This window comes from Butyricicoccus faecihominis, assembly GCF_014648015.1.
GTDB classification, from domain to species: Bacteria; Bacillota; Clostridia; order Oscillospirales; family Butyricicoccaceae; genus Agathobaculum; species Agathobaculum butyriciproducens.
On record NZ_BMQH01000008.1, the window covers coordinates 1 to 56717 of the forward strand.

General features: G+C 52.9%; 60 protein-coding genes and 1 other RNA gene (1 of these 61 running past the window's edge). 26 read left to right on the forward strand and 35 right to left on the reverse strand.

Translation table 11 applies throughout. From position 1 onward, the window contains the following. The 7 genes from IEY11_RS08685 to IEY11_RS08715 all read left to right on the forward strand — a co-directional run. Positions 1-1034: DNA topoisomerase (locus tag IEY11_RS08685; protein WP_188886314.1), on the forward strand; the 1034-nt coding region annotated here is incomplete at its 5' end. A gap of 5 nt (positions 1035-1039) precedes the next feature. Continuing rightward, the gene (locus IEY11_RS08690) at positions 1040-2188 is read left to right on the forward strand and encodes an S-layer homology domain-containing protein (protein WP_188886315.1); all 1149 of its coding nucleotides are present in this window, start codon (positions 1040-1042) and stop codon (positions 2186-2188) included. Between the two features lie 345 nt (positions 2189-2533). Next, positions 2534-3004, forward strand: coding sequence for a hypothetical protein (locus IEY11_RS08695; protein ID WP_188886316.1), 471 nt, complete (start codon positions 2534-2536; stop codon positions 3002-3004). A gap of 82 nt (positions 3005-3086) precedes the next feature. Beyond that, positions 3087-3479: a hypothetical protein gene (locus IEY11_RS08700; protein ID WP_188886317.1), complete on the forward strand. Its 393-nt coding sequence runs from the start codon at positions 3087-3089 to the stop codon at positions 3477-3479. 288 nt (positions 3480-3767) lie between these two features. Then, entirely contained in the window at positions 3768-4145 is a 378-nt protein-coding gene (locus tag IEY11_RS08705; protein WP_188886318.1) for an RNA polymerase sigma factor, read from the forward strand. Positions 4146-4251: 106 nt separating this feature from the next. Continuing rightward, on the forward strand, positions 4252-4413 hold the full coding sequence (locus IEY11_RS08710; protein WP_188886319.1) for a hypothetical protein: 162 nt from the start codon (positions 4252-4254) through the stop codon (positions 4411-4413). Further along, entirely contained in the window at positions 4414-4818 is a 405-nt protein-coding gene (locus tag IEY11_RS08715; protein WP_188886320.1) for an RNA polymerase sigma factor, read from the forward strand. A 52-nt stretch (positions 4819-4870) separates the two neighbouring features. On the opposite strand, the gene IEY11_RS08720 is transcribed toward IEY11_RS08715, so the two are convergent. Continuing rightward, a complete protein-coding gene (locus tag IEY11_RS08720; protein WP_188886321.1) occupies positions 4871-5029 on the reverse strand; it encodes a hypothetical protein in 159 nt (52 codons plus the stop codon). A 243-nt stretch (positions 5030-5272) separates the two neighbouring features. Between IEY11_RS08720 and IEY11_RS08725 the strand changes: the two genes are divergently transcribed. The 3 genes from IEY11_RS08725 (at position 5273) to IEY11_RS08735 (ending at position 5906) form a co-directional block, all read left to right on the forward strand. Next, the gene (locus tag IEY11_RS08725) at positions 5273-5431 is read left to right on the forward strand and encodes a transposon-encoded TnpW family protein (RefSeq protein WP_188886322.1); all 159 of its coding nucleotides are present in this window, start codon (positions 5273-5275) and stop codon (positions 5429-5431) included. A gap of 104 nt (positions 5432-5535) precedes the next feature. Beyond that, on the forward strand, positions 5536-5679 hold the full coding sequence (locus IEY11_RS08730; RefSeq protein ID WP_188886323.1) for a hypothetical protein: 144 nt from the start codon (positions 5536-5538) through the stop codon (positions 5677-5679). After that, positions 5676-5906: a recombinase family protein gene (locus IEY11_RS08735; RefSeq protein ID WP_308744147.1), complete on the forward strand. Its 231-nt coding sequence runs from the start codon at positions 5676-5678 to the stop codon at positions 5904-5906. The genes IEY11_RS08730 and IEY11_RS08735 overlap by 4 nt, the downstream gene beginning before the upstream one ends. A 48-nt stretch (positions 5907-5954) precedes the next feature. Here the strand turns inward: IEY11_RS08735 and IEY11_RS08740 are convergent, their stop codons facing one another. The 6 genes from IEY11_RS08740 to IEY11_RS08765 all read right to left on the reverse strand — a co-directional run bounded on the left by IEY11_RS08740 (position 5955) and on the right by IEY11_RS08765 (position 10786). Next, positions 5955-7631, reverse strand: a complete 1677-nt coding sequence (locus IEY11_RS08740; protein WP_019727566.1) for a recombinase family protein — start codon at positions 7629-7631, stop codon at positions 5955-5957. A 100-nt stretch (positions 7632-7731) separates the two neighbouring features. Beyond that, entirely contained in the window at positions 7732-7959 is a 228-nt protein-coding gene (locus IEY11_RS15070) for a transposon-encoded TnpW family protein (RefSeq protein ID WP_004607973.1), read from the reverse strand. A gap of 417 nt (positions 7960-8376) precedes the next feature. After that, positions 8377-8637, reverse strand: coding sequence for a helix-turn-helix domain-containing protein (locus IEY11_RS08750; RefSeq protein ID WP_019727567.1), 261 nt, complete (start codon positions 8635-8637; stop codon positions 8377-8379). Further along, positions 8618-9058, reverse strand: a complete 441-nt coding sequence (locus IEY11_RS08755; protein ID WP_008978027.1) for an RNA polymerase sigma factor — start codon at positions 9056-9058, stop codon at positions 8618-8620. The genes IEY11_RS08750 and IEY11_RS08755 overlap by 20 nt, the downstream gene beginning before the upstream one ends. Before the next feature lie 536 nt (positions 9059-9594). Next, on the reverse strand, positions 9595-10584 hold the full coding sequence (rlmN, locus tag IEY11_RS08760) for a 23S rRNA (adenine(2503)-C(2))-methyltransferase RlmN (protein ID WP_008978028.1): 990 nt from the start codon (positions 10582-10584) through the stop codon (positions 9595-9597). A 22-nt stretch (positions 10585-10606) separates the two neighbouring features. Then, the gene (locus tag IEY11_RS08765) at positions 10607-10786 is read right to left on the reverse strand and encodes a cysteine-rich KTR domain-containing protein (RefSeq protein WP_002588768.1); all 180 of its coding nucleotides are present in this window, start codon (positions 10784-10786) and stop codon (positions 10607-10609) included. A 382-nt stretch (positions 10787-11168) separates the two neighbouring features. On the opposite strand from IEY11_RS08765, the gene IEY11_RS08770 reads away from it, so the two are divergent. From IEY11_RS08770 to IEY11_RS08785, 4 genes are all read left to right on the forward strand, one after another. Beyond that, positions 11169-11522 (forward strand): helix-turn-helix transcriptional regulator, encoded by a 354-nt coding sequence (locus IEY11_RS08770; protein ID WP_008978029.1) that lies wholly within the window; start codon positions 11169-11171, stop codon positions 11520-11522. A 267-nt stretch (positions 11523-11789) separates the two neighbouring features. Further along, positions 11790-12119 (forward strand): plasmid mobilization protein, encoded by a 330-nt coding sequence (locus tag IEY11_RS08775; RefSeq protein WP_008978030.1) that lies wholly within the window; start codon positions 11790-11792, stop codon positions 12117-12119. Further along, on the forward strand, positions 12080-13426 hold the full coding sequence (locus tag IEY11_RS08780) for a relaxase/mobilization nuclease domain-containing protein (RefSeq protein ID WP_008978031.1): 1347 nt from the start codon (positions 12080-12082) through the stop codon (positions 13424-13426). Before IEY11_RS08775 ends, IEY11_RS08780 begins: the two co-directional genes overlap by 40 nt. Positions 13427-13491: 65 nt before the next feature. Then, a complete protein-coding gene (locus IEY11_RS08785) occupies positions 13492-13743 on the forward strand; it encodes a helix-turn-helix domain-containing protein (RefSeq protein WP_188886324.1) in 252 nt (83 codons plus the stop codon). Positions 13744-13920: 177 nt separating this feature from the next. Here IEY11_RS08785 and IEY11_RS08790 read toward each other — a convergent pair whose 3' ends face one another. From IEY11_RS08790 to IEY11_RS08880, 19 genes are all read right to left on the reverse strand, one after another. Next, entirely contained in the window at positions 13921-14286 is a 366-nt protein-coding gene (locus tag IEY11_RS08790; RefSeq protein WP_067539660.1) for a cysteine-rich VLP domain-containing protein, read from the reverse strand. Continuing rightward, entirely contained in the window at positions 14283-14489 is a 207-nt protein-coding gene (locus tag IEY11_RS08795; RefSeq protein ID WP_002569181.1) for a transposon-transfer assisting family protein, read from the reverse strand. The genes IEY11_RS08790 and IEY11_RS08795 overlap by 4 nt, the downstream gene beginning before the upstream one ends. Positions 14490-14491: 2 nt before the next feature. Further along, on the reverse strand, positions 14492-15445 hold the full coding sequence (locus tag IEY11_RS08800) for a hypothetical protein (protein WP_008978032.1): 954 nt from the start codon (positions 15443-15445) through the stop codon (positions 14492-14494). 3 nt (positions 15446-15448) lie between these two features. Continuing rightward, positions 15449-18775: an antirestriction protein ArdA gene (locus IEY11_RS08805; RefSeq protein ID WP_188886325.1), complete on the reverse strand. Its 3327-nt coding sequence runs from the start codon at positions 18773-18775 to the stop codon at positions 15449-15451. A gap of 240 nt (positions 18776-19015) precedes the next feature. Beyond that, positions 19016-21106 (reverse strand): DNA topoisomerase 3, encoded by a 2091-nt coding sequence (locus IEY11_RS08810; RefSeq protein WP_008978034.1) that lies wholly within the window; start codon positions 21104-21106, stop codon positions 19016-19018. Between the two features lie 15 nt (positions 21107-21121). After that, on the reverse strand, positions 21122-21310 hold the full coding sequence (locus tag IEY11_RS08815) for a hypothetical protein (RefSeq protein ID WP_002569177.1): 189 nt from the start codon (positions 21308-21310) through the stop codon (positions 21122-21124). Beyond that, entirely contained in the window at positions 21307-22008 is a 702-nt protein-coding gene (locus tag IEY11_RS08820; RefSeq protein ID WP_002585094.1) for a DUF4366 domain-containing protein, read from the reverse strand. The genes IEY11_RS08815 and IEY11_RS08820 overlap by 4 nt, the downstream gene beginning before the upstream one ends. Further along, complete coding sequence (locus tag IEY11_RS08825; protein ID WP_002569175.1) at positions 22001-22279, reverse strand: DUF4315 family protein; 279 nt, start codon at positions 22277-22279, stop codon at positions 22001-22003. The genes IEY11_RS08820 and IEY11_RS08825 overlap by 8 nt, the downstream gene beginning before the upstream one ends. 38 nt (positions 22280-22317) lie before the next feature. Then, on the reverse strand, positions 22318-24387 hold the full coding sequence (locus IEY11_RS08830) for a C40 family peptidase (RefSeq protein WP_002569174.1): 2070 nt from the start codon (positions 24385-24387) through the stop codon (positions 22318-22320). Positions 24388-24422: 35 nt separating this feature from the next. After that, positions 24423-25382: a DNA-methyltransferase gene (locus IEY11_RS08835; protein ID WP_008978036.1), complete on the reverse strand. Its 960-nt coding sequence runs from the start codon at positions 25380-25382 to the stop codon at positions 24423-24425. Then, complete coding sequence (locus IEY11_RS08840; RefSeq protein ID WP_188886326.1) at positions 25379-27817, reverse strand: VirB4-like conjugal transfer ATPase, CD1110 family; 2439 nt, start codon at positions 27815-27817, stop codon at positions 25379-25381. The genes IEY11_RS08835 and IEY11_RS08840 overlap by 4 nt, the downstream gene beginning before the upstream one ends. Beyond that, positions 27768-28169: a PrgI family protein gene (locus tag IEY11_RS08845; RefSeq protein ID WP_067539664.1), complete on the reverse strand. Its 402-nt coding sequence runs from the start codon at positions 28167-28169 to the stop codon at positions 27768-27770. The genes IEY11_RS08840 and IEY11_RS08845 overlap by 50 nt, the downstream gene beginning before the upstream one ends. 177 nt (positions 28170-28346) lie before the next feature. Beyond that, on the reverse strand, positions 28347-29216 hold the full coding sequence (locus tag IEY11_RS08850; RefSeq protein WP_016289915.1) for a VirB6/TrbL-like conjugal transfer protein, CD1112 family: 870 nt from the start codon (positions 29214-29216) through the stop codon (positions 28347-28349). A 19-nt stretch (positions 29217-29235) separates the two neighbouring features. Further along, entirely contained in the window at positions 29236-29451 is a 216-nt protein-coding gene (locus tag IEY11_RS08855; protein WP_002569168.1) for a Maff2 family mobile element protein, read from the reverse strand. Positions 29452-29862: 411 nt separating this feature from the next. Further along, complete coding sequence (locus tag IEY11_RS08860; protein ID WP_002569167.1) at positions 29863-30033, reverse strand: hypothetical protein; 171 nt, start codon at positions 30031-30033, stop codon at positions 29863-29865. Next, the gene (locus tag IEY11_RS08865) at positions 30020-31828 is read right to left on the reverse strand and encodes a VirD4-like conjugal transfer protein, CD1115 family (RefSeq protein ID WP_016289916.1); all 1809 of its coding nucleotides are present in this window, start codon (positions 31826-31828) and stop codon (positions 30020-30022) included. Before IEY11_RS08865 ends, IEY11_RS08860 begins: the two co-directional genes overlap by 14 nt. Then, positions 31825-32301: a PcfB family protein gene (locus IEY11_RS08870; protein WP_002569165.1), complete on the reverse strand. Its 477-nt coding sequence runs from the start codon at positions 32299-32301 to the stop codon at positions 31825-31827. Before IEY11_RS08870 ends, IEY11_RS08865 begins: the two co-directional genes overlap by 4 nt. Positions 32302-32342: 41 nt before the next feature. Further along, positions 32343-32564, reverse strand: a complete 222-nt coding sequence (locus tag IEY11_RS08875; RefSeq protein ID WP_002569164.1) for a DUF5348 domain-containing protein — start codon at positions 32562-32564, stop codon at positions 32343-32345. Between the two features lie 31 nt (positions 32565-32595). Further along, a complete protein-coding gene (locus IEY11_RS08880) occupies positions 32596-33579 on the reverse strand; it encodes a DUF6017 domain-containing protein (RefSeq protein ID WP_008978068.1) in 984 nt (327 codons plus the stop codon). A gap of 255 nt (positions 33580-33834) precedes the next feature. On the opposite strand from IEY11_RS08880, the gene IEY11_RS08885 reads away from it, so the two are divergent. Beyond that, on the forward strand, positions 33835-35334 hold the full coding sequence (locus IEY11_RS08885; protein ID WP_279289187.1) for a recombinase family protein: 1500 nt from the start codon (positions 33835-33837) through the stop codon (positions 35332-35334). A gap of 90 nt (positions 35335-35424) precedes the next feature. Here the strand turns inward: IEY11_RS08885 and IEY11_RS08890 are convergent, their stop codons facing one another. After that, positions 35425-36627: a dicarboxylate/amino acid:cation symporter gene (locus IEY11_RS08890; protein ID WP_188886328.1), complete on the reverse strand. Its 1203-nt coding sequence runs from the start codon at positions 36625-36627 to the stop codon at positions 35425-35427. A gap of 283 nt (positions 36628-36910) precedes the next feature. On the opposite strand from IEY11_RS08890, the gene IEY11_RS08895 reads away from it, so the two are divergent. Genes IEY11_RS08895 through IEY11_RS08905 form a run of 3 tightly spaced genes read left to right on the forward strand, consistent with a single transcriptional unit; the run spans position 36911 to position 39226 of the window. Then, entirely contained in the window at positions 36911-38122 is a 1212-nt protein-coding gene (locus tag IEY11_RS08895; RefSeq protein ID WP_188886329.1) for a M20 metallopeptidase family protein, read from the forward strand. After that, positions 38119-38805, forward strand: a complete 687-nt coding sequence (locus tag IEY11_RS08900) for an alpha/beta hydrolase (RefSeq protein ID WP_188886330.1) — start codon at positions 38119-38121, stop codon at positions 38803-38805. Before IEY11_RS08895 ends, IEY11_RS08900 begins: the two co-directional genes overlap by 4 nt. A 10-nt stretch (positions 38806-38815) precedes the next feature. Next, on the forward strand, positions 38816-39226 hold the full coding sequence (locus IEY11_RS08905; RefSeq protein ID WP_110436990.1) for a peptide deformylase: 411 nt from the start codon (positions 38816-38818) through the stop codon (positions 39224-39226). A 275-nt stretch (positions 39227-39501) separates the two neighbouring features. On the opposite strand, the gene IEY11_RS08910 is transcribed toward IEY11_RS08905, so the two are convergent. From IEY11_RS08910 to IEY11_RS08920, 3 genes are all read right to left on the reverse strand, one after another. Next, complete coding sequence (locus IEY11_RS08910; RefSeq protein ID WP_117490384.1) at positions 39502-39840, reverse strand: histidine triad nucleotide-binding protein; 339 nt, start codon at positions 39838-39840, stop codon at positions 39502-39504. Between the two features lie 68 nt (positions 39841-39908). Continuing rightward, positions 39909-42536 (reverse strand): alanine--tRNA ligase, encoded by a 2628-nt coding sequence (alaS, locus tag IEY11_RS08915; protein ID WP_188886331.1) that lies wholly within the window; start codon positions 42534-42536, stop codon positions 39909-39911. A 1117-nt stretch (positions 42537-43653) separates the two neighbouring features. Continuing rightward, entirely contained in the window at positions 43654-45021 is a 1368-nt protein-coding gene (locus tag IEY11_RS08920) for an MATE family efflux transporter (RefSeq protein WP_118285242.1), read from the reverse strand. 178 nt (positions 45022-45199) lie between these two features. Here IEY11_RS08920 and IEY11_RS08925 point away from each other — a divergent pair, with 178 nt between their 5' ends. The 8 genes from IEY11_RS08925 (at position 45200) to ssrA (ending at position 52746) form a co-directional block, all read left to right on the forward strand. Continuing rightward, positions 45200-46063 (forward strand): AraC family transcriptional regulator, encoded by an 864-nt coding sequence (locus tag IEY11_RS08925; RefSeq protein ID WP_188886332.1) that lies wholly within the window; start codon positions 45200-45202, stop codon positions 46061-46063. A 68-nt stretch (positions 46064-46131) separates the two neighbouring features. Beyond that, positions 46132-48354 carry a ComEC/Rec2 family competence protein gene (locus IEY11_RS08930; RefSeq protein WP_188886333.1) on the forward strand — a complete coding sequence of 741 codons (2223 nt, stop codon included), beginning with the start codon at positions 46132-46134 and terminating at the stop codon, positions 48352-48354. Between the two features lie 3 nt (positions 48355-48357). Then, positions 48358-49410 carry a DNA polymerase III subunit delta gene (gene holA, locus IEY11_RS08935; RefSeq protein ID WP_118358522.1) on the forward strand — a complete coding sequence of 351 codons (1053 nt, stop codon included), beginning with the start codon at positions 48358-48360 and terminating at the stop codon, positions 49408-49410. Then, the gene (locus IEY11_RS08940) at positions 49407-50027 is read left to right on the forward strand and encodes a toprim domain-containing protein (RefSeq protein WP_188886334.1); all 621 of its coding nucleotides are present in this window, start codon (positions 49407-49409) and stop codon (positions 50025-50027) included. The genes holA and IEY11_RS08940 overlap by 4 nt, the downstream gene beginning before the upstream one ends. A gap of 110 nt (positions 50028-50137) precedes the next feature. Continuing rightward, the gene (locus tag IEY11_RS08945; RefSeq protein WP_188886335.1) at positions 50138-50719 is read left to right on the forward strand and encodes a xanthine phosphoribosyltransferase; all 582 of its coding nucleotides are present in this window, start codon (positions 50138-50140) and stop codon (positions 50717-50719) included. Positions 50720-51164: 445 nt separating this feature from the next. Continuing rightward, positions 51165-51770 carry an Ltp family lipoprotein gene (locus IEY11_RS08950; protein WP_188886336.1) on the forward strand — a complete coding sequence of 202 codons (606 nt, stop codon included), beginning with the start codon at positions 51165-51167 and terminating at the stop codon, positions 51768-51770. Positions 51771-51854: 84 nt separating this feature from the next. Continuing rightward, complete coding sequence (gene smpB, locus IEY11_RS08955; protein WP_117490323.1) at positions 51855-52325, forward strand: SsrA-binding protein SmpB; 471 nt, start codon at positions 51855-51857, stop codon at positions 52323-52325. A 67-nt stretch (positions 52326-52392) separates the two neighbouring features. Next, positions 52393-52746, forward strand: a transfer-messenger RNA (tmRNA) gene (gene ssrA, locus IEY11_RS08960). Positions 52747-52994: 248 nt separating this feature from the next. On the opposite strand, the gene IEY11_RS08965 is transcribed toward ssrA, so the two are convergent. The 5 genes from IEY11_RS08965 to atpA all read right to left on the reverse strand — a co-directional run. Beyond that, positions 52995-53333 carry a threonine/serine exporter family protein gene (locus IEY11_RS08965; RefSeq protein ID WP_308744170.1) on the reverse strand — a complete coding sequence of 113 codons (339 nt, stop codon included), beginning with the start codon at positions 53331-53333 and terminating at the stop codon, positions 52995-52997. Positions 53334-53446: 113 nt separating this feature from the next. After that, complete coding sequence (atpC, locus tag IEY11_RS08970) at positions 53447-53845, reverse strand: ATP synthase F1 subunit epsilon (RefSeq protein WP_110436414.1); 399 nt, start codon at positions 53843-53845, stop codon at positions 53447-53449. Beyond that, entirely contained in the window at positions 53845-55242 is a 1398-nt protein-coding gene (gene atpD, locus IEY11_RS08975) for a F0F1 ATP synthase subunit beta (RefSeq protein WP_110436415.1), read from the reverse strand. The genes atpC and atpD overlap by 1 nt, the downstream gene beginning before the upstream one ends. 17 nt (positions 55243-55259) lie before the next feature. Continuing rightward, positions 55260-56213 carry an ATP synthase F1 subunit gamma gene (atpG, locus tag IEY11_RS08980; RefSeq protein WP_110436416.1) on the reverse strand — a complete coding sequence of 318 codons (954 nt, stop codon included), beginning with the start codon at positions 56211-56213 and terminating at the stop codon, positions 55260-55262. After that, a protein-coding gene (gene atpA, locus IEY11_RS08985) for a F0F1 ATP synthase subunit alpha (RefSeq protein WP_188886337.1) crosses the window boundary here: on the reverse strand, positions 56201-56717 show its end. Its footprint extends 992 nt past the window's final position; 517 of the gene's 1509 nt are visible here — the last part of the coding sequence; its start codon lies beyond the right edge, outside the window; it ends in the stop codon at positions 56201-56203. Before atpA ends, atpG begins: the two co-directional genes overlap by 13 nt.

A 56717-nucleotide genomic window follows, 5' to 3' on the forward strand; every position in this document is an offset into this window, starting at 1 on the left:
TTCTCTTTCGGTGTTCGTTTCTTTACTGGCATTTTGCTTCCCTCCACGGTTATATCTCTATTTTACACCTTCGCAGAGGTTTACACAAAATTTGGGATGGCGTCTATTCTACACTTGAATTACAAAAAGATGCAAATCGATATTTTAAATTTCGCGCAACAAAAACAGATTCCATCGCCCAGGATCTTTATGAGCAGGGACTAATATCATATCCGAGAACGAGTTGTCGTTTTATTCCTACATCTCTCATACCAGACATTTTAAAGTTACTCACACCGTTGAAAGTTTTTCCTGAATTTGAACAGGCAATGAAACTTATCACAACGGAAGCAATTAACGTAACTACTACTGGCAAGGCTTATATTGATGATGCAAAATTAACCGATCATCATGCGATTATTCCTACAGGTAAGATGGTTGATCCAGCAACGCTAAATGAGGATCAACGAAAAATATATCTTTTGGTAGCCAAGAGATTTCTATCTATATTTCTTCCACCATATAAAGTTGCTGCAACAACTGTTCTTCTGGACTGTAATGGAGAAAGCATTTTGGCCAAAGGTAGAGAAATTATCGATAAAGGATTTTCTATTCTTTACCAAGATAAATCAAAGGACATCATTCTGCCAAACTTGGAATCCGGAGATATAGTCAAGGTATCAAAGCCTGTGTTAAATGGATTGGTCGCACGGGGCATCACCGTTGCTATCGACGACTTTGGCGTCGATGCGTCTAATTTGAATAGCCTTGGCTTGCCGCAGTTCAGCGTTGCGAAGCTGGACAAAAGCCTGATCGACCAAGCAGAGCACAGTGATCGGATGCAGCTTGTAATCAAAACGGCAGTTGAACTGTGCCACGATTTGAATATGCTCTGTGTTGCAGAGGGCATCGAAACAGACAATCAAATCGAATTATTAAAAAAGCTGGGCTGTGACCGTCTGCAAGGCTACCTGATCGGCAAACCTATGCCCGCGGCAGATTTTTTTCATCAATTTGGAGAGGCTGCTCTCCACAAAAATAGGAAAAGGACTTGAGAAATATGAGAAACTACATAAACCAGCGTGGTCGGCTTGCGGTGCTTGTATCTGCAATGATGATCACTGCAATGATCGCCGGACTGATCCCCACTGCACTGGCAGCAGGTACATTGACATTCTCAGATGTACCTGCAAGCCATACCTGCTACGAGGACATTCAGTGGGCGGCGGACAATGGCATCGTGAACGGATACAACGGAAAATTCACCCCAGATGGGAAGATCACGGTGGAACAGTATTGCACGATGCTGTCGAGGAGCATTCCGGAGGATGAACAGGACACGGGCAATCTCGGCGCAGCAAAGGACTCTATGCTCTATCATCTGCGCCGCGTGGTGCGTCATGGTTGGACAGGCTATGGTGCAGAGCTTGAATTACAAAAGGACCGTACCATCCAAGCCGGCAATGCGTGGAACTATGCATTGACGGCAAGCGGGACACAGGTCTATTCTGGCCGGCTGTATGGCGCAAACCCAAATACCAACATCGATGGGATGCGTACTGCCAAGGAACTGGGACTTGCGACTAAGGACGCTGACGCAACGGAGATCATCACCAGAGCGCAGGCAGTGTCCATCATCCATGCGGCACTGACGAATACCAAAGCTGCACAGGAGCCGCCCATCGTGACCGAGATGAAGGGTGTTGTTAAAGATCTGCCGCAGAGCGCTATCAATGATTTCTATGCGGATATGGCAAAGGTGCCGGAACCGATCCGTAAGGCATTTATCGCAGACGGCTGGAAGATTTGCTTTGATACCGGAAAAATCAATGAATACTCGGATAAAAGTGGCATTTACGGCATTGACGGCATGACGGTCTACTCGGAAAAGACGATCTACCTCGCCACTGCAAGATCCCTGCTTCACGAGATGGGTCATTACTATCAGGAAAAAATCAAGACTACCGGTATTGATAGAAATGTTTACAGCGCCTTTGAAACGATCCGCAGCAAAGAAAAGTGGAGCGGCACCCTGTATTCCAGCAACCGGCAGACAAACGGAGCAGAGTTCTTCGCTGATGCGTTCAGCTATTATGTAACGCACGGTATTGTCCGGGCCGCCCCCGCTGGTACGGATGCAAAAGCAACACTCCAAAGTCAGGAGTACTTTGATGATCTTGCGGCAAAAGGCTGGCTTTTTACACGCTGATGCTGACTTTGTTGAACAGATAGGAGTGTGCCATGATCTACGGTCCATATATGCACAGGAGAAAGTTCAAAACCAAAAAGGCCGCGCGGATCGTGCGCTACAATTACAATGCGCGTCCCGGTAAGTGCATTGTGATACTGCGGATCGCATTCGCACTCTGCTTGACAGCATTGGCGGCAATGGGATGCAGAATGCTCTACCTGGATCGTGCGGCGAAAATGGCGCAGGTCGCATATTGCCCATCAGTTCCGGAGCTAGCTATCACGGCTGCACTTGTATGCGCCACCTTGTTGCTGCTCTGCCTGATAGAACGATTGGGCAGCCGACGAAAGAGAGGTTGATACCATGGTGCTTTCCTTTTCGGAGATCAAAGAGGAGTATGTGCAGCGTCGGGAACAGGAACGAAATGACCTGATAGCCTACCTGCAAAGACATGACAAGTTTTTGAATTCTGGATTGACGGTCGTGACCAGGGGCGGCAGCGGAAACAGGGATTACAGTTCCGGCAAGAAGATCTCACCGTTTGACCTGCGTAACTGGAAATGGGTAGAGTGCAAAAACTCTGACAATAGGTTTCATGCGATCATCTCATTAAATATGCCGGAAACGGATATGGTATCCGGCAATGCTCACGCACTCTACGATAGGATCGGACTGGTCGTTATCTACCAGCGTGGAAAGGACTACTATAAAACGATGATCCTGACAGACATTGACCTGCCCTTTGGCGAGAACGAGAAAGGCGAGAAAGTGAAAGAAAAAATTGCCAGAATCGTTATGGAAGAGTTTGAAATCTACAGTCGGAGAACTCGGTAACGCTGTTTTAGAAAAGAAATTCGTATGAAACAGCTGGAACGGCTGTGTGTTCTGAAATAATTAGAAAGATAGAGGTGGTGGAATGCACCATAAGATCATGTTTGCTGCTGCGATTGGACTCGTTGCTATTTTGCTATATGTTATGAGCGTTTTTGGAAAGTTCACGATCCATGTAAAAGATGATATGGAGGATCGGGAATGGTACTTACAGCGGATCAATTTGTTTTATAGGATTGTTTGGGGATGCTTTTTCGTCTGCGTCTTTTTCATTTTAGGTCTGATTTTTGTGATATTGGGGCAAGAACTGCTGTTTTGGCGTTGGAGATCCGAAGGGATCGTGATGTTGCACCCAGCGGCATATACTCCGCACTATATATCTTTGATCGAGTTAAGTGGACTTGCCCTTATGAGTTTTGCGCTTGCGATGTTGATTCGATTGATCCGCAAAGAGATAACTGACTATATGATATTCTAAAAAGCTCTAAGAACCAAAGGGGCGGTGAAAGAGCGTGCCCGTCTGATCTGCCGCAGAAATAACAACGGCTATGCGTTTACAGCCTACATACAGATGAACTCCCTTGTCCCGCGTGGCGGAGTCGGATGGCTCTGCTGTCTTTACCACGCGGATTTTTGAGATAGGCACTGTTGCGGTCTTTTTGGCCTGCAATAGTGCCTTTTGCCATGTTGCACCGCCTCATTCCCGGTGCAGAGGACCACCGTTGTGAGATTTTCAAAAATCTTACGAAACGGAGGAAATTCTGCATTGGACTGGAAGAAAATTATCGCAGATGAAGATCGCATCATTCGCAATGCTGACCGGCGTTTTCGTCGACACAGCTATTCACTGGAAAGCATGAGTGATGAGTTCGTTTACATGAATTGCCGCATGGCTGAGCACAGTGATCCGCAGGAGGAAGTTCTGATTACTGACTTCGTAGATACTGTCCGGAATGAACAGCTTGCGGCTGCATTGCGTCAGCTCACAGATAGGCAGAGACGGATGATCGAGCTTGCCTATTGGGAGGGCTATCCTTTCAAGGACATCGCTGTGATCATGGGTTGCAAGCCCAATACTGTATCTCAGCTTATCAGCCGCGCCAAAAAACATATCTACATCGCACTGACCCAAAAAGTGCCGTAAGTCAAAAGTAATTCAAAAATTTTCCTCGGTATAGATTTTTGACCTTCTGCCATGACCGATGATTAGAGGGTTTTCCCCTCAATGAAAATGCAGGAGGTATCTACCTATGGAAAATTTGATTCGTGTCATTCGGCTGCACCCCGGTGAGAGTGTTTTGATCCTCGCATCGGAAAATCCACCTACGCCGCCTGCGGCGCTGCTGTTCACTACTGAACCGTCCCACGATGATGATACAGACAGCATTGCCGTTCTGATGCGAGTGGTGTAAATGGCGGTCTATATTGTAACGGTGCCGGATGCGGATCGCCAGATGCAAGCGGTGGAGGTGTCGCTGGAAGTCTATCAGGTCTTTATTGATGGGCGTCGTGCAGAACAGCGGGAACGCTATGAGCGCCGAAAGCATCTGGACAGCCGTCCGCTGGAATGCTGCCTGTACGGAAAAAGCGTATCCGAAACGCTGGAGGAAACCTTTGAACGGATGGAATTGGCGGAAAAGGTGTGGGCAGGTCTATCACGCCTTTCTCCCAAACAGCGTCAGCGGCTTATCCTGCATTTCTGGTCTGGCTATTCCTATGCGGAGATCGCGGCAATGGAAAACTGCAACAAGGCAACGGTGATGCGCTCTGTAAAAACCGGCTTGAAAAAATTTCAAAAATATTTTTTGAAAACATGACAACTTTCGGCCGATTTCCCTCCTATATAGTGAGAGGAACTTTTAGAGCCTTTCATCGTACCTTGATAAACAGCGGATTTCCGTTCATATCAGCATTCAGGAATTTGAGTGCAATGGTGAGCACGACAAAGTGAAGCGCCAAGACCTCCTGCGGATTGGTCAGATGATCCGTCAAAACGATAGCATCAAAGGAGTAGAGCGACACCTTCATTGCTGATACCCCTCTTGTGGTAAGAGGCGTATTGCCACGACCCATTGCAGGAGATGCCGAATAGATCACCGATCTCGGAGTGTCCGACCAAGACCGACCTGAATGTTCCCGTGTACCGGGGGTGAGCCGAGGACAAGCCAAGTCCGACAATACGGTACAAAGTGTAAGAAAAGAAAATCGGCGGTGCGCCGGAGCAGAAACGCTTCGGCGCACTGCCTTGTCATAAAGAAATGGGTGATAAAAATGGATGAACAAAGAGAACCTGATCTCGTCTGCGAACGCAAGATCAAGGGTACGACCTACATCGTTTCCTCATTCTTCAACCCTGATGCCAAAGAAACGGCAGCAGAGAAAATGGGCCGGATCATCGAACGCGAGTTATCTTGTCAAATGAGCGAATAAAAAATTTATCACTTTAGTGCGATAAATCGCTTCCCAGAATAGCGGCGATGCGGTATAATAGGGACATGACCCAAAGCCTTTTCGTTCGCAGATTGGAGGAACTTATGTTACAGTCGAATGAAAAGGACAAAATTGAATATGTCGCGCTCTATTGCCGCGTTGAAAACACCGATCAGTTTTCTGATGAAGCAGTGAAAATGTCCATGGAACACCGCGCCGCTCTCCTGAAAGGGGGTGCAGCACGATGATGCCGAACCTCAACGATCTGATGTCCTTTAAGCCGGTTGTGTCTCCTAATGAACCGACCGCGCTGTACGCAAGACTTTCCGTGGATGACGCGAACGATGGTGACAGCAACAGCATCGTACACCAGAAAGAAATGCTGGAACGCTACTGCAAGGACAACGGCTACACCAACTACAAATTCTATGTGGACGATGGCTTCTCCGGCACGAACTTTGTTGAGGTAAGATAACGTAACCTTTTTTGCAGAGGGTGTTATCTTACCTCTTTTTGATGTATGTTAGATAGCATAACTCTTTACGTCGGCTCCAATCTGTCTGAAATAGGAGATACTTTCAGTAGGCTTGTCGCCTGTATCAACTCTGCCGACAAAGCTATAAAAGATTTCGATTTTGCGGGTGTTCGTTTCCTTATCCAGTTCGTGAATAAGAATGCGGTCAATAAATTCATGGACGTTTTCGTAGGTCAGTTCGGTAATGGCGGTGTATTTGCGTACCAGTGCGACAAACCTTTTCACGTCCGCGCTGCGCTCGGTGGCGTTGTCAATTTCCTGTGACAGTTCCGCAATCCTCCGGGTCAGCGTCTTTTTTTCTTCGTCATAGCCGGAAGTCAGAAAAGCAAATTGTTCATCTGAAAGTTTCCCTAAAGCGTTGTCCTCATAGAGCTTGCGGAACAAGATATTCAGCTCGCTAATCCGGCTCTGCGCCTTGTCAAGCTCTTTCCGTTGCTGCGTCAGCGTCTTTTGTACTGCCTTTGCGCTGCACTCGTTGGCGGTTTCGATAAACTCCTGTTCATGCTCTTTCACATAGGACAATACCCTTTGTAAATCGGCAAGGACAAGTTCTTTAAGGACGCTCTTTCGGATATAATGGGTAGTGCAAAGCTCGCCAGTCCTTATCCTGTTTCGATACTTGCCGCAAGTGTAGGCGTGTTTGCGTTCCAGTGTCCCGGCTCCCTGTTGCAGATACATTTTATAGCCGCAGTCCCCGCAAAAGAGAAGCCCCGAAAAAATGTCAATTTCATCAACCTTTGTAGGGCGGTGTTTGGTGGCAATCCGTTTCTGTGCAAGCTCAAAGGTTTCTTCATCAATCAAGGGTTCGTGTGTGTTGGGGAAGAAGTAACGCTTTTCCTCCGGGTTCTTCTTCGTCTTTTTCGATTTGTAAGATACCTTATAGCTCTTGCCTGTAATGGTATGCCCCAAATACTCTTTACGCGCCAGAATGTCATAGAGCGTCTTATCCGGCCAGTTGTAAATACAATTCGGGTGTGGGCGGGGGTGCCTGTGGCTTCCTGTGCGCCTGTACTGCAATTCTGCAACAGTCAATACCTCATGTTCCCGTAGCCAGTTCTGGATTTCGCAGATACGGTCGCCGCGCACATACATAGCGAAAATCTGTTTTACAATGTGCGCCGTTTCCGGGTCGGGCAATAGATGATTGCGGTCGTTGGGGTCAGCTATGTACCCATAAGGCACTTGCCCGTTGACGCGCTCGCCTTTCTGCGCCTTTGCCTGTTTGACAGCCCGGATTTTCTTTGAAGTGTCGCGGGCGTAAAACTCGTTGAACCAGTTCCGCAGAGGGGTAAACTCGTTATCTTCCCTTGCTGTGTCTACACCGTCGTTAATGGCAATGTAGCGCACTTCATATTCGGGAAAAACAATCTCTATCAGCTCCCCGGTTTTCAGATAATTACGTCCCAGACGGGAGAGGTCTTTTGTTATGACGGTCGCCACGTTCCCGGCTTCAACTTCGTGCAGCATGGCTTGAAGCCCCTCACGCTCAAAGCTCACGCCGGAAAATCCGTCGTCTACGAAAAAGCGCGTGTTGAAAAAGTGGTGTTCGTCAGCATACTTTTGTAAAATCATCTTTTGGTTCTGTATGCTCTCGCTTTCCCCGGCCTGCATATCTTCCTGGCTCAATCTGCAATATAAAGCGGTAATCTTGTCTGTCTGTAACATTTTGTCCTCCTTTCCGACGACAGACAAGCATGGCATTTGTACTGTCTATATTATACCACATACCGCTGCCTGTGTCATGTATAAAATGTGAAGAAACGCCCTATTTCCGGGCGTTTGCGGGGTTCAGTTCCATGTCTTTGCGAATGAGTTTTTTTATCTTTTTATCCAGTGTGTCCGTTGCGCGTTCACTTGCGGACGAACATACAAGGTAAGTAACTTTTCCTATTTTATGCTCCGTTGTGGTAACGGGCGTTTGGTTTTGCGTCAAAGAAAATCCCCCTTTCTTTCGCAAACATATAATACAGTCTATGAATAGCAGCAAGTCCACTATTCAATAAAACAAAGGCTTTAATCGGACGGTTATTAGCATAACCTCATGGGAATTTCACCCCGGCATGGTTCTCATGCAGCCCTACCCATTGCCTGCGACGCTCTTAACGCTCGGACTGTGGCTGTAAGGAAGTATCATTGTATATTCTGCGTGTCGTCGCCCGCAAGCCGCTACACTTGCTTTCCGGCGCGGTGTTGGTCGCTCGGCTGTCCGGGCGGGGATAACCTCACCCGGATAGCGTCATGGCGCACCCGCCGTATGGCTCGGCGCAAAAGGAACGTATCCGATTTGCCCTATGCTGCGCCGCCGTTATCTTGCGCCGCTTTCTTTGTCAAGGTTCAGAATGGCTTTGCTGCCGCGTCAGCAGCGGAACGGAAAAGGGGGAGAGAGAAAGCGTCCCGCCGCCGCTGCGGTTTATTCCTCTGCCTTAAAGGTGAGGACAGCCATCATCAGTTTTGCTTGCAGCCGTTCCCGAATGTCGTGGTCTACGCCGAAATAGACATTCCCGCGCTCGTCGTACAGCTTCCGCATGGAGAGGCGGGCTATGTAGCCGCTGAAATGCTGCAAGACAATCTTCATAGCGTCCGGGTCGCCCTTTGTCGCTACCACAATGACAGGATAGGGAACAAGGGCATTTTCCGGGTAGCCGGGTTCGTTACCATTCGTCCCATTCATCAGCATTTTCCTCCAGATATTTTCTTAATCTCTCAAAAGAGCTTGTCCGCCTGTACTGTATCGTGCTTCTCGACGTATTGAACAGTTCCGCAATCTCGGTATCGTTCATTCCCTCGAAGTAATACAGCAGTATGGCTTTGCGCTTTTCTTCCGGCAAAGTACGGATTGCTTCAAGAAGCAGCTTTGGCGTGATTTTCTTCCCGGCTTTCTCAAAGACGGTTTCAACAGTTTCCCGTTTGAAATATTCATCAAACGTATGAAGCTGTCGCGCTTCGTCTAAGGTCATGTCGGAAAAGGTCACTTCCTTTGCCCTGTGTCTGCGAAGCTCTCTATGAGTGTCGCACGCTTCATTGTGAAGTACCGTATTACAAAACTTCTGAAAAGCACACTGTTTGTAAAACTCCCTGCTGTTAGGTTCCACATTCTCACCTCCTTTCTCGTTGGAAAGTTGGTGGTGCTTCCCCCTTTTCGCGGGGCAATACGGCGGTTTTCAAAAACGCCGAAGATTTTTTGAAATTTCTTTAAAAAATTTTTTTGAGCAGCAAAATGCGCCTGTCCGAAAAGCCCGGACAGGCGCATTGGTATTGTGAGTAGTATTTAGATGATTAGACAGTTCATATATACAAGCGTAATTTCCCCCGGTGGTGGTCGGGCTTTTTTTGATGTGTCAATGACCGTCGGATTTTGTCGATATGGTATGTGCTTCATGGCGGCTACCTCCTTTAGCCGCCGCTTTTAACAGTGATACCGCGTCATTTCTTGAGAAGATAAAAAGAAACGGCGGCTTTGATTTTTCAAAGCTGCTGCGGAAATCAAAGAACGACAAGCAACAGTTCTGATTTTGCTCCAATATGGTTATTGGGGGCACAAATTAAATCAAAAAAGAGCCGATAACAGCAGTATTTCAAACTGCATATTATCGGCTCTGCGTCTGTGCGTCTGGCTCTTTTAATTAAATTATTTTTGTTGTTTTTTGGCTTTATTATATGTATTAGCTAACTGTCCACAAGCTGCTTTAATCTCTCTACCATGAGAAACTCTCATGGTAACTTCAAGTCCTGTTTGCTCTAATTGATGTTTGAACGCAACCATTTCTTGTTTTTGTGGTGCTCTAATTTTTGAATTACTCGTCGGGTTGTATTGCAGCACGTTAATCATAACATTTTTGCCCTTAAACCATTTTGCAAGTTGCCTTATATCTGAGGAACGGTCATTTATACCTGGTAAAAGCAAATACGCAAATACCACTTTTCGATTATGCCTTTGTGAATAGGACAATGCTTGCTTAACAACATCTTCAATAGCGTACATGTGCATATGAGGAATGATACAGTTTCTCACAGCCTGTGTTGCTGCATGTAAAGATATTGTCAACTGAATTTTTAGATGTTCTTCGCGCAATTTTTTTAATTGATTAACTGGACCAACTGTTGATATGGTAATGCCGTCGGTTGGAAAGTTAAGTCCATTTCTATCTCGAAGAATATGGATTGCTGCAATCAAGTTGTCGTAATTGAATAAAGGTTCTCCCATTCCCATAAAAACGATACGATTTACTTTTTGACGTATCAATATGACCTGCTGCACAATTTCAGACGGTGTTAGATTACGAACGAAACCATTGCGTCCGGACTCACAAAAAATACAGCCAACAGAACAACCAACTTGCGTACTTACGCAAACAGTCCCACCATCTCGCCGTTTAATAAAAACCGTTTCGATATACCTGTTGTCTTTCAATTCATAAACATACTTTTCAGTATCGCTACTTTTATAGACTTTTTTTGTTGATATTGATAGATTTTTTTTGTGAAATGGCTGTTTATACAATTTCGCATATAAGGCTCTTGCTTTATCCTCTCCAATTACTTCCGACATTTCTTTGTAAGTAAATCCGTATGGGTCATTCAATATTTCCGTAGGTGTACTTTTAGGTAAGTGTTTCATTTAATATCCTTCCTTTTCAAAATTAAAAAGTTTGTTTTTCAGAGTTTTTGATTATGATTTCTAATTTTTCAACATCAACGATATGTGTTAATTTACATTTAGGGCAGAAAAGAGGAAAATTTCTTAATACCGTATTATAAAATACTTGAACCCTCGTCTTTCCGTTACAAATTGGACATTTTATCCAATATTTTTCAAGCATAATATTTCTCCTTTTGCGCAAAAAAATACAGGTCAATTCTCAACATGAGCATTGACCTGCATTTATACATATAACACTACAACAAAATTAAGGCATAGTTTTTATACTATGTCTATACATCGTTAGTTTTGTTGTATAGCATACGCAAAATAAGCATGACAAAAAAGCCCATATTGAAAATGGGAAAAATCTTTTTTAATTTCAATGCTTATCGAATACGCATGCTATGTAACATAAACATTTCCCCCCTTTTAATAATACTATACAAAAAAAGCGGCTAGTTGTCAACATATACATATGAATTATTTTAGTCAACTGATAGAACAGTGTAGACATATCCAAGAGGAAAGGTGAACAGTAAAATGTAATAGGGTGAATAATTATGGCAAAAAGACCAGTACCGAAATACGACTTCAAGGCTTTTGGGGCAGCGATAAAGGCGGCGCGGACAGGGCGCAAGGAGAGCCGCAAGAAAGTAAGCGACGAAATGTTTATCTCGCCGCGTTACCTTGCGAACATTGAGAACAAGGGGCAGCACCCAAGTTTACAGATTTTCTTTGAGCTTATGCTCCGCTACAATATATCCGTAGACCAGTTCCTTTTGGAAACGCCGCCGGAGAAGAACACGCAGCGGCGGCAGCTCGACGCGCTTCTTGACGGTATGAGCGATACAGGCATACGGATTGTGACCGCAACGGCAAAAGAGATTTCCGAAGTCGAAAAAGAGGGCGAATAGGAATGTCCGGCTTAAAACTGAACAGGATTTAGAAAGCGTTGCAATCTTTTTTGAATTGCAGCGTTTTTCTTTTGCGGAAGTTTGGCAAAATAGCTTTTTCTCCGTAGTAAGGGATAAGGGCATAAGGGATAAAAACATTCGTAGCAAGCATAGGAAGCGGGTACCCACTTCCGTATTTTCGCCCTCCCGCGCTGCGGCGCGTCGGTTGAAAATGGCTTGTTGGGAAGTGTCCCAAACCCTCGGAACGGAAAGGAAAGGAGCGAAGCAATGGACGGACGGAAAAGGACGGTGCAAATCAAATTCAGAGTGACGGAAGCGGAACGGGATTTAATACTGGAAAAAATGAAGCTCGTACCCACCCGGAACATGGCGGCGTATCTGCGGAAGATTGCCATTGACGGGTATATCATTCAGATAGACCACGCCGATATAAAGGCAATGACCGCAGAGATACAGAAAATCGGTGTCAACGTCAACCAGATAGCCCGCCGCGTGAACGCGGCGGGGAACGCATACCAAGAGGACATAGAGGAAATAAAGGGGGTGCTTGCGGAGATATGGCGGTTACAAAGATTAAGCCTGTTAAAAGCACCCTAAGCAAAGCCCTTGACTATATCGAAAACCCGGACAAGACGGACGGGAAAATGCTCATATCCTCTTTCGGCTGCTCCTATGAAACGGCAGACATTGAGTTCGGCTATACCCTCTCGCAAGCACTGGATAAGGGCAGCAATTTAGCCTTTCACTTGATACAGTCCTTTGCGCCGGGGGAAGTGGACTATGAGAAAGCCCACGAAATCGGGAAGCAGCTTGCCGACGCGGTGACAAAGGGGCAGCATGAATATGTTGTGACGACGCACATTGACAAGGGGCATATCCATAACCACGTCATTTTTTGCGCGGTGAATTTTGTAGACCATCACAAATACAATTCCAACAAAAGGAGCTATTACGGCATACGGAACATGAGCGACAAGCTGTGCCGGGAAAATGGCTTGTCCGTCGTCGTCCCCGGCAAGGGCAGCAAGGGAAAGAGCTATGCGGAGTACCAGGCAGAAAAGACGGGTACAAGTTGGAAAGGCAAGCTAAAGATTGCCGTTGACGCGCTTATCCCCCAAGTTTCCAGTTTTGAGGAATTGCTAACGCGGTTACAGGCGGCGGGCTATGAGATAAAGCCGGGGAAATATGTTTCATGCCGCGCCCCCGGACAGGAACGCTTCACCCGCCTAAAAACCCTCGGCGCAGACTATACAGAGGAAGCCATAAGGGAACGGATAGCGGGCAGACGGGCAAAGGCGGCGAAAGCCCCCAGAGAGCAGCGCGACGTTTCGCTGCTTATCGACATTGAGAACAGTATCAAGGCGGCGCAGAGTAAGGGCTATGAACAGTGGGCGAAAATCCACAATCTGAAACAGGCAGCTAAAACCATGAATTTCTTGACGGAACACAAGATTGAACAGTACGCGGATTTAGTCAGCCGGATTGAGGAAATGTCAGCGGAAAGCGGACAGGCGGCAGACGCATTGAAGAACGCGGAAAAGCGGCTTGCGGACATGGCGGTGCTTATCAAGAATGTTTCCACCTACCAAAAGACAAAGCCCGTCTATGACGCATACCGCAAGGCAAGGAACAGGGAGAAGTACCGCGCCGGACAGGAACAGGCGATTATCCTACATGAAGCCGCCGCAAGGTCGTTGAAAGCGGCGGGCATTGCAAAGCTCCCGAACCTTGCCGCGCTGCAATCGGAGTATGAAGCCCTCCAAGCGCAGAAAGAAGCCCTTTACGCCGACTATGGGAAGCTGAAAAAGAAAGTCCGGGAATATGATATTATCAAGCAGAACATTGACAGCATTTTACAGGCAGACAGGCAGCCGGAACGTGAAAAGGGAACAGAGCGCGGATAAGGATAGCAAAATCCCCGCCGCTGTGCTATGATAAGGCTATCAAATACAGACAGGAGCGTTGAAGCATGGAAAACCAGAAAATGCCGGAATATGAAACCATACACGCCGCCGTTGCCGGGGAAAAATGGGCGGTGGAGAAAGTCGTGGAGTGCTACAAGGACGAAATCGACAGGCTATCGACGGTAGCGGTCAGACAGCCGGACGGAAGCACGAAACAGGAAATCAACGAAGATATGCGCCAGTCTATCACAAAGAAGCTGATAGAAGCCCTCCCGCAGTTCCCACTTGAAGAAATGGAAAAGGGAAATGTCAGATAGGCAAAAAAAGAACAGGACGCGGAAGCCGGTATATGACTTCCGCGCCCTGTCTTTTTATGGGTGCTGTTTTCGTGAATGTTACGCAGTAGAACGCCATTTTCGGGGATAAAGGTATAAAGTATCGCCTATCCGATTTTCACGCCCGGAAAGCCCTGTAAATCAAGGGATTTTCCGCGCCTACTGCGTAACAGGGGTGCGTCTTTTCCTCATGCGCTCGGCGGCTTGTCTGCGGGTGATACGCTTCCGGCAGACGGGGCAGTATTTGACACTGTTAGAGGTTGACGCAAAGAACGCGCCGCACTCGGTACATTTCTTCTTATCCCCTGTCTGGTAAAGCTCCGCATAGAGCAGCCTGTCGGCGGGAAGCACCGCAACCCGGAACCACTTGCAGAGAAGCGAATAGGAAATGAGCTGCGGACATACGCATTCGTCTCCGTCGTCCAGTAAGATACAGTTCCCGTTATCATAGTTGCAGCACGTCCGGCGCACAAGGGCGTTGACTTTCCGGCTCTGGGGCGGCGTCAGCCGCTTAACCCCGTTCATACTTCATCAGCGGCGTAAATGGGAAGCTCTGCAAATTCCGCTTCGGTCAAAGCGTCCACTTTGGAAAGGGTGCGCTTTGCAAGCTCCCGCATATCCGCGTCCATGTAGGGCAGCGCGGCGTTGACATTCTCAATCAAAGCCCGCTTGCCGCCCTCGTTGTAAATGCTCAAAAGGTTTGTTTCTTCAACAGTCAGTCTAATCATGCTCATACCTCCATATCGTGATTTTTTGTTTTTGCCGCCGCCTTTTTCGGGGCGGTCTTTGCCTTGTCTGCTTTAAGCTGCGCCCGGATAGAGGGGCGGGGCTTCCTTATCTCCCTGTCCCGGTTCTCCCCCTTGTCAATCAGCGCATACGTCCCATGTCTGCCCTCGATTTTGGAAAAGGAAAGAGTCTTATAGGGCAGCATGGAGAAAAGGCGGTCAGTGTCCTTTGTGGCTGCAAGCCGCATGAACGCCGGGGAAAGCTCTGCCATGAAATGGGTCTTGTTCGGGCTATTCGGCTCATAGTGCCGCTTCATTTCCCGCACAATGCGCCGCGCTTCCGTTTCAATCAGCCCGTCCCGCAAGGCTGTGATATGCGCCTTGAAGTCCCCCGGTGGAAGCTGCTCCCGGCTGCGCCGTTCTTCCTGTAAGAGTGATTGCAGCGCGTCCGGGTCGTCGGGTAGGGCTTCAAAGCGTTCAAACTTCCCAAGCTGCGGGTCTGGGTTGCCGTTGAAGAACCGTCCGGCGGGTATCTCCCTTTCCCCTCGCTCATAAATCAGCTTCACCGTATCGGCGGGCAGTTCCTTTTCCTTGACGCGCTCATAATGTTTAGCGTAGTCCAGTTCGTACAGATTGCCCTTAATTTTCCCGCGCTCCTTTCCCGTCAGCTCGATTGCATAGGCAAGGACGCGGTCGCTTGTCTGCTCCATGTAGAAACGCCATGTGTTGTGGGGCGCGGTGTCTTTGAGGAAAACGTCGCGCTCCCGGAAACAGTGCGTCCCGGACGGGCGGCAGAACCACAAAAGGGTCTTGTCCTCCCTGTTGGGGCTTGCCGCCGCCTTTGCGATAATCTCTTTGTCAATGTCTAAGTCGCTCTGGTAAAAGCCTGTGTTCTGCTTCATAATCGCTTCAAGGGAAGCGAACAAATCCACGTTTTCAAATTTACTCTGTTCCGGCATGGGTCAGCTCCTTTCCAAGTCCTGTGACTTCTGCTTTGCGTTTTTCTTCTGCGCCTTTTCCTTGTCGGCTCTAAGCTGCGCCCGGATAGAGGGCTTTTTTTCCGGCTTCGCTCCCTTGCCGCGCTCCTTGTCGGCTTTGACAGCGTTAGCCAGGTCAACAAGGGAAATCTGCTCGCCCGCCTTTACCTTTGCTTCCAGTTCGTCAACGGTGGGGGTGTTGTTGATGATACCGTCAATCATGTTTCCGTTCTGCTCTATGGTCTGCTCGGCGGTTTTCAAGGGATTGTCCCGCTGCGCCTGTTCTGCGGCAACGGCAAACGCCCGCGTCCCATTCCCCATAATCAGATACTTTCCGTCGTCCGACTGGTGGTGAAAGCCATATCCGGCGGCTTCTATCTGCTCCCGGCTCATAGCGGTTACATGGAAAGTCCCTCTCGGTGTTTTGACAGTTTCGCCCGTTTCCAAGTCGTCCGGGGTAAGCTGCTTCTGCTCCTGTAAAAACTCCGGCACTTCCCGGAAACCTACACTGTCAACGAAATGCGCCGCGTCCTGTCCGTCCTGATGAAGCACTACCACGTCCGAAACGGAAAGGCTGTGTCCCTTAAAATCTTTGGGGTGGTCGATATTGAAACGGGTGTAAATATCTTCAAGGGAAGTTTCCGGCGCAAGGGGCGCGGAATAGACAAGCTCATAGTTCGCCCTGTCAACCACATTTCCCGCCGCCTGCAGGCGGTCGTATGGCTCAAAGCGGAAATCCCTTGTTTCGTCCCCGCCTTTTATCTGGTAAATGGAAAAGGTGTCTTTGTCCTGTCCGGCGGTCTGCGCCGTTTCCTGTGCCTTTGCGTAAAGCTGCTTTACGTCGCCCTCGGTCAGCCCGCCGCTTTTGAGCTGCCCCATAAGCTCGCGGCATTTCTCCGGCGTTCCCGTATAAAGCACGTCGCCCATTTTCGCCCGCCCGTTCTCCTGTGTCACATAGGCTTGCAAGAGGTGGCTGTTTTCCGGGCTGTCGCCGTAAGGGTTCCGGCGCATCTTGTAAATCGTTTCCGGGGTAAAGGCTTCTTTCGGGGCTGCGCCCGCCTTTTCCTGTGCGCCGGATTTTCCCGGTGCGGCTGCTTCCGGCTGCGGCTGTTCTTTCGGGGCTGCCTTTTCCTCTCTGGTGGGCTGCTCCTGTCCGGCGGTCTGCTCCTTGTCCTGTGCCTTTTGCAGCTCCGCAAGATTTTCGTCTATGGAATTGATAATCTCGGCGGCTGCGCTGCGTATCGTTTCAAGGGAGCTTTTCAGCTCGGACAGCTCCCGCCCGCTGCTCCACCCGGCGACATAGCCGAAAGAGTAGTCCGACGTGTCAAGCCCGTAATGTTGGCAGACAGTATAGGCGACGCTTTCCGCTTCGACTTCGCGGGTGCGGCGGTCAACGTGGGGCTGCTGCTCGTCCTTTGGCGCGTTGAGGTCAATGTCGTGCAGCTTCGCATGGGCGATTTCGTGAATGGCGGTCTTTAAGGTCTGTAATTCGCTCATGCCCTCGTTGATAGCAATGCGCTTGTCCTCCAAGTGGTAGTAGCCATGAGAGCCGCCCTCGATATTCTCAAAGGCGATAGGAACGGGGGAAGTCTTTTCAAGGGCTGCGAAAAAATCCTTGTAGCGGTCAACGTCGCCCGTCAGCTCGTCAACGGCAATATCCGGCAGCTCCTTTCCCTCGGTCTGGGAAACGTCAAAGACGGATACCACCTTGTAGGCGGGTATGGTGACTTCCTTTTCCTCGGTGACGGGCTTTCCATCCTTGCCGATTATGGGCTTCTGTGTGTGCGGGTCGATTTTCTGCATTTCCTGTTTGATTTTATAGGGCGACGGGGCAATGATTTTAATTCCCTTTTGCCCTTTCATCACGTTTCGCTCAAAGTTATTCTTCCAAGCGGAAAAGCCCGCCACAAGGGAAGCGTCCGGCTTCTGCATGGCGATAAGGACGGTGTTTCGGAAGCTGTAATTATGGAATTTTGACATGACTTTCAGATATTCCTTGTAACGCTCGCTGTCAAAGAGTTCCGCAATACCCTGTTCCAGACGGTCGGTAATCTCTTTTAATTTCTCGGCGGGCTTCTCGCTCGTCAGCACGATAGGGATAACCGGGCGCGGCTCCTGTGGCTGCTCTGCGGTCTGCGCGGTTCTCTGCCCCGGCGCGGCTGCGTCAAAATCTGCTTTTTCCGGGTCGGGGCGTGACCGCTGCGGGGGCTGCGGCGTTACCCGGTATTCCTGTGGAACGTCGCGCCCGTCGTACCATTCTGTAAAGGTGTTGCGGTTGTTGTAGATATAGCCCTTTTCGGTAAACATACCGTCGTCGTTAATGGAAGCGTCGCGCCCGTATTCCTCATACATGAAATACTTTTTCGCTTCTTCGGGCAGTTCGGGTTCTTCCAGTTCATCAACCAGATAACGCCCGTATTCTTCTTCATTGTGGACGGACGGATAAATCCAGTAGCAGTCAAGGTTTTGTGCAAGGTTGATGATGTCCTGTAAGCTGTCGGCATGGTCGCCGTATTCAATGGCTGCAATGAATTTCTCCCGGTCGTCGTCAAACTGCATTTCCAAGAGCTTCCCTAAATAGTTCAGCTCGTCGGGGTGGGAATACTCGCTTAAATGTTCCGCCAAGCCGGGGATAGGGGATTGAAATTCTGTGAAATGCCATTCCTCGTAATGCTTGAAGTCAATCCCGATACGGTCAAAGACTTCTTTCAGATGTTCGGCAGTCGTGGGGAACGTCACCCATTCGCCCGCGGGTCTGCCCTCGGTGTACTTCCCAAGATTGGAAAGATAGCCGCTTAAAATCGGTTCTGCCATTTGTTCGCTCCTTTCTTTTTCAATCATGCGGTGCATAAGCTCAAAATCCTCAATGCTCATGCTCCCGTCAAATACATAGGGGTTAAAATCCTCTCCGTCCCGGTAGGGCTTTTCGGAAAAGGGAAGCCCCGCTTCATGGGCGGCTGCCCTCGCTTCCTCGATAACCTCCGGGGGAAGCCTGTCGTCATGCGCCCCGATAAAACCGTCAATGTCGTTCATGCTGTTTTCGTAGTGGTAGCGCACTCCGGCGGTCAGCTCGTCAAGGCTCATGTCCTCGCCTAAATGCCCGCAGTAATAGCCGTTTAGGATAACGGCGGCGGGGTCGGTGCTTTTGATTTCCTCTAACCGGCTCCTGTCCTCCGGGTAGAGGGTGTCGTCCATATCAAGATGAAAATATTCCGCGTTCCATGAACGCCCCTGTTTCCAGAACGCCACCCATGCGATACCGTCCCTAAGCTCGTCTTGATAGTCCTTTACGGTGTCCCGTAAACTTGCCATAGTGAAAAACCTCCTTTCTTTGGGGCAGCGTCACAAGCTGCATTTTTGGGCTGCATGGTCTACTACGGGTACGCCCGCATTTCTGCCAAAGATTTCTCAAAAATTTTTAGAGGGTGAAGCCCTCCGCAAAAGAGGGTTTGGGAAACTTCCCAACAAGCAAAATCCCCGTCCGGCGCGTCAGCGTCGCAACGGGGATTTACGGAAGTGGGTACCCGCTTCCTATGCTTGCTATTCAAGTTTTTAGTTCTTCTGTACTTCGATACGGTAGTTGACGTATTTCCCGCCAGTGTCAGCCAGAACGATAGTTCCGTCATAGGTCTTGCCTGTTTTCGGGGAATAGAGCTTCTTCACATTCACTTTGCCGGATTTAAGGAGCGCGGCGGCAATCTTCGCGGAAAAAGCGGTCTTGCGTTCCTCGAAAAAGCGGTCATTCTTCCACATGACAAAGGCACATTCTTTGTTGCTGCAATAATAGTTTTTCTTCCCCTCATGGACGGGGGAACCGCAACGGGGGCATTTGCCGACAGAGGGCTTTTCCTCCCGGAACAAATCCTTTTTCCCGTCCAGTGCTGCGGCGTGTGTCTGCACAAGCTCCCGCGCCATAGCTTCAATGCCGGACAGAAATTCGCCGGGGTCTGCGGCTCCCTTTGCTATCTGCGTCAGATTGTTTTCCCATTCTGCGGTAAGCTGCGGGGAAGTGAGCATATCCGGCAAGACTGATATAAGGGCGGCTCCGTTCTGCGTGGGGATAAGCTGCTTCCCCTTGCGCTCTGCAAAGCCGCCCTTTACCAGTTTTTCAATGACGGCGGCGCGGGTGGCGGGAGTGCCAAGCCCCCGGCGTTCCGCGTCCGGGTCGGTGTCCCCGTTCCCGGCTCGCTCCATAGCAGAGAGAAGCGACGCTTCGCTGTGGGGCTTCGGCGGCGTTGTGGTATGCTCCGTTACTTTTGCGGCGGGGTTAGGAAAGTTCTGTCCCTCGGAAAGCTCCGGCAGCGTCACGCCCTCATTTTCCCCGTCCTCTGCTTCGGGCTTATCTTTCAGCGTCGCCCGGTATCTGCGTTCAAGCTCTTTCCAACCCTCCGCAAGTACGGTCTTTCCCCTTGCGGTGAAGTCTGTCCCGGCGCATGAGAAAACCGCCGTAACCGCTTCATAAATATGCGGCTCGGCGGTGGCAAAAAGCAGACGCGCCCCCGCAAGGGTAAGGATATTCTTCTCGCTTTCCGGCAGCGCGTCCGGGTCAGCCTTTGCAAGCTCCATAGTGGGAATGATTGCGTGGTGGTCTGATACTTTCTTGCTGTCTAATACCTTTGCAATCTCCGGCGTGAAGTCCGCGCCCGCCATAAAGGGGAGCTTTTCGCAAAGCAGCGCGATAATGTCCGCTGCGGTGCCGCCCATGTCGTCAGTAAGAAAGCTGCTGTCCGTCCTCGGATAAGTAAGGAGCCGCTTTTCATAAAGGGATTGTGCAAGGTCAAGGGTCTGCTTTGCGGTGTAACCGAAAATGCGGTTCGTTTCCCGCTGCAAAGAGGTAAGGTCAAAGAGCTTTGGCGGGGCTGCGGTTTTCTTCTCTCTGGTAAGGGAAACGCATACCGCCTTTCCCGCTTCGCAAGCCCCTTTCAGCGCGTCGGCTTCTGCCTTGTCCGAAATCCTTTCGCTTGCCGCGTCCGCGCCGGATAAATCAAGGCGAACATGATAATATTTTTCTTTCTGGAAATGGGAGATAGCCGCGTCCCGGTCGGTGAGCATTTTTAAGGTCGGGGTCTGGACGCGCCCCACGTTCAAGGTCTTTCCATACAGGCAGGAGAAAAGCCGGGTGGCGTTAATGCCGATAAGCCAGTCAGCCTTTGCGCGGCAGAGGGCGGACGCAAAGAGCGCGCCATAGTCCCGCCCGTCTTTGAGGGAAGCAAAGCCCGCCTTAATCGCCCCGTCCTCCATTGAAGAAATCCACAAGCGGCGCATGGGCTTCTTGCAGCCCGCCACTTCGTAGACAAAGCGGAAAATCAATTCACCCTCGCGCCCCGCGTCACACGCATTTACCACTTCGGAAACGTCGGCGCGGTGCATAAGCTCTTTAATGGTTTTGAATTGCTTCCCCTTGTCCGGGTCAACGGCGTACTGCCATTCCTCCGGCAGAATGGGTAAGCTGTCAAAACTCCATTTTTTATATTGCTCCCCGTAGGCGGCAGCTTCCGCAAGCTGTACCAAATGCCCGACGCACCATGAAATGAGGTAGCCGCCGCCCTCGATATACCCGTCCTGTTTCCCCTTAATGCCAAGCGCGGCGGCGATAGTCTGCGCCATGCTCGGCTTTTCTGCAATCACAAGTCTAAATGCCATGAAAAAATCCTCCTTTCAGCGTTCCGGCGCGGTGTGCTTCTTCTCCTGTGCCTGTTTCAGACAATAGCCGATACAGGGGGATTGCGCCTTATAAGGGCAACGCATACACGCCGGGGATTTTGGAACGGGCGGCGCACTGTCACGCCGCCCGGTGGGTCTTTGTACCATCATTTTTTCTAAAGGGTTTTCGGTGAAAAGCGTCATGCTTCCTCGTCCTCCTGTTCTTCATCAGAAAGCCCGTCCCCCTCGTCCTCGTCGTAATCGTCAAAATCGAAATCTTCAAGGTCGGTGTCGCCCTTGACGTTCTGCTTTGGCTTCATAAACTTAAAATAATAGAACGCGCCCCCGCCGCCAAGAAGTGCCACGACAAGGAAAAGCACAAGCCCGCCTGTATTGCCTTTCTCTTTGGGCTGCTCTGTTGGTTTCTCGGTTTCCGGCTCCGCTTCCTTGCCGCTGCAAGCGGTCATGTTGTCCTTGCAGACAGGGCAGCTCACATTTACCTTTCCGGCTTCGCATTTATCGGTGCAACTGCAAACGGCGGGCGGGGCTGCTTCGGTGCTTCCGTCCTCCATAAGTGCTAAGAGGTCGGCTTCGTCCACTTGATTAAGGAAATGTACGGTGTCCTCGCCCTCGTCGTCCCGGTCAATGAGGATATAAAAGTAATTGCCGTTTTTGGTCGTTACGGTGATAAGCTGCTTGTTGCCGCCGAAATCGTCTACAAGGGTCGCGTTCCCGTCCGGGGTAAGGGGTTCTTCCTTTTGGGGTTCCTCGTAGACAACGCCGCTGTCGTTGGTGTCGTCCTCTCCCTCCGGGGTCTGTGCAAAAGCGGTGACGGAAAAGCCGCCCATAAGTACAAGGGCGGCGCAAAGTGCGGTCAAGGTTCTAAGGATTTTCTTATTCATTCTCGGTGTCCTCCATTTCTTCGGTGTCATGGTCTGCGGGTTCTGCGGGGTAGCCCGGCGCGGCTTCCATACCCGGAATACCGCCCCCGGAAAGCATAGCGGAAAGCTCATGCGGGGAAAGGCGCATGGAGCGCACAAGCTGTACGATTTGCAGGTTTTCCGCTTCGGTTTTCTGCGCTTCAAGCCCCCTTAATCTGTTCTGGTACTCGGTGATTTTCTCGCGGGTCTTTGCAATCTCTTTGTCGATACGTTCAATTTTGTTCATAGCCATCAATAAATTTCTCCTTTCAGATTTTCATTTTTTTGTTGTCAGTTCCAATTCATTAAGCCGTAGCCCTTGATACAGGAGTAATTGACGGGGTAGCTCTTTATCTTGCAGGCGTCGCCGGAATTGCCCTCGACGGTATAGACGCGCTCCCCGTCCGTTCCGATAACAAGCCCCACATGGTCTGCGCTCCCGTCCCCGTCCCAGTCGAAAAAGATAGCGTCGCCGGGGGCGATATTCTCATAGCCCCTCGCGCCCCATTGCCCGCGTGACTGGAACCAGGGTACGCCCTGTGACTGGCACCCGGCAAAGCGCGGCTCGCTCTTTCCGGCTTGATTGTAGCACCATGAAACGAAACAGGCGCACCATTCCACGCGGCTGTTAAATCCGTACCAGCTCCAAAAGGGTCGCCCGCCCACGTTGCCGACTTGCCGCTTCGCAAGGTCTACAACGGCGGTGTTGCCGGGGCGTGTGCCGTTTACAAGCTGTACGCCGCTTAAATCCTCGGACGCGCCCATATCGGGGGAGCCGCCGCCGAAAATCAGCGGTTTGTTTCCGCTTGTTTCCAGATAGACGCGGTACATTTCAAGCTGCTGTGGCGTTAGAAGTTCCTCCGCAATCTCGGAAATGGGCTTGTTCGTCAGCTTCACGTTGAGGATATGGTACTCGTAGGGTACTTCCTCGGTGGTCGTTTCCCCTGTTTCCGGGTCTGTGCTTGTTTCTGTGCGGTAGCGGATTTCCGTTTCTTCTGTCAGCGTCAAAGTGTACTGCATGGCAAAGACGCGATTTAGCTCTGCCTGTGCGCTCTGCGGGGTGTAGGTCTGCAAAAGGGCGGTGAGGTAGGACGCTAACTCATGGGGGTTATGCCCGATACTGTCAAGGTCATAGCGGTATTCGTCATAGCCGGGGTGGGTGCTTTCGATATTGTCAATCTGCTGCTGAAGCTCGTTTTCCTTTGCGGCGTAATTGTTCTCCGTCGCCACAAGGTCGCTGTCCTCCGACGTGTAGGAAGTCCCAAGTATGCCGTTCATCAAGCCGGAGAACATGGAACCGCAAGAGGAAAGCCCCGCCGATACCATGATGAATAAGAGCAGCGCGGCAACGGCGATACATACGCCCGCCGGGTGCCGCCCTACAAAAGCGATTGCCTTTTTTGTTTCCTCGGCGGTCTTTTTTGCCGCCTTGCGGGTGTTCTCTGCGGCTTTCTGCGCCGTTTTTGCGCCGCCTTTCCTTGCCGACTTTGCATACTGCCGCTTGATTTGCTGCTTCTGCATGAAGCGGGAAAGGGGATTGCCCGCAATCTGCGGATTGTCATGCAGGGCTTTATGGTACTGGAAATCCACATTCGCCTTGAACGCCGCTTTCTCTGCCTTTGCCGCCGCCCGGTAGGGTTTGAGCTTGTGGCTGTGGTAGCCCTCCTTGACTTTCCGCGCCCCGTACTTTGCGCCGCGCTCTGCCAGTTCTTCGGATTTGTGCGCCCCCTCAACGCCGGAATTGTCCTTTTCAACGGAATGTATCTTGTTGTGGACGAAAATACCCGCTTCCTGTGCGGGGCGGGATAGCGGGTTATTGTGGGGCTTATTCTTTCCTATGGGCTTTTCCTGTTCCTCAAAATGTAGGCGGGTCTTGCCTTTCCCGGTGGCTTCATCAAAGGTGCGCTCCCGTACAAGTTTCTTTTCTTTGGGGATAGCCGCCTTTGCCGCGTCCAGACGGTCGGCTGCTTTGTCCGATTTTCGGATATACCTTTCAAGCTCCGGCGTTGCCCGTTCCTCGTCGGTAAACTGCAAGCGGGAAGATTTTTCTTTTGCTGTGGCTTCTGCCTGTGCTTTCCTCGCCGCCTTTTTGCTCGCCTTTCTGGTACGCGCCCCGTCGATACGTTCCAAGACGCGCTCGGCTGCTGCGGTGTCCTGTTCCCGTTCTGCCCCCGGCGCATGGGGAAGCGGCGGCGTGTCGGTTAAGGGCGGGGAAGTTGCGCCGCCCGGTAGGGGCTGCGCTGCCTGTTCCGGCTGCGGTGGGGCTTCGGTCTTTGCAAAGTCCGCGTCCCTTATCCGCTTGCTGATACGTTTCTTTTTCCCGGTAGCGGCGTTTACCTCGACAGCCCCCTCGCGGGTCATTTTCTGCGTGACTTTTTCACGCGCCTTATATTGTTTTATGTGTCTGTCCCTCCAATCCGCGCCCTTGCAAGGGCGCAATACTCGGCGTTTATCTCAATGCCTATATAATGCCTGTCAAGCTGCTTTGCGGCTGCCCCCGTCGTGCCGCTGCCGAAAAAGGGGTCAAGCACAACGCCGCCTTTCGGACAGCCCGCCTTGATACAGGTTTCGGCAAGTTTTGGCGGGAACGCGGCGAAATGCCCGCCCTTGTAGGGAACGGTATTGATAAGCCACACGTCCCGCCTGTTCCGCATGGTCGGCATGAGGGCTTCGTCGTAGTAGCTGCCGCTTCGCGCCCGGTTAAGCCCCTGTACGTTCCCCTGTCCGGGTACTTCGTCCGCATATTTCTGTCCCGCGCTGCGCCCGGTGCGGTACCGCGCCGCCGTTGTGGGGGCTAACGGCTCGGCTATGGCGGCTGCGTCATAAAAATACTTCTTTGACTTCGTAAGCAGAAAGATATGTTCATAGCAGCGGGTAGGGCGGTCTTTCACGCTCTCCGGCATGGGGTTTTCTTTCTGCCAGATAATGTCGCTCCTTAAATACCACCCGTCAGCGCGTAGGGCAAAAGCTAAAAGCCAGGGAATACCGATTAAGTCCTTTTGTTTGCAGCCGGAAACGCGGTTGTTTCTTGCAATCTGCTGTCCGTTTCTCCCTTTCGGGTTCTTCGGGTCTGCATGGTAGCCTTTATTTCCTGTGCCGCAGTAGGTGTCCGCGATATTCAGCCAGAGCGTACCGTCAGAACGCAGTACCCGGCGCAGTTCGCGGAAAACCTCGGTCAGCCTGTCAATGTACTGCTCCGGCGTGTCCTCCCGCCCAATCTGCATATCAAGCCCGTAATCCCTAAGCGCATAGTAGGGCGGGCTTGTGACGCAACAGTGTACGCTTTCCTCTGGAAGCTCCCGCAAGGCATAGAGCGCGTCCCGGTTGATAATGGTGTCTGTCCTTAATTTTGTCATGCTTCGCCCACTTCCTCCGGCTTCGTCGTCATTACCCGGTAAAGCTCGGTGTCTTTCGGGAAGCGGTCTACAAAGGGCAGCACCACGTTCCCGTAGAAGATAAGCCCCTCGCCCGCTTCGGTGTGGGTGACATACTTCATCTGCTGCGGGGAGATGTTGAGCTGCTTTGCAAGGATAGCCCGGTCGCCCGCCGCCTGATTGAGCATGAGGACAAAATCAGAGTTTTCAAAGATATTCTCCACTTCGCGGGAAGCAAGCAAATCCTTGACGTTCTGCGTAATGGCTGTGGGTATGCCGCCCCATTTTCTGAAACGCTCCCAGATTTCAACGGAATAGGCGGCGGTCTGTTCCTCTTTCAAGAGAAGATGAAATTCGTCCATAAAATACCGGGTGGATTTCCTTTCTGCCCGGTTGACGGTGACGCGGTTCCATACCTGGTCCTGCACAATGAGCATACCTAACTTTTTGAGCTGCTTCCCAAGCTGCTTGATGTCAAAGCAGACAAGGCGGTTAGAAAGTTCCACGTTGGTACGGTGGTTAAAGACGTTCAAGCTGCCGGAAACGTAAAGCTCCAATGCCGCCGCGATACGCGCCGCTTCCGGCTCCGGCTGCTTCAAAAGCTCGTCGTAGAGGTCGCCCAAGATAGGCATTTTCTCCGGGTCGGGGTCTGCAAGGAAAGGGCGGTACACGTTCCTAACGGCGCGGTCAATGACGGTCTTATCGACGGGCTGCAAGCCCTCCTTGCCGCCGATTACAAGCTCGCAGAGGGAGAGGATAAAGTCGGATTTCAGCGCAAGGGGGCTGTCGTCCTCGGAATAGTTGAGGTTAATATCCATAGGGTTCACATACTGGGGCTTCCCGTCAATGCCCTTGCCCGTAGGCGATAACCGTATCACTTGCCCGTCAAGCCGCTGCACAAGGGAAAAATACTCTGCTTCCGGGTCGCAGATAATTATGTCGTCGTCGGTAATGAGGAAAGCGTTTGTCATTTCCCGTTTGGCGGCAAAGGATTTCCCGCTTCCCGGCGTACCCAAGATTAAGCCGTTGGGGTTCTTTAGCTGCTTGCGGTCGCAGAGTATCATGTTGTTAGACAGGGCGTTTAAGCCGTAGTACAAAGCCGCGCCCGTCTGGAAAAGCTCCTGTGTGATAAAGGGGATAAAGATAGCGGTGCTTGACGTGGTAAGCCCTCTTTGAATGGGGATAAGGTTCTCCCCAAGCGGTACAGAGGACATAAGCCCCGCTTCCTGTTGGTAGTCAAGGCGGGTCAAGGCGCAGTTGTTCTTCTGTGCAATGCCCGCCGCCGCGAATACGTCATTTTCCAGTTTCCGCTTCGTGTCCGCCATGTTCACCACAAGGAACGTCAAGAGGAACATTCTTTCATTCCGGCTCTGCAAGTCCTGTAAGAGGTTCTTCGCTTCGCTGCCGAACGTGGCAAGGTCGGACGGGATTATATCCATGTCGTAGCCGCTGCGTACCGCTTTTTTCTGTTCCTCGATTTTCATTTTGTCAAGGTCGGTGATTTTCCGCTTGATTGTCTTTATGGCTTCGGTCTGGTCGATACTGTGGATATGCAGATTGACGATAACGCCCGTTTCCAAGTCCAGAATATCCGATAAGATACGGTCGTTTAATTCCGGCGCAAGGATTTCAAGGAATGAAACCGCGCCGATTTTGCGCCCCATGCGGAAATAACGCCCCTCGCCAAAACGGAAAGAGGATGGGGCGATAAAGTCCTTTGTGGAAAGCCCGGACGGGGCAAGCCATGAAAAATCAAAGGCAAACTGCCCGCCCTCCGGGTGGAAAATGCCATGCAGCATTTTAAGGCGTTCATAGCCTGTCATGGGGCGGGCAGACACGCCCAAGAGCTTAAAGTTGTTGAGTACGTCCGTTTCGATACGGGCAAGGCGGGATTTCGCCGCGCCCAGACTGTCGGCTTCAATGGCAAAGGTGATATATTTTGCTTTGACAAGCCCGTTGTTTCCCTTTGCAAGCTGGTTTTTCAGCATATTCCGGTATTCTGTGCGGATAGAGTTGAAAGCGTCCTCCTGTGCCGGGATATTGACCGCCTTTTCCGCTTCGCCCCGCTGCGTCCCCTGATTGATGAAAGAGAGCTGCACCGAAACGGAAGCGTCAAAGTAGTTGAGGAAGTCGCACCAGTTCTCAAAAATGGCGGTCTTGTCGTCTGCCTGTGCAAGCTGATAGTTAATATCTTCAAAGGCGACGGTCTTTGAGTATTTCCGTCCCGTAACCTTGCAGATACCGTCCGGGTACATCTGGATATAGGGGATTGTCTGCTGTGCGGTGTGGGCTTTCCCGTCGCCCTTTGCCTGTCTGATGATTTCCGCAATCTGCTTTTTCTCGGCGCGGGTGAGCTTGCGGGGCGGGTTAGGCTTTGCGCTTCCCGCCGCGCTGTTTCTTCGTGTTTCCTTTTGCAATCGCTGATACCTCCTTTTCAAGTTTTCTCTGCCGTTCTAAGACGGAATAAAAGTTGTCTGTCCTGTATGGTCGTTCTTTGGGGGCTATGAATTTCGTCCGTATGATGTTCTTCACCACCACTTCAAGGGGCTGTCCATGCTTTTCATACATGGCGAACAGGAAACAGGGCAGCATGACGGCAATCATAGCCATAGACGCAAGGCTTGTGCCTGTGCTGTCTTTGAGCAGAAAGAAAAGCGGAAGCCCTAACAGGAGAGCTACCGCAAAACATACAATCTGCCGTTTGGTAAGGTTGAAAGCTACTTTTGTCTTGACTTTGGATAAGTCTTTGGGTACGGGTACATACGCCAAGTGGAAACCTCCTTTCTCTGGGTTTTTTGCTGCTGTAAGTTCCCATAGGGGTAATCAAGGCAAAGGTCAATTTCTGCCCTTTGCCCGTCCCTATTCTATGGGGTTTTCCCGCGTCAAGGTCGGGTAGTATTTTCGCCGCTTTGCTCTGAAAATCTCCACCCTACCCTTGACACGCCGCTAATGCGCGGAGAAAATCGACTTCGCCAGTGCGCCGGATTTGAACAGGGAGAAACAGAGGATAACGGTATAGGCTGCAAGGGAAAAAATCGCGCTGTGCAGGTTGTCCGCTATTATCATGTTGTTCACCAAAACCGCGTAAATGCCGACGCATATCATTATGAGGAAGCCTTGAAAGCCAAGCGCGAACAGGGATTTTAGGTAGTTGTTCCCTATCTGTCCCCATTCCCGATTAGTCATTGTTGCGAACGGGATAGGCGATACCGAACAGTAAAGGTAAATTTCTATCATTCTGCCGTAGAGGATAACGGTTATCAGTACGGACATGATTTTCATGCACAAGCTCACAAGGCTTGTTTCCATGACAAGTAAGAGCAGTTCGGGGATTTCCATAGCGTCAAGCCCGCTTTGCATGGAAGCAAGGGCGGCGGCAACATCAATCTCTGTGCTGCCGCCGATTACCCCCGCCGCGCCGGAAACAACGTGCTGCGCCATATCGAACACCGCCATAGTGATGTCAAAGGTGTGCGTCACAAGGTAGACTGCCACAAACGCCTTGAACACCCACTTGAAGAACATGGAAGTGTCAACGTCGTGCATATTGTTCTTTTCCGTTACCATGCTGATAAGCTCATAGCATAGGACGTAGGTAATGACAAGCCCCGCAATGGGTACGATTACATTCTCACTAAGCGTCTGTATCATGGAGAATATATTTGCGTTCCACCCTTGCGGGGTCTGCCCTACCTCTGCGGCGATAGTGCCGACTTTCTCGTTTACGTCCCCGAACATAGTTGACAGATTACCGTTTATGGCTCCTATGAGGATTTCCTTTATCCATTCGTTAATCGCGTCAAGTATGCTCTGCATAAGCCTTTACCCGCGCTTCTTAACCGAACAAGCCGGAAAGCAGCGGTACAAGGGTCATGCCGATAAGGGCAACGCCGCCGCCCGCCATAAGCTGCTTCATGCCCTGGCTTTTCGCGCCCGGATTGTCGTTGCCGTAGCCTTCCATGAGGTTAATCACGCCCCAGATACCAAGCCCGGCTCCAAGTGCTACAACAAGGGTCTGCAAAACGTCTACTGCGCTATTGAAAAATGCCATAAATATATCCTTTCTGCCGCGTCTGCGGCTGTCCGGCAAGCGGACAAAAGGCGGTCAGCGTATGGTCGCCGCCGCATAAAAAAACCGCCCTCTGGTAAAGGCGGCTGTCCCCGCGCTGCGTAAGTCCTGCGGCGCGGCGGTATTCAGTTGTAAGGGGTGCGGCTCCTGCCGCTGTGTACTGCGCCGGAAAGTGGGGGCGCGTATCATGTAGCCGGTATGGATAGATGTGATTGCTTCAATCGCTCCTTTCTGTGTCCCGCTGTGCTGCCGGACGTTTTTTTCAGACTTGCGGGAAGTGAATAGCTTGCGTAGCAAGGTGTTCGCTTCCCGCAAGTTCACAAAGGGGTAGCTGCCGCAAGGCAGCGTAGGGGAAGTGTAGCTTCCCCTGTCCCCCGGCGGTCTGCCATGCTGTCACTGTTGCGGGATAAGCCCCCGGCGCGTGACATACTCCGTTGCAAAACGGCGGTGTTCCGCTTCCTTTTCCCGCCAATACTCCCATAATGCAGCGTCGGCGGCTTCCGCAACATTCATTAAAAACCGTTCAAGCTGCTTTTGTTTTTCCTCTGCGCTACGTTTCCTCATGGTCTGCGTCCTCCTGTAAGTCTGCTGCGTCAATCTCGTAATAGTCAAAAACCTCGTCGGGCTTGACAATGGCGGGGCGGCGTTTAAGGTGCTTTTCCATGTCAAAGGCGTTCTTCGGGTCTGCGTCGGATAGGTACTTGTATTTCGGGTGTTTCGTTATGTCGAATTTGTCCGAAAAGAACGGGCGCACCCCGCGTAGCTGCAAGATACATTTCCCTCCGTCCATGACTGCGATTTCATCTTCCGTCATAAGCTGCTTTCCCAATTTCTGATAGTTCAGCCCATGCGAAAGCTCCCGCCCTCTGGTTTCGGAAGTGTTGAAGCTGTCTATCGTTTCCTTGCCTAAAATCTCCGATATTTCTTTGAGGGTGGTTTTCTCCTTGCCGCCCAAGAAAAGCGTGGTGTCGCAGTTGCCGACTATGGTATCGGCGTTGTCCTTGTAGATTGCCTTTAGCTGTGACTGGCTCTGCAAGATGATTGACGCGGAGATTTCCCGGCTCCGTATCGTTGCAATGAGCTTTTCAAACTTTGGTATCTGCCCGATATTCGCAAATTCATCAAGTAAGCACCTAACATGGACGGGAAGCCGCCCGCCATATTCATCATCTGCTTTGTCGCATAAAAGGTTGAATAACTGTGTGTAGAGAATACTCACGACAAAGTTAAAGGTGTCGTCGGTGTCGCTGATAATCACGAAAAGGGCTGTCTTTCTGTCGCCTATGGTGTCAAGCTCCATTTCGTCGGTTTCCATAAGCTCCCGCAGCTCCTTAATGTCGAATGGGGCTAACCTCGCGCCGCATGAGATAAGTATGCTTTTTGCGGTCTTGCCCGCCGCAAGTTTGTATTTTTTGTACTGCTTGACTGCAAAATGCTCCGGGTCTTTTTCTTCCAGACGTTCAAACATGAGGTCAACCGGGTTCTGGAAGTCCTCGTCGTCCTCGCGGGCTTCCGACGCATTTATCATTTCAAGCAGCGTCGTGAAGTTCTTCTCGTCCTCCGGGGCTTCATACCAGATATAGCCGATTAGCGCGGTGTAGTAGAGCTTTTCCGCTTTCACCCAGAAATCCTCGCCGGATTTTTCCCCGTCGCCTTTGGTGTTGGCGATAATGGTATTGACTAACTTCAAAATGTCCTTTTCGCTCCGCAGATAGGCAAAGGGATTGTATTTCATGGATTTTTTGAAGTTAATCGTATTTAGCACTTTGATACGGTATTTGTACCGCTGTAACATTTTCCCGGTTTCCAAAATCAGTGTTCCTTTCGGGTCAGTGACGATATACGACGTTGGAAAATCCTTTGACGTACATTGCATGAGCGACGGTTTCACAAAGAACCGGGTCTTGCCGCTGCCGGAACCGCCGATTACAAGGATATTTTTGTTTCTTGCGTATTTCGGCTGCTTCGGGCGGCTGTTCATGGTAAGCCGTTCCGTCTGCGTTAGGGGGATATTGTTCTCAAATACCGGGTCGGTGTACGGCTTTATGTCGTCAGCCCCGCCCCAACGCGCCGAACCGTATTCTGTCCCGCGGCGGTATTTCTTCGCGTTCTTGCCTTTGGTGTAGATAATCAGCCGGACAATGACCGCCCCCGCAATGCCTAAAGCTAAGTCTGCCGGGTGGAAGCTCGGCGCGATACTGGAAAAGGCGGCGGTAAAACCGTCCCCAAGATGTAGCAGCTTTGCGCTCGCGTCCGCGCCGGGGGAGAGCCGGACAGCCGCGCCCACTTTATCAAAGAGCCAGACAAAGAGCAGATACGGGAGATTTAAGATAAGCAGCTTCTTGATTTCCGGCTTCATAGCGATACCTCCCTGTCTTTGTTCTTGACCTTTGCCCGTTCCGCGTTCTTGCCCTGTGCAGCTTCTTTGAGGGTAGAGAGCAGCTTTCGGATTGAGGGCTTTTTCTCCTGTGTCAGCTTTTTTGCGGAAAATTCCTTAAAGGCGGCGGTCAGCACGTCCGCGTCCCGCCCCTTGAAGAAAACCAGATAGCGGGGCGGGCTTTCCGTCGCGTCCTTTTTCAGCGCAAAGTCGATACCGTACTTTTTCGCCGTACTCTCAAAGGCTTTGATATTGCCCTCGGTAATCTCAATGTTGGAAACGCCCGCGTTCTGCTTCATAAGCTGCTTTAAGCTCTGCTTGCCCTGTGGCGGTTTTGCAAGCTGCTTTTTGCCCTTTGACAGTATGGCTTTCATTGCCTTTTGGAGCGTCTGCGCGGTCAGCTTCCCGGTCTTGATGTAAAGGGCTATGGTCTTTTCGTTTACTTCGTCCTGCAATTTGTCGCGTCCTCCTTTCGCGTTTCTTTATGGGGCGGCGGTCAGATACGCACCCGCAGCCCGTTCAAGTCCTCGGCTCTGATACCCACAAGATACCAGTTGTCGCCGTACTCAATCCGGGTCGGCTTCCACTTGCCCCGCACGAATACGTCAAAGCACTCGCCGCAATGCAAGCCCCCGTAGTAGCTGTTTAAGTCAAAGCGGATGTCGTAACGGTCGGTGCGCTCGTCAAATACCAATGCTCCTGTCATTTTCTGTGCCATAATAAAATCCTCCTTTTGTGGTTGTGGGTGGTTACAGGCTTTCGCCCTCGTTGCATGAATAATAGTCCGGGTCGCCGTACTGCGGCTTTTTCGGTGACAGTGCGCCGCTTGCCATGTCATGGGCGACAAGGGAAGTGTAATAATTGCCGATAGTGGACGGGGCGTTGAAAAGGGCTGCTTTCAGATATTGCTTGATGTTGCGGATTTTCGTTGTGTTCTCCCGCATACAGTCAAGCACAAAGCGGATATGCTCGCCGTCCAGTTTCATAAACTTAGATTTCACAAGCTCTGCCGGGTAGTCGTCCCCCGCAATCCGTACCCGCTTTCTGGCGGTGCATACGGTTTCAAGCATGAGGTCTACAATCTCGTCAAGCCTGTCACTGTCAAACTTCATGTCCTGTTTGAGAATGTCGTAGTCGATATTGTCCTTGATGATTTCCCGGTATATATCAACTGCGCTCTGTGCTGTCGCTTCCGTTCCTTTCCGTTCCGGCGGCGTAGCCGCTTCTCTGCAAGGAGAGGGGTTAGGGGAAAGGATAGGAATGGAATGGGTACTTTGTTCATCAGTAATTATTTTTTCTTTTTTTGGTAAGTCAGTTCTTTGTATATCTTTATTTAATTGCGTTGGATTTTCCAACGTAGGTTTTTCCAATGTTGGTTTTTCCTGTGTTGGATTATCCAATGTTGGATTTTCCAATGTTGGTAAATCCGGCGTAGGCGGCTGCGGCTGCTCGAATATCACATAGTCCGCGCCCCGCAAGCGTCCTTTCTCGTCGCGCTCCCTTGAACGGACGATATACCCGGCGCGTTCAAGCTCCTTAATGGCTTCGCGGATAGCGTCTATCTTCTCCCGGTTGATAAGGGATAAGCCTTTCAAGGTGTAGTCCCAATCTTCGGGGAGTGACAGCATTTGCGACAACAGCCCCTTTGCCTTTAGGGAAAGCTCCTTGTTGCGTAGGTGGTGGTTGCTCATTACGGTGTAGCCCTTGTTCCGTTCCACTCTGAAAACTGCCATAGTTCATAGCTCCTTTGCTTTGGATTTGTTACGCAGTAGAAGCGCGGTTTCGGGGAATAAGGTATAAATCCCTTGCCGCGCCAGATACACACCCGCAAAACCGCTTGTAGCAAGGCTTTTTCTGCCCCTACTGCGTAACAAAGGGCATGAAAAAAGCGGCGTTCCTGTTCTCCCATGTAGAGAGTAAGAAACGCCGCTTCTGCGTCGTATTCAGTTTTTAGTACAATACCCTGCTTGTCCGTCGCTCGAAAAACCTTGATTTTCCAGTGTTTTCAAAAGTATCGTTATCTAACGTCAGCTTTCGAGCGTCCTGACTTTAAGCGGATGATTGCGGATGTAGAAGCAGGCAAGATCAAGCGCGTGATCGTCAAGGATCTGTCCCGCTTCGGCCGCGACTATCTTCAGGTGGGAATGTTCACGGAAGTGCTGTTTGCACAGTACGATATTCACTTCATTGCGATTGCCAACAATGTTGACTCGCAGAAAGGTGAAAATGACCTGACGCCGTTCGTCAATTTGTTTAACGAATGGTATGCGCGAGATTGCAGCCGTAAACAGCGAGCAGTCCAGCGCATGAAAGGTACTTCCGGTAAGCGTTTATCCACGCAAACACCGTATGGCTACCTCAAAGGCGAAGACGGGCACTTGATCCCCGATGAAGAAACGGCATGGGTTGTGAAACTTATCTTCAACCTCTGCATTCAGGGATATGGACCGACGCAGATCGCAAATGAGCTCACGCGTCGGAACATCCCTACACCGGGAACGATGGAGCATCGCCGCACAGGGAATATGAGGCATTACAGTCCGGAAACAGAATGCGTATGGTGTAGTCGCACAGTTTATTTTATTTTGGCAAGGAAAGAGTATTTAGGGCACACGGTTAACTTCAAGACATACTCGAAGTCGTATAAGCTCAAGAAGCGGATACCCACACCAGAAGAACAGCAGGTAGTATTTGAAAACACGCACGAAGCACTGATTGACCAAGAAGATTGGGAAACAGTCCAGCGTATTCGCGCAGGGCGCAGACGGCTGAACAAGCAGGAGATCCCGGCGCTATTCTCCGGTCTGCTGTATTGTGCGGATTGCGGTTCTTTGCTTCGTGTACATCGCGGAAAAAACATCTCCAAAGGGCAGGAATGCTATTGCTGCGGACGCTATCGTGTACGGACCAAATCCTGCTCTATGCACTATATCCGTGAAGTGACACTGGCGGAGTTGGTGAAAGACAATCTCAAGCAGATCGTGAAAATGGCTGCGGAGGATGAGCAGGAGTTTGTTCGGAGATTGACCTGCCAGAGCGCGAAAGAACAGGCAGTTAAGACCCGTGTTCTGAAAAAAGAACTGGAGTTGAAAGAGCGGCGTGTCAAGGAGTTGGACGGCATTATCAAGCGGCTTTACGAGGACAATATTACCGGCAAACTGTCTGATGAGCGATTCAAAATCTTCTCTGCGGATTATGAGCAGGAACAGCATTCGCTGCGGGAGGAAGTTGTTGCTCTGCAAAAGCAGTTCGATGACGCAGAGAATACCTGCACGAACATCAGCAGCTTCTTGAAAATGGCGAAACGCTATGCTGACTTCGATGAACTGACACCCGCTATGCTCCGTGACCTGATTGAGAAAATCATCGTTCATGAGGGCGATAAGAGCAGCGGACACCGGGAACAGCGAATTGAAATCTACTACACCTTTATCGGTGCGGCAGAAAGTTCGCAAATCACTGTAAAACGCAAGAAAAAAGCAGCGTAACATACAAAGTACATTACGCTGCTTCTCTCATCAGTTAAAAAACTTCCTTGTTGACATTACGCTAAAGCAGGCTCCTTTTCTCATATTTGATTACTGAACTTCTGCTGCCTCAACCTCACGCTTTTCCTCCGCGATATGATGCTTATTCGCGTAGCCGGTCAGAATAAGCGTCAGCGCGCCGTCGCCGGTGACGTTGCAGGCGGTGCCGAAGCTGTCCTGCAGGGCAAAGATGGTCAGCATAAGCGCGGTGCCGGTGCCGTCAAACAGCAGGATGCCGGTGATCAGACCGAGCGAAGCCATAACCGTACCGCCCGGCACGCCGGGTGCGCCGATGGCGAAAATGCCGAGCAGCACGCAGAACAGGATCATGGTTCCGACAGACGGAATCTTGCCGTACAGAATCTGCGAGATTGTCATGACGAAGAAAACCTCGGTCAGCACCGAGCCGCACAGATGGATATTGGCGAACAGCGGAATACCGAAATTAACCATGTCCTTGCGCAGCACCGTGGATTTCTTTGCGCAGCGCAGAGCAACTGCCAAAGTCGCTGCGGAGGACATCGTGCCGACTGCGGTGATGTACGCCGGACCGTAGTGCTTCACCACTTCGATCGGGTTCTTGCCCGAGTATGCGCCCGCAACTCCATAGAGCAGCGCCATCCAGATATAATGACCGATCATAACGATGATGATGACCTTGATGAACACCGGAAACTGCTTGGTGATTGTGCCCTCATACGCCAGACCGCAGAAGGTGGACGCGATAAAGAACGGCAGAATCGGGATGATGATCTTGGTGACGATGGCGAGGACAATATTCTGCACCTCGTCAAGCAGGGACTCCATCATCTTGGATTTGGTCCAGGTGATAGCCAGACCGACCATCAGCGACAGCGCCAGTGCGCTCATCACGTTCATGACCGCCGGAATCTCCAGCTGGAACAGTACCTCGGGCAGTTCGCGCAGGCCGTCAACCTGCGATACGATCGACAGGTGCGGAATGAGTGCGTAACCGGCTGCCGTGCTCATCAGCGCCGCGCCGACCGACGACACATACGCGATAATAAGCGCAATGCCCAGCATCCGGGATGCGTTGTGGCCCAGCTTGGTGATGGACGGCGCAATAAAGCCGATAACGATCAGCGGCACACAGAATGTGATGATCTGACCGAGCACCTGCTTGATTGTCACGACCACGTTCATCACGGCCTCGTTCGCCACCAGACCGAGCACGATGCCCACCACAACGCCAAGCAGCAGCTTGAACGGCAGGCTGTTTAGAATTTTTTTCATACCTACATACTCCCTTTGTTTGCGTTGCATCTGGATGGCATCGGCGGATTTCCCCTCAGCCTGTCACGCTGCCGCCAAGTTGCCATGTGGACACAATGATATACCTATATGATACAATTTACAGCGCGTTTCGTCAAGGCAAATACGGGAAATGGCTGCGCCAAATAAAAACAGAGCGGTTTTTTTCTGCAATTTATGGTATACTTAAGGCATACCACAATCGCTTCTGTCCAATTATGCGGTATTGCCGTAATATAGAAACACCGACAAGGGAGGAAAAATCATGTCACAAACCTTAACCATAACGGCGGAGCAGGTGCTTGCATCGGCAGAGCGCATCCGCGAGGATATTGTCCGCGACCGGCGGACGCTGCACGCTGCACCCGAGGTCGGCAACGACCTGCCGAACACTGTAGCCTGCGTCAAAAAACGCCTGCTTGAGATGGGCTATCAGCCGCGTGAGCTGGCAGGCGGTGTCGTCGCGGAGATAACCGGCACCGAGACCGGCCGCTGTCTGCTCCTGCGCGCCGACATGGACGCGTTGTGCGTGACCGAGCAGACCGGACTGGATTTCGCATCCGCGAACGGCTGCATGCACGCCTGCGGCCACGACATGCACGCGGCGATGCTGCTCGGTGCGGCAAAGCTGCTGCAGGAGTACCGGACGCAGCTGCAAGGCACGGTCAAGCTGGTGTTTCAGCCGGACGAGGAAGGCTTTACCGGCGCAAAGGCCATGCTCTCGGCGGGCGTGCTGAAAGACCCGGCACCGCAGGCAGGCTTTGCGCTGCACGTCAATTCGGGTACGCCGTCCGGACTGGTTCTGTGCGGACGCGGCACGTTTATGGCGGGCTGCACGCTGTTCCGTATCACGGTAAACGGCGTTGGATGCCACGGCGCAATGCCGGAAAAGGGCGTGGACCCGCTCAATATCGCAAGCCACATTTACCTGTCGCTGCAGGAGATCATCAGCCGCGAGATCGGCGCAAAAACGCCTGCTGTCGTGACCATCGGCCGCATGACCGGCGGCGAGGCGCCCAATATTATCCCGCAGACTGCGGTGCTCGAGGGCACCATCCGCAGCTTTGACCGCGACCTGTCCGCGCAGATCTTCACCCGCATCGGGGAAATCGCACAGTGTACCGCACAGGCGTTCCGCGGCACAGCCGTCACGGAAGAGATCGCGTCCGCGCCGCCGCTCAGGAATGACGTTGCGCTGACCAATCGTATGGCAGACCTTGCCGGTGCACTGTTCGGTGAAAAGCTGATCTATCGGATGGACGAGGGCGGCATGGGCTCGGAGGATTTTGCGTCCTACACCTACGATTTACCGTGCGCATACCTGCTCATCGGTGCAGGCACCAAGCAGGAAAATCCTGCGTTCGGTGAGCCGATGCACAACGAAAGAGTCGTGTTCAACGAGGATATCCTGCCGCGCGGTGCAGCGCTGCATACCTGGTGTGCGCTGAACTGGCTGGCAGACGAGGATAACGCGTGACAACCGAACAATTCTTTATCGAAAACACACCGGCGGTGCTGTACGGCGAGCCGTCGGACACGCTGTGGCTGTTCGTTCACGGGCAATTCGGCCGCAAGGAAGAAGCCCTTCCGTTTGCAGAAATAGTGGCTCCGGATGCACAGGTTTTGTCCATCGACCTGCCGAATCACGGCACACGCCAAAACCGGGATGAGGAATTTGCACCATGGACAGCCGCACCCGAACTCACCCGCGTGATGGCTTACGCAAGAGCACACTGGCGCGCGACAAACGTGCGCGCGACCAGCATCGGGGCGTATTTTGCGCGGCTGGCGTTTGCCGCACCGGAAAAAGCGCTGTTCGTGTCGCCCATCGTGGATATGGAGCGCTTGATCTGCGACAGGATATGCGCGGCAGGCATTACCGAGCAAATCCTGCGCGAGCGCGGCATGTATCCCGCGAGGGAAGGGGATATGCTCTCGTGGGACTACCTTTGCTGGGTGCGTGCGCATCCGGCAAAGGATTGGCACTGCTCGCAGTACATTCTCTACGGCGAAAATGACAGCATGACCGACTTGGCGACTATCCGCACTTACACGGCAAAATCCGGTGCGGAGCTAATCATCGTGCCGCAAGGCGAGCACTGGTTCCACACACCGGAGCAGCTGGCCATCATGGTCGACTGGGAATGCAAACATAAATAAGGAGCACAATATGATTCAGGAAATCTGCAAAGACGAGAAATTTTTAGCGCAGAAGGCCGAGCAGGCCACGCCGGACGATATCCAAACCGCAACCGACCTGCTGGAAACGCTCGAAGCGCACAAGGACGGCTGTGTCGGCATGGCGGCGAACATGATCGGCGTGAACAAGCGCATCATCGCGTTCGATAACGAGGGAACGTATATGGTGATGTTCAACCCGCAAATCGTCAAGCAGTCCGGCGGCTATGAGGCCGAGGAGGGCTGTCTGTCGCTGACCGGCACGCGCAAAACGCGCCGCTGGCAATCCATCAAGGTGCAGTACCAGAACGAAAAGTTCCAGACGAGACTGAAAACCTTCACCGGCTGGACCGCACAGATTATTCAGCATGAGATCGACCATTGTGAGGGTATTATCATCTGAGAAATAAGCAAAACGTAAACCAGCGCATACAAAAAGGCACACCAAACGGTGTGCCTTTTTCCTGCCGTTCGCGCAAGCGCAGGCAGCGGCGTACCGCAGTACGCCGATTCAATTCCCTGAAACAGTCCGGCTTTGCCGGACTGTTTCTCTACTGCCCGTGCCGTAGCGGCACGGCCTCGTCCGTTGTGCGGACGAGAGGGGGATATCCCACAAAGTTTCTACGGAACTTTGTGGGTATCTAAGGGGGACAGCGTCCCCCTTAGAAGCAGGGCGTATTAGCCCGGCGGCCAGGTCATATCCCGTCCGGAAAGGACGTGGAAATGCAGATGGAACACGCTTTGACCCGCCTGCTCTCCGATGTTGGAGACCACGCGGAAGCTGTCCATGCCGCGCTCCTTCGCAATCTTCGCGATAACCTCAAAGCAGTGGGCCACAACCGCGCTGTTGGACGCATCAACGGCGGCAACAGACTGGATGTGCTGCTTCGGGATCACGAGAAAATGCGTGGGAGCCTGCGGGTCAATGTCGTTGAAGGCGTAGCAGAGGTCATCCTCGTACACCTTGCTTGACGGGATATCGCCCGCGATGATTTTACAGAACAGACAATCTTCCATGGAATGATCGCTCCTTTCTGAAAGGGGAGTGCCGCGAGAGCGTTCCCGCGGCTTTCCCCTAAAGTTTATTACAGCATTGCTTCAACGATGTTGTTGACAGCCTCGAGTGCTTCCTCCAGCTTTGCCGGATTCTTGCCGCCTGCGGTAGCGCTGTCCGGACGGCCGCCGCCGCCGCCGCCAACGATCTTGGCAACTTCCTTGATGATCTTGCCGGCGTGTGCGCCCTTCTTGACGGCCTCAGCGCCGCAGACACAAAGCAGGCTTACCTTGTCACCGTTGACTGCGGAGAGAACAGCAACCATGTTCTCCTTCTTGCTCTTGATGTCATCGCCCATGGTGCGGAGCATGTCGGCAGATGCGTCATCCAGCTTGGTGGCAACCACGTCTACGCCCTTGATGTTGCGGGATACGTTGAACAGGTCAACCATCTGCATTGCAGCGACCTTTGCGCCCATCTTCTCGAGCTTCTTGTTGAGGGTACGCATATCGTTTACCTGCTGCTCAATCTTGGCAGACAGCTCGTTCGGGTTGGTCTTGAGTACGGCAGCAGCCTCGTTGAGAACCGCCTGACGGTCGTTCATCAGCTTGAGAACAGCCTTGCCGGTAACAGCCTCGATACGGCGCACGCCTGCTGCAACAGAAGCCTCGCCGATGATCTTGAGCGAACCGGCCTTCGCGGTGTTGTCCAGGTGCGTACCGCCGCAAAGCTCGATGGAGTCACCGGCCTGTACCACGCGGACGGTCTGACCGTACTTCTCGCCGAACAGCGCCATAGCGCCCTTCTTCTTGGCATCGTCAATGCTCATTTCCTCGGTGATAACCGGGCTGCCAGCCAGAATCGCATCGTTTACCATATCCTCGACCTTGGCCAGCTCCTCGGCGGTCAGCGCTGCAAAGTGGGTGAAGTCGAAGCGGATATGATCGTTTGCGGTGTAGGAGCCTGCCTGCTCAACGTGGTCGCCCAGTACGGCGCGGAGCGCCTTCTGCAGCAGGTGGGTGGAGGTGTGTGCACGGCAGATTGCCTGGCGGTAAGCCGCATCAACGGAAGCGGTGACCTCGTCCTCAACGGACAGCTCACCCTCGGTGACAACGCCGATGTGCATGTACTTGCCGTCCTTGGTCTTCTGCACGTCGGAAACGGTCATAGTGCCGTTCTTGCCGGTGATAACGCCGTGGTCACCGATCTGACCGCCCATTTCAGCGTAGAACGGCGTGCGGTCGAGTACAACGGTGATCTTCTCGCCCTTGGCAGCGGCGCCGGAAACCTCGCCCTCGTTTACGATAGCCAGGATCTTTGCAGACTCCTCAAGGGTGGTGTAGCCGTCAAATGCGGTCTTGATGGACTTGTCCAGACCCAGATCCTCGCTCTGCCAGCCGAGGTCGCCCATCTTCTTGCGATCCTCACGGGCACGCTCGCGCTGCTCGTTCATCAGGCGGTCGAACTCCTCACGGCTGGTGGTCATGCCCTGCTCCTCGAGTACCTCAAGGGTCAGGTCGATCGGGAAGCCGTAGGTGTCGTACAGCTGGAATGCGTCCGCAGCGGACAGCTCCTTGCCGTCGGAAGCCGCGATCTTGTCGTTCAGGATAGCCAGACCGCTGTCGATGGTCTTGTTGAAGCTGGCTTCCTCGTTCTCGATAACCTTGTGGATATATTTCTGCTTCTCAACCAGCTCCGGATATGCGCCGCCGGACTCGTTGATAACGGTGGAAGCAACGTCGGACATAAACGGCTTGTCAATGCCGAGCAGCTTGCCGTGACGAACGGCGCGGCGCAGCAGGCGGCGCAGAACGTAGCCGCGGCCCTCGTTGGACGGGATAACGCCGTCGCAGATCATCATAACGGTGGAGCGGATGTGGTCGGTGATAACGCGCAGGGAAACATCGGTCTTATCACTGTCGCCGTAGTGCTTGCCGGCGATCTCGGAAACCTTGTTGGTGATGTTGCGCACAGTGTCAACGTCGAACAGGGAGCCAACGCCCTGTACCACGCACGCCAGACGCTCCAGACCCATGCCGGTGTCGATGTTCTTCTGCTTCAGCTCAGAGTAGTTGCCGTGGCCGTCGTTGTCGAACTGGGAGAATACGTTGTTCCATACCTCCATGTAGCGGTCACAGTCGCAGCCGACGGTGCAGCCGGGCTTGCCGCAGCCGTACTCGGGGCCGCGGTCGTAGTAGATCTCAGAGCACGGGCCGCACGGACCGGAGCCATGCTCCCAGAAGTTGTCCTCCTTGCCGAAGCGGAAGATACGCTCCGGTGCAATGCCGACCTCCTTGTTCCAGATCTCGAATGCCTCGTCATCGTCAACGTAGATGGACGGATACAGGCGATCCGGGTCAATGCCGACCCACTCCGGACTGGTCAGGAATTCCCAGCTCCAGTGAATGGCCTCGCGCTTGAAGTAGTCGCCGAAGGAGAAGTTGCCCAGCATCTCGAAGAAGGTGCCGTGACGGGCGGTCTTGCCAACGTTCTCGATATCGCCGGTGCGGATGCACTTCTGGCAGGTGGTAACGCGGTGGCGCGGCGGCTCCTGCTCGCCGGTGAAGAACGGCTTCATCGGCGCCATGCCGGAGTTGATGAGCAGAAGCGACGGGTCGTTCTGCGGGATGAGCGAAAAGCTCGGCAGGCGGAGATGACCCTTGGTTTCAAAGAAACTGAGGTACATCTCGCGCAGCTCGTTGAGTCCTCTGTACTGCATATAAATTGATTCCTCCAAAAAAGAATTTACGGAAATAAAACAGAAAATGAAAAAAGCTTCCGCCCGGACTTCAAGGGCGAAAGCATGCTTCCACGGTACCACCTTGATTTGAATATGGGTATGCCATATCCATCTCGGTAATCCGGTATCGGGGATCAGACGGTCTGTTTCAGTTGCAGACTGCTCGGAAGTGGCTGTTTTCCGCACCGGACAAGGACTTGCAGCGAATGTCCTCTCTCTGAAGAACGGCGGATGGAAAACTCGTTTCCTCATCGCATTTTCTGTATTGCGTATCTATTATGCCACTTTTGCGGGCAGTTGTCAACTGAAATCGCGGAAAGTTGCGCTCTGCGGAGTGTGCGGCGCCCGCCGCTGGGGTGATGCGGCGCCCGCCGCGGGGGCAAAAAGGAAGGGACACCTGCGGTTTCCCTTCCTCTTTGAACTCCTGCCTTTCCCTTGTTTGTTAGTCTGGCGCAGATTACCGACATGTGACCGCTTTGAAAAGGAGTACGGCAGAGGATTTTTTCTTCCGTATCTTTCGCAACCTGTTCGCAGTGTCAGATACTGTTCTGCTACACATGTGATTTCATCTGCGCAGGCGCGACATAACCGTGTCGCGCAACCCTTTGGCGCGTTATAGCGCACGGCCCCTGCGAATTTAGGCGTTTGGTACAATTTATCTTCGCAGGTTCTGTCTATAACAACGCGCTAACGAGTTGCGCGGCACGGGTATGCCGCGCTCTGCTGGAAGTAAACCGTCTGTGTAGCAGTACGCTATCTGTGAACTGCGAATAGGTTGCGAAAGATACGCTGCGGTAACCCGACTGCCGTTCCCCATTTCGCAGCGGTCGCCGCTCTCCGATTTTCGCCGTGCTAATAGGGAAAAGGGGAGTTTCACAAGAGGGTGGAAACCGCAGGTGTCTACCCTCTTGTGCGCCCGCGCGGCGTCAGCGCAGTTCCGTTCGCTTCGCAAGCGAAAATCCCCCGGAAACCCGGTGCAGAAAAAAGGAGCCCGCCTTACAGCGAGCTCCAAAGAGAGAGGTAGGATAAATTCGATTTTAAGGCAATACCGCATAATTTCCGCAAAGCGCCGCTGCTTTAATTGTGTGGTGTTGGCTTAACCTTCCGCGGTATCCGGACGCGTAACCTTCTTGACCCACTTCCAGCTGTGCAGGCGGATAGCCACGGGAATGATCTTATACAGCTGATCCCACTTGAGCAGGAAGAACACGACAACCGGCGGGAACTTCCACCAGAAAGCCGCCATTGCCGAGAACGGCACAACGATAAGCCACATGCTGATGATATTCATCTTGGCGCTGAACTTGGTGTCGCCGCCGCCGCGGATGATGCCGTTATCGCACGCCATCTGGTACGAGGTACCGACCGTCGTGATGGCGAGCACCAGCATGAACTGCAGGGAATACTTGTACGCCGTTTCGGTGAGCGTGCCGCCGAGCAGCGCAAGGATCGGTACGCGCAGAAGGAAGATCAAAAGACCCGAGCACAGTCCGATGGAGACGAACAGGACCTGCAGCGTATGTACGAGCGGACGCAGCCGCTGCTGGTTGCCCTCGCCGATGGTGCGGCCGACCACAATGCCGGATGCGGACGCGGCGCCATAGCAGACAACCGACAGAACCTGATATACCTGCACCGCGATCGCGTTGGCAGCCGTGGCATCGCCGCCGAGATGACCGAGGATACCGGTCTGTACCATCTGCGCGATGCCCCAGAGCGCCTGATTGATGAGCACCGGCAGGGAAACGTGCATGTAATCCTGCACATAGCTGGTGTCGATGTGAACCAGCTTGCGCAGGCTCAGGTTCAGCTTGTGCTCCTTAAACTTCAGGTAGTAGATAACGATGAGCAGCTCCACACAGCGGGAAACCAGCGTTGCGATAGCTGCACCGCGCACGCCCAACTCCGGACAGCCGAAGTGGCCGTAGATCAGGCAGTAGTTCAGGCACACGTTGATGATGAGCGTCGAACCCGAGATCATGTAGCCGATCTTTACTACACCGATCGAGCGGAGAGACGCGACCAGAATATTGGTTATTGTAAAGATAATATAGGTAAAGCAGATGATCTGGAAATACTTTTCACCTTCCGCGATGACCGTTGGCGAGTTGGACAGCAGCGACAGCAGCTGGTGCGGGAAGAACAGCACAATGCCGAACATCAGCACCGCCAGTGAACCGCCGAAGCGCAAAGCCACACCGATGATGTGCGGGATCGGCTCCAGCTTGTTTTTGCCCCAGTACTGCGAGCCCATAACGACCGCGCCCTCGCCTGCACCGACGACCAGCATCTGCAGCAGAAACTGCACCTGATTGCACAGGCTTACGCCGCCCATGGCATCCTGACTGTACCGTCCGAGCATCATGGTGTCCATCAGGTTTACGCCGTAGGTGAGCAGGTTCTGCAGCGCCAGCGACAGTGCCAGCACCATAAAGGATTTATAAAACGTCTTTTCCTTTATCATTACAACAACCCCTTGCCTTCAAAGCTGATCGGACGGAACGAGCCGCAATATCTATCGTTCCGGTTCAGCTTTTTTACTTCTGCTAACAGCATACCGAATTTTCTTTGATTTGGCAATAACAAAATACTGCAATCTATTCATATTTTGTGCTATCATAGAAGGCAGAGGAGGGAATGCCGTGAAGGTTTTCAGTGAGCCGGGTGTGCTGTCGCGCTCGGAACGATTTTTCTCAACGCCGTCTGCAACGGCTCGGCGGCTGTTTTACTATGTCACCCGCGTGGGACATTATTACTACGATGCGCGGTATAATTTTCTCGACAGCTGCGACATCGCCCATCTGGAGAGCCACAAGAATCTCTTTCTGACCTACGTTCGCTCGGGTACGATGTACTTCGAGACCGACCAGCTCTACTGCGCCGAGCGCGGACAGATCGGACTGGTGGACTGCCGCAGACCGCATCATTTTTATACCAAGGGCGACGCGGAAGCGCTCTGGATTCACTTTGACGGCGCAAATGCGGCGGCATTTTTCGAGCAGATACTCGCGTTCCGCGGCGGCAGGCAGGTGCTTACGCCGCCGGCGGATTTACGCATCGAGCAGGAGCTGGCACAGATCATTTCCGGTCTGCGCACCGGCGATATGACCGAACTGGACCGCTCGCAGCGCATCTACCGAATCCTGTGCGCGCTGCTGTTTCCGGCGCAGTCGGGACCGGACCGGAAAAACGATGCCATTGCACAGGCGGTCAAGTATATCGGAGAACACCTGTTTGAATCGTTATCCGTGGAGAAGGTGGCGGACGCGGTCAGCTTGAGTCCGTCGCATTTCTCGCGGCTGTTCCGCAGCACGACCGGATTTTCCCCGCACGAGTACATCATGCTGCATCGGATTGACGAGGCCAAGGCCCTGCTGCAGTCCACGTCGCTTTCGGTCAAGGAGATCGCGTTCCGTGTCGGCTACCGCAGTGAGGTCAACTTTATTACAGCCTTCACCGAAAAAACCGGTACAACACCGACCCGGTTCCGCAGAAATACGCTGTAAGGCGGTCTGCGGTTGCGGCGCGTTCCGGTCTTTGCTATAATAGTAGAAAAGGCAAGGGAGTGACCCGTATGCGAGAACGCCCTCTGGTTTATCTGGTGCCGCCGATGGCTGCCGCGCTGTACGCGGCAGTCTGCCTGGAGCTGTCGGTGCAGCTTGGCATTGCCGCGCCGATTGCGCTTCTGCTGGTGCTTGCGGCTGTGTTCCTGCGCCGCCACAAGTGTCTGCTGACTGTGTTTGCCGTGCTGGCGGCTGCCGCTCTTGCGCTGACCGGCTTTGCCGTATTCCGGGATTTGCGGGTCGCGCCCATTCGTGCTTTAGCCGGCGAAACGCAGGAGATCACCGCAGCCGCCTTGCGGGATGCCGAGGTGTACGACACCGACCAGCGCGTGCTGCTCTCGGCGGAGACTACGGACGGCAGGCGGTTTCGCCTGCGGTGCTACTTGCCGGAAACCGAACCGCCATTGCTGGCAGGAGACAGGGTACGCGTCATGGCCACACTTTATGTGCCGGACACGCTCGGCGGCTTTGACCGTGCGGCGTATCAGGCGTCCGAGGGCTGCTATATCGCGGGCGCGTATGCGACCGACGAGGAGCACAACGCGGTGCAGTTCGAGGTCTTAGATTCCAAGCGGGACAGTCTGCGCTTTGCGCCGCAGAGAATCGCGCGGTTCTGCCGAAATGCGGTGCAGCGTACCCTTCCGGAACGCGAAGCCGGTCTGCTGACCGGACTGCTGGTCGGCGGCAGCAAAAATCTGAGCGACACCGACCAGACCGCGTTCCGCATTGCGGGTCTCAGCCATCTGGTGGCCGTTTCCGGACTGCACATCGGCTTCCTCGTCGGGTTCTGCACGCTGTTGTTCGGCAAACGGTGGGGAACGGTTGTGTCCATCCCGCTGGTGCTGCTGTTTGTGCCGGTCGCGGGAGCCACGCCGTCCGTGCTGCGTGCGGCGCTGATGTACCTGACGGCGGCAGGCGGATTTCTTCTGCGGCGCCGCTCAGGCGGACTGAACGCGCTGCTGATGGCACTGGCTGTTCTGCTGCTTGTCAATCCGTACTCGATCGCAAGTGTGGGTCTGCAGCTTTCATTCGCGTCCACGCTCGGTCTTATCCTGTTCGCAGGGAAGCTGCAGCATGCACTCGAAAAGCCGTTTGCCGGTGCGCCGAAACTCGTGCGCAAGGCGCTTGCGGTCATCGCGAGCGCACTCAGCTGCACGGTTTGCGCTACGATATTTACAGTACCGATTCTGCTGACCTCGTTCGGCGCGGTGTCCGTGCTGTCGCCCATCAGCAACCTGATGACGGTCGGCGTGACCTCGCTCTGCTTTGTGGGCGGGTTCGCGCTGTGTGTTGCAGCAGCTGTCTGTCCGGCGCTTGTGCCGATGTTTGCCGGACTGGTTCGTCCGCTCATAAGCTATCTGCTCTGGTCAGCGAATACCATCGCGGACCTCGGCTTCGGCACGCTGCACCCGAACAACACCTTCGGTCTGGCGGCGCTCGGCATCGTGTTCGCGGTGCTGCTCGTGTGGCTGACTGCCGGAAAGCACGTCAAATGGAAAGCCGTGCTGCCGTGTCTGGCGGTGGTGCTGACCGGCCTGTGTATCGCCGAGGTGCAGTACCAGAACGGCCACTATACGGTGACGTATCTGCCATGCGGCAGCGGTCAGGCCGTTCTGCTGAGCGACACCGAACACGCGATGCTCATCGACTGCGGCAGCTACCGGAATGCTGCGCGTCAGGTGCGCGAGTGGCTGCGTTGGAATGGTTTGAAGCGGCTGGATACGGTTGTGCTGACCGCGGTCGATCAGGGACATGCGCGCAACCTGCCGGAGCTGATGGAAACGGTCGAGGTTGGGGAACTGCTCATGCCCGCAGGCTGTCAGGAGCGCAGGACCAACGCCGATTTGCTTTCCTTCGTGCACGAGCATGATGCGCAGGAGGTAAGCGAGCCGGCGACGCTCACGAACCCGATCGCACCGGTGGAGATTTTCCCGGTCACCGAGGGAAAACTGGCCGTAAGCATAGCAAACGAGGTGCTCATCCTGCACAGTCCGACCGAGAAACAGCTATCGGCCTATTTAGAGAAAAACACGCTGCCTGCCGCAGCGGAGCTGGTGCTCAGCGCGAACCATCTGAGCAGTGGCGAAAGCATGGCGCAGTACGCCGAAGCGGCAGGTGCACAGCATATCATCATTGCGGCGAGTTCGGAGAAGGGACTGCAGTCGCACAAGGGACTGGACGTGCAGAGCACCTATAAGGAAGGTGAGATCGCACGGCAGTTCAAAAAGGAGTAACACATGGCGGCAAGAGAAACCAAACCAAACGGAAAATCACAGCTGATCCGCGACCTGAAAAACGGCGAATTTGCCACGCTGTACATCATTTCGGGCGAGGAAAGCTACATGAAGGAATACTATCTGCGGCAGCTGCGGCAGAAGGTGGTGGACGAGACCTTTGCGGATTTCAATCTTATTGAGTTTGAGGGCAAGGGTCTGACACCGGAAATGCTGACCGAGGCCATTGACAGCTATCCCGCGATGGCAGATAAAAAGCTCATCATCGTCAAGGACTTCGACCTGTTCAAGCCGCCTGCCGGCTTCGCAGACGTGCTGCCGAGCGTACTTGGTGATCTGCCGGAGTACGTCTGCCTCGTGTTCTACTACGACGTGCTGGACGGCAAGCCGGACAAGCGCACCAAGCTGTACAAGACACTCGAGAAGCGCGCCTGCTTTGCCGAGTTCGCACACGCGGAGGAGCAGGAGCTGGTGGCGTGGCTCGAGCGGCGTGCCAAGGCGCTCGGCTGCATGATCGAACCGGGAGATGCATCGTACATGATCTTCCTGTGCGGCAATTCCATGACCAACCTCGCCGGTGAGATGGAAAAGGCAGCCGCGCACACCACGACCGGCGTTATCAAGCGCTATAACATCGACGCGGTATGCTCTCCGGTGCTGGATGCCGTCGTGTTCGACCTGACCGACGCGGTAACCGCAGGCAGGTTTGATCGGGCGGTCGCGCTTGTTGGGGAGCTGCTCGCGCAGAAGAACAACGAGGTCATGATCTTCACTGCCATCACGCGTCATATTCAGCGTCTGTATGCCGCCAAGCTGTGCGCGGAGAATCGCGGCGGCGAAAAACAGCTGATGGAGATGATCGGCTCGAAATCGCCGTACTACGCAAGGCAGATTCAGAATGCAGCACGGCGTGTGCCGCTCAGCTGGCTGCGAAAGGCGGCGTCGCTGTGCGCGGAGACCGATGCCGCACTCAAGGGCGGCGCAGCAGACCGACAGAAGCAGATCGAGCTGACGCTGCTCACCATGGCAGCGGAGCTGAAGGGGGAAAAGAAATGACGCGCATCAGGGAAGCAATTCTGGTAGAGGGACGGTATGACGTGAACACCGTCCGGCAGGTGGTGGATACCGTGGTGCTCGAAAGCGGCGGATTCCGCATTTTTAACAATAAAGACCAGCTCAAGCTGCTGCGCCGTATCGCGGAAACGCGCGGTCTCATCGTGCTGACCGACAGTGACGGTGCGGGCTTTGTCATCCGCAACTACCTCAAGGGCGCACTGCCGAAGGGCTGCGTCAAGCAGGCGTATGTGCCCGATATCGCGGGCAAGGAACGCCGCAAGCGGCATGGCTCCAAGGAGGGCAAGCTGGGCGTGGAGGGCATGCGTCCGCAGGTGATTCTGGACGCGCTCCGCCGAGCGGGTGCAACCTTTGCACAGCAGGACGAGAGCGAAACGCCGGTGCATCCGGTCATCACCAAGGCGGATTTTTACGAGTGGGGGCTGTCCGGCAGATCGGACAGCACCGCACGCCGCGCTGCCGTGCTGCACGCGCTGGATTTGCCCGCGCACATGACGGCAAATGCGCTGCTGGAGTTTATCAACGCTGTTGGCACACATGAGCAGGTTGCGGAAATCATTCAGCAGTACGTGGAGAAAACCGAGAAAATTGAGGAATAATTTCCGCACGAATGATTGAAAAACCTGTCGAAGTATAGTACAATGATAAAATACCAAGTGCAGCTATTGCAGAGCTGATGAAAATAAAGCAAAAAACAGGGAGTGGCAGCATGAACTTTTTAGAGGAACGAATTGTCAAGGATGGCGTTGTTAAGGAAGGCAACATTCTGAAGGTAGACAGCTTTCTGAACCATCAGATGGATATTAACCTGTTTGATCAGATGGGTGAGGAGTTCAAGCGCCGTTTCGCGGACAAGCCGATCAACAAGATCGTTACCATTGAGGCATCCGGTATTGGCATTGCCTGCATTGTGGCACGTCATTTCGGTGTTCCGGTCGTGTTTGCAAAGAAGACCCAGAGCGTCAATATCGACGGCGAGGTTTATGTTGCCGAGGTCGAATCCTTTACGCATAAGTGTAAAAATCAGGTTATCGTTTCTAAGAAGTTCCTCGGTCCGGATGACCATGTGCTTGTTATCGACGATTTTCTGGCAAACGGCTGTGCGCTGCAGGGCCTGATCTCCATCGTGGCACAGGCCGGCGGTACGGTCGAGGGCATCGGCATTGCCGTGGAGAAGGGTTTCCAGCAGGGCGGCCGTATTATCCGCAATCTGGGCTATCAGCTCGAGTCGCTCGCTATCGTGGACGGCATGGACGCTGCGACCGGTAAGGTGCACTTTAGAGAGCAGTAAAATATATGGAATTAAAAAGAGGGAGACGTGTAGTCTCCCTCTTTTTTGTGGATTGGTTAATTTTTCTGTCAAGTCTTGCAGAGTAATCATGAAGATGGTATACTAAACACAAGGAAAACAGAAAATGCGGCAGTCATAGGGTGCGCCAACACCCTATGACCTATGCAGGTGCTATACCCACCATACACAACGGCAACATTACCGTACCACAATTATGTATTATAGCGGAAGTGCGTGCAAATTACAAGATTTGCATTGCAGTTTCATAATACATTGGCTGATGTTGCTGCGCATTCACATATACTTCTTGTGTGAAGATCCGTGTGTGGACGGCCGTTGCGGCCGCGCTTGCACGGATTTTTTGTTTTCCCAAACCGTGGGCAGGGCGGTTTTACCGCCCTTTGTCCCCCGGTGGGGAAAATTTCACATCAAGAGAGGTAAAATCATGGCAAAGGACAAAATGAAGAACTGCGCAACTTGTGGACAACTGATTGCCGCAAATTGCAAAGCATGTCCGCATTGCGGAGCAAAGAATAAGAAACCGTTTTATAAAAAATGGTGGCTATGGGTGATTGTTGCAATCGTGATTGTGGCGATTGCAGGCGGTTCCGGAGATACAACCGCTGATGCCAATACCAAACAGCCGGAAACCACAGTTCAAAATGAAGAACAGGGTACGGAACAAAAGACAGCAAAGGATACAGAAGAACCGAAAACCGAGGAGCCGAAAACAGAAGAACCCCAAGTGCCGCAGGAATATAAAAACGCTCTGGCAAAAGCTGAGTCGTACAGTTCGATGATGCATATGTCGAAACAAGGGATTTACGATCAATTGACTTCGGAATACGGAGAAAAATTCCCAGCTGATGCGGCACAGTATGCAATTGACCATCTTGATGCTGATTACAAGGAAAATGCATTAGAAAAAGCGAAATCTTATTATGAAGATATGAATATGTCTAAAGATGCCGTTCGAAATCAGCTGATTTCGGAATATGGAGAAAAATTCACAGCAGAAGAAGCAGATTATGCAATTGCAAATCTGAAATAATCGAAAACTGTAACACAGAAGTAACTTTACAAACCTCCTTTACCATGGTATTATATTATATACCACGGTAAGGGAGGTTTCGCCATGGCTGTTGACAAAAAGGGCACAAAGCAGATTGCGGCCAACAAAAAGGCATGGCATGACTACTTTGTCGAGGAAAAGTATGAAGCAGGCATCGAGCTTGCGGGCACTGAGGTAAAGTCCATCCGTCTGGGACAGATCAATCTTAAGGATTCCTACTGTTCGTTCAAGGACGGTGAGATTTTCGTGCGCGGCATGCATATTTCGCCGTACGAAAAGGGCAATATCTTCAATAAGGACCCGTTGCGCGTGCGTAAGCTGCTTATGCACAAGCGTGAGATTGTCAACCTGTTCAGCAAGACCAAGCAGGACGGCTATTCGGTCATTCCGCTGGCGGTTTACTTCAAAAGCTCGCGCGTGAAGGTTGAAATCGGCCTGTGCAAGGGCAAAAAGCTGCATGATAAGCGTGACAGTATCGCCGCACGCGACGCAAAACGCGAGATGGACCGCGCGATGAAAGAGCGTAATCGTTAATTAAAAAATGGAAAAGCTGAGAGCAGAATATTCTCCATTCTCAATTTTCCATTCTCCATTTCAAAATGGGGCCGTAACGGGTTCGACGGGGGTGTTGAAGCCGGGATAGCGGGCCGCAGTGGGGATCTGCGATAAAAGCTCCAACTGTTTATAAATTAAACAACAACAATTATACTCTTCAGGCTGCCTAATTAGGCTTAGCCCGTCGGCTCAGAGAGGACCACGGCTCAGAGACCCGGCGTCGATTAGTGGTGAACGTGTACGAGGTAAGAGTTGCCCTCGTCATGTAAAATGACTCTACCAAAACGGTAAGCCTGTTTGCCGGCGTGCCGCGGCGGGAATTTTAATTGACAAACTGCGCCCGGAGAAGTCCTCGTGGATGCACTTTCGGACAGGGGTTCAACTCCCCTCGGCTCCACCACAAGTCCACCGTAATTTTGATAGAATTACGGTGGACTTTTTCTATGCTCGAAAACCGCATGAAATCAAGGCTTTTTCCGTTTCAGCTACATAAAAAGCAACCGCTGCGGAGCATTTTCACAGCGGTTTTTCTGCATTTTGCGGGCGTTACGGTGTTCTGCAGCTGTGAAAACGCAGAAAACAGGAAAATCCCGCTGGTTTTAGGTCAGCGGGATTTTTCTGCGATATCAGGCGCAGTGGCGGAACATCTTATCCATCATAATGCGGGCGAGGATGAATCCGAGCGGCAGCGCAGGAATGATGCCGTTCGAGACCCGACCGCATATCCGACTTGACCATGGCGATGCCGCAGGTCATTTCGGCAATCTTGAGACAGCCTGCGTACACCGGACAGGCCGCCGCGACCGAAACGGTTGTGCAGAGCACAAGAGTCAGGTAGTGCTTGGACCGCTTACAGCGCACGGCGTTGCCGATACCTGCACCGAAGAACGCGAGTATCATCTCGACCCAGGCGCCGCCGAGTAGAAATGTAAGGGCACAGCAGGCGAGTGCGGCAGCCAGACCGAGCATCAGCAACGAATTGCTCAAGTCGGTTGAGTTTTTAGGTGCTGACACCTGTACTGGTCAGCGTAAGCATCTGCGAAAACGCCTGCTCCGATGTTCCATCTGATCACACTGGGGCAGGCGATTAAAAAGGGGAGTCAGCGGGTAGCCTTCAGGCGTGCCATAGCACGGGCCAGAGCTGCTTTGGAGAGATGATATTCACGAATACTCTGCTTCTGGCGCAGCCGTTCTTCCGCACGCTCTTTGGCGCGTTCGGCACGCGCGCGGTCGATCTCGTCAGGCCGTTCGGCGCTGGATACCAGAAGGATGCAGTAGTCCGGCATAATTTCCGCGAAGCCGTCGCTGACAACGACCTCGTGCGGTGTGCCGTCTGTCTGGAACCGCACCGTACCCGGACGGAGTGCGGTAACGACCGGCTCATGTCCCGGCTGCACGCCGTATTCACCGTCGAGTGCAGGCATAGTCAAATTGGTTGCTGGTCCGGTGTAAAACTGCCGGTCCGGCGTGATGATCTCCAGATAGAAGGTGTTCTCCATCAGAGTGCCCCCATATCCTTGGCCTTTTTGTGGACCTCGTCTACCGTGCCGACCATGGAGAAGGCAGCCTCTGGATACTGGTCGAGTTCACCGCCGAGCAGCGCTTCAAAGCCGCTGATGGTGTCCTCAAGCGTTACATAGCGCCCTTCCAGACCGGTAAACTGCTCGGCAACCGAGAACGGCTGCGAGAAATACTGCTGCATGCGGCGGGCACGATCGACAATGCGGCGGTCATCCGCGCCAAGCTCCTCCATACCGAGGATGGCGATGATATCCTGCAGTTCGCGGTAACGCTGCAGCAGCTCCTGTGCGCCGCGTGCGACCTTGTAATGCCGCTCACCGACAATATCCGGCTCGAGGATACGCGAGGTGGAATCCAGCGGGTCAACGGCAGGATAGATGCCCTGCTCGACAATCTTACGGGAGAGGACGGTCTTTGCGTCCAGATGGGTGAATGTGGTCGCCGGAGCCGGGTCGGTCAGGTCGTCCGCCGGAACATAGACCGCCTGCACGGACGTGATCGCGCCGTCCTTGGTGGAAGCAATACGCTCCTGCAGCGCACCGACCTCATCAGCCAGCGTCGGCTGGTAGCCGACCGCCGAGGGCATGCGGCCCATCAGTGCGGAAATCTCCGAGCCTGCCTGTACATAGCGGAAAATATTGTCGATAAACAGCAGCACGTTCTGCTTTTTCACATCGCGGAAGTATTCCGCCATGGTCAGACCGGTCAGCGCAACGCGCATACGCGCTCCGGGCGGTTCGTTCATCTGGCCGAACACGAGCGCGGTCTTGCTCAGTACGCCGGATTCCGCCATCTCGCGCCACAGGTCGTTGCCTTCTCGCGTGCGTTCGCCGACACCGGTGAAGATGGAGTAGCCGCCGTGCTCGGTGGCGATGTTGTGAATCAGCTCCTGAATGAGCACGGTCTTGCCGACACCGGCACCGCCGAACAGACCAATCTTGCCGCCCTTGGCATACGGCGCGAGCAGGTCGATGACCTTGATGCCGGTCTCGAGAATCTCGGTCGTCGGGTTCTGCTGTGCAAAATCCGGCGGCGCACGGTGGATGGACCACTTTTCCGGTGCGTTTACATCGCCCTTTTCGTCGATCGGCTGACCGAGCACGTTGAACATGCGTCCAAGGGTCGCTTCACCGACCGGCGCTTCAATCGTGTGACCGGTGGACAGCACCTCGTCGCCGCGGCCGATGCCCTCACTCGGGGAGAGCATGATGCAGCGCACGGTGTCGCCGCCGATGTGCTGCGCGACTTCCATCATGCGCGGCTGTCCGTCCGGTGCAACGGTAAGCGCTTCATTTATCTCAGGCAGGCTGCCGCCGTCAAAAGCAACGTCCACAACCGGACCTGTTACCTGTACCACGGTACCTTTGCGTTTCATAGTAATTTCCTCACTTTCTATGCGCGTCTGCCGTCTGCGAGAAAGCGGACGGTCCGCGTCGGAATCGGACGGCGGGGCTGCGGTGTTTCTGCGGCGCTGCCCTGTGTGCCGCCGACGATCTCGGTGATCTCCTGCGTGATGGCGGACTGCCGTGCGCGGTTGTAGTGCAGCGACAGCGATTTGAGCATATCGCGTGCGTTGTCGGTCGCGGAGTCCATTGCTGTCATGCGGGCATTCTGCTCGGCACAGAAGGACTCGACCAGCGCGCCGAACAGCTCACCCTTGACGTAGCCGGGTACCAGATGCTCGAGTACGCGGTCTGCCGAGGGTACATACTGCACCATTTGATGATAGGGGCCGTGTTCACTCGGACGCGGCTCCCATGGGAATGCGTCAATGTCGAGCGGCAGCAGCTTCTGTACGCGCGGCTCAAGCCGCATAGGCGTTACCATTTCGGTGTAGACAACATACACGTCGTCCAGCTGACCTTCGCGGAACAGACGGATGAAAATATCCGCAATGTCCCGCGCACGGGCAATCGTCGGGTCCTGCACGGTGAACATGAACTCGCCGTCTACGCGGATGTCGCGCTCGGCGAAGTACGCGCGGCCCATCTGACCGATGAGGAACAGCGTTGGATCGTCCTCCTGTGCAAGATGCTTCTCGGCCAGACGCAGCACGTTGTGATTGTACGCACCGGCCAGTCCCTTGTCGCCCGTGATAACGATGTAGCCGGACTTGCGGCGCTTGACCTCGGGCCGCTTATCGAAATAAATATGCTCGATTTCAGGAGAATGGTGCAGAATATCGGCAATCGTGGAGCTGATCTTGAGAAAATACGGCTGTACATTGTTCAGCTGCTGCCTTGCCTTGCGCAGCTTGGAGGACGAGATCAGGTACATCGCGTTTGTGATCTTGAGCGTTTGCTGCACACTGTCAATGCGGGTGCGGATCTCCTTTATGCCTGCCATGCTGCACTCACCTGATCTTTATAGGTTTTCAGGGCCTCCCGGATCTGCTCGGCAGCCGTGCCGGTCAGGGTACCGGTGGACTGAATCTCTGTCAGCAGGGAATCGGGCAGACTGTCGGCAAATTTCTGCACAAAATCGCGTACCCGGTCGAGCGGAACATCGCTCAGCAGACCGTTGGTCGCAGCATACAGGATAACCGCCTGCCGCCATACCGGCATCGGGTGACACAGCGGCTGCTTGAGGATTTCCATCAGGCGTTTGCCGTGCTCGAGGGCCTGCTGAGTGTCCTTGTCCAGATCCGAGCTGAACTGGGTGAATACCTCCAGCTCGCGGAAGCGGGCAAGATCGATACGCAGCGTACCGGCGGTTTTCTTGATGGCTTTGGTCTGTGCCGCACCGCCGACACGCGATACCGACAGGCCAACGTTGATCGCCGGACGCTGACCGGCAAAGAACAGGTCGTTTTCCAGATAAATTTGACCGTCCGTGATGGAAATGACATTG

Coding starts and splice junctions, on each gene's coding strand:
- IEY11_RS08690 (WP_188886315.1), top strand. CDS start 1,040: ATGAGAAACTACATAAACCAGCGTGGTCGGCTTGCGGTGCTTGTATCT.
- IEY11_RS08695 (WP_188886316.1), top strand. CDS start 2,534: ATGGTGCTTTCCTTTTCGGAGATCAAAGAGGAGTATGTGCAGCGTCGG.
- IEY11_RS08700 (WP_188886317.1), top strand. CDS start 3,087: ATGCACCATAAGATCATGTTTGCTGCTGCGATTGGACTCGTTGCTATT.
- IEY11_RS08710 (WP_188886319.1), top strand. CDS start 4,252: ATGGAAAATTTGATTCGTGTCATTCGGCTGCACCCCGGTGAGAGTGTT.
- IEY11_RS08715 (WP_188886320.1), top strand. CDS start 4,414: ATGGCGGTCTATATTGTAACGGTGCCGGATGCGGATCGCCAGATGCAA.
- IEY11_RS08720 (WP_188886321.1), bottom strand. CDS start 5,029: ATGAAGGTGTCGCTCTACTCCTTTGATGCTATCGTTTTGACGGATCAT.
- IEY11_RS08725 (WP_188886322.1), top strand. CDS start 5,273: ATGGATGAACAAAGAGAACCTGATCTCGTCTGCGAACGCAAGATCAAG.
- IEY11_RS08730 (WP_188886323.1), top strand. CDS start 5,536: ATGTTACAGTCGAATGAAAAGGACAAAATTGAATATGTCGCGCTCTAT.
- IEY11_RS08735 (WP_308744147.1), top strand. CDS start 5,676: ATGATGCCGAACCTCAACGATCTGATGTCCTTTAAGCCGGTTGTGTCT.
- IEY11_RS08740 (WP_019727566.1), bottom strand. CDS start 7,631: ATGTTACAGACAGACAAGATTACCGCTTTATATTGCAGATTGAGCCAG.
- IEY11_RS08750 (WP_019727567.1), bottom strand. CDS start 8,637: ATGAATGGGACGAATGGTAACGAACCCGGCTACCCGGAAAATGCCCTT.
- rlmN (WP_008978028.1), bottom strand. CDS start 10,584: ATGAAACACTTACCTAAAAGTACACCTACGGAAATATTGAATGACCCA.
- IEY11_RS08765 (WP_002588768.1), bottom strand. CDS start 10,786: ATGCTTGAAAAATATTGGATAAAATGTCCAATTTGTAACGGAAAGACG.
- IEY11_RS08770 (WP_008978029.1), top strand. CDS start 11,169: ATGGCAAAAAGACCAGTACCGAAATACGACTTCAAGGCTTTTGGGGCA.
- IEY11_RS08775 (WP_008978030.1), top strand. CDS start 11,790: ATGGACGGACGGAAAAGGACGGTGCAAATCAAATTCAGAGTGACGGAA.
- IEY11_RS08780 (WP_008978031.1), top strand. CDS start 12,080: ATGGCGGTTACAAAGATTAAGCCTGTTAAAAGCACCCTAAGCAAAGCC.
- IEY11_RS08785 (WP_188886324.1), top strand. CDS start 13,492: ATGGAAAACCAGAAAATGCCGGAATATGAAACCATACACGCCGCCGTT.
- IEY11_RS08790 (WP_067539660.1), bottom strand. CDS start 14,286: ATGAACGGGGTTAAGCGGCTGACGCCGCCCCAGAGCCGGAAAGTCAAC.
- IEY11_RS08795 (WP_002569181.1), bottom strand. CDS start 14,489: ATGATTAGACTGACTGTTGAAGAAACAAACCTTTTGAGCATTTACAAC.
- IEY11_RS08800 (WP_008978032.1), bottom strand. CDS start 15,445: ATGCCGGAACAGAGTAAATTTGAAAACGTGGATTTGTTCGCTTCCCTT.
- IEY11_RS08805 (WP_188886325.1), bottom strand. CDS start 18,775: ATGGCAAGTTTACGGGACACCGTAAAGGACTATCAAGACGAGCTTAGG.
- IEY11_RS08810 (WP_008978034.1), bottom strand. CDS start 21,106: ATGGCATTTAGACTTGTGATTGCAGAAAAGCCGAGCATGGCGCAGACT.
- IEY11_RS08815 (WP_002569177.1), bottom strand. CDS start 21,310: ATGACGCTTTTCACCGAAAACCCTTTAGAAAAAATGATGGTACAAAGA.
- IEY11_RS08820 (WP_002585094.1), bottom strand. CDS start 22,008: ATGAATAAGAAAATCCTTAGAACCTTGACCGCACTTTGCGCCGCCCTT.
- IEY11_RS08825 (WP_002569175.1), bottom strand. CDS start 22,279: ATGGCTATGAACAAAATTGAACGTATCGACAAAGAGATTGCAAAGACC.
- IEY11_RS08830 (WP_002569174.1), bottom strand. CDS start 24,387: ATGACCCGCGAGGGGGCTGTCGAGGTAAACGCCGCTACCGGGAAAAAG.
- IEY11_RS08835 (WP_008978036.1), bottom strand. CDS start 25,382: ATGACAAAATTAAGGACAGACACCATTATCAACCGGGACGCGCTCTAT.
- IEY11_RS08850 (WP_016289915.1), bottom strand. CDS start 29,216: ATGCAGAGCATACTTGACGCGATTAACGAATGGATAAAGGAAATCCTC.
- IEY11_RS08855 (WP_002569168.1), bottom strand. CDS start 29,451: ATGGCATTTTTCAATAGCGCAGTAGACGTTTTGCAGACCCTTGTTGTA.
- IEY11_RS08860 (WP_002569167.1), bottom strand. CDS start 30,033: ATGAGGAAACGTAGCGCAGAGGAAAAACAAAAGCAGCTTGAACGGTTT.
- IEY11_RS08865 (WP_016289916.1), bottom strand. CDS start 31,828: ATGAAGCCGGAAATCAAGAAGCTGCTTATCTTAAATCTCCCGTATCTG.
- IEY11_RS08875 (WP_002569164.1), bottom strand. CDS start 32,564: ATGGCACAGAAAATGACAGGAGCATTGGTATTTGACGAGCGCACCGAC.
- IEY11_RS08880 (WP_008978068.1), bottom strand. CDS start 33,579: ATGGCAGTTTTCAGAGTGGAACGGAACAAGGGCTACACCGTAATGAGC.
- IEY11_RS08890 (WP_188886328.1), bottom strand. CDS start 36,627: ATGAAAAAAATTCTAAACAGCCTGCCGTTCAAGCTGCTGCTTGGCGTT.
- IEY11_RS08895 (WP_188886329.1), top strand. CDS start 36,911: ATGTCACAAACCTTAACCATAACGGCGGAGCAGGTGCTTGCATCGGCA.
- IEY11_RS08905 (WP_110436990.1), top strand. CDS start 38,816: ATGATTCAGGAAATCTGCAAAGACGAGAAATTTTTAGCGCAGAAGGCC.
- IEY11_RS08910 (WP_117490384.1), bottom strand. CDS start 39,840: ATGGAAGATTGTCTGTTCTGTAAAATCATCGCGGGCGATATCCCGTCA.
- alaS (WP_188886331.1), bottom strand. CDS start 42,536: ATGCAGTACAGAGGACTCAACGAGCTGCGCGAGATGTACCTCAGTTTC.
- IEY11_RS08920 (WP_118285242.1), bottom strand. CDS start 45,021: ATGATAAAGGAAAAGACGTTTTATAAATCCTTTATGGTGCTGGCACTG.
- IEY11_RS08930 (WP_188886333.1), top strand. CDS start 46,132: ATGCGAGAACGCCCTCTGGTTTATCTGGTGCCGCCGATGGCTGCCGCG.
- holA (WP_118358522.1), top strand. CDS start 48,358: ATGGCGGCAAGAGAAACCAAACCAAACGGAAAATCACAGCTGATCCGC.
- IEY11_RS08940 (WP_188886334.1), top strand. CDS start 49,407: ATGACGCGCATCAGGGAAGCAATTCTGGTAGAGGGACGGTATGACGTG.
- IEY11_RS08945 (WP_188886335.1), top strand. CDS start 50,138: ATGAACTTTTTAGAGGAACGAATTGTCAAGGATGGCGTTGTTAAGGAA.
- IEY11_RS08950 (WP_188886336.1), top strand. CDS start 51,165: ATGGCAAAGGACAAAATGAAGAACTGCGCAACTTGTGGACAACTGATT.
- smpB (WP_117490323.1), top strand. CDS start 51,855: ATGGCTGTTGACAAAAAGGGCACAAAGCAGATTGCGGCCAACAAAAAG.
- atpC (WP_110436414.1), bottom strand. CDS start 53,845: ATGGAGAACACCTTCTATCTGGAGATCATCACGCCGGACCGGCAGTTT.
- atpD (WP_110436415.1), bottom strand. CDS start 55,242: ATGAAACGCAAAGGTACCGTGGTACAGGTAACAGGTCCGGTTGTGGAC.
- atpG (WP_110436416.1), bottom strand. CDS start 56,213: ATGGCAGGCATAAAGGAGATCCGCACCCGCATTGACAGTGTGCAGCAA.